This is a genomic window from Thermoplasmata archaeon (assembly GCA_038874435.1).
Lineage (GTDB): Archaea > Thermoplasmatota > Thermoplasmata > Lutacidiplasmatales > SKW197 > SKW197.
Map to the genome: position 1 here is coordinate 1 of JAVZCK010000006.1, position 57,671 is coordinate 57,671.

Genomic DNA, 57,671 nt, shown 5'->3' on the forward strand with positions numbered 1-57,671 from the left:
TTATCCAAAGTTTATGTTGTGACCGTAGGGGAGCAGAACTTTGTGAATGAAGTGACAAAATCCACGAGAAAACTGCTTAATGAGCTGGAAATACATATTACTCAAAACTTGGGAAGTTAGTGAGTACCTGTAAAGTAAAATGAGCATTAAAAAATAAATACAATATTTGCATTACCCGTAATGTGATTAATATGCACAATAGAAAATTTCAAGCAAAGAAAGAAGGAGCTATGACTTCGTTCCTTTCCGGAAAGGAGAAGAACTTGTCTGCGAAAATGGTTGCTTGGGCAACGATGGTTCTCGTGGTTTTAAGTGCGTTCGGGCTCTTTACAAACTATGCAGAGGCAGCAACGAACGGAACCTTGCCAACAGGTACTACACATGCACCTATCCAAATCTCAAGCGATGCAGATTTCACATCTGCAAATGGAGTAACTGGAGGTTCAGGCACAATGAGCGACCCCTATATCATAGAGGGATGGGACATTGATGCTGCGGGTGGCTCGTATGGCATATGGATCCGTGACACCAGTGCCTACTTTGTGATAAGAAATTGTAACATAACCAGTGCTAACAACAGTGCAAATCCACCATACGGAGCAGGTATTGAACTTAGAAACGCAACTCATGGACTGCTGGAGAATAACACCATAACAAATTGTCAGTATGGCATTTACCTAGACCTTGCAGATAACAACACAATCCAGTATAACGATGTCTCAAACAATACATTTGGGATTTATCTGATTGTTTCTTCTAACAACACAATCACTCAAAACTCTGCAGTGTTTTGCAGTCAAAACGCGATTTACATGCGTCTTTCACATTACAACACAGTTACTTACAACAACTGCTCAAACAATACCTACTATTCTTATGGGATTTACATTGACTTCGCAAACTGGAACACAATCTCATATAACATTGCATGTGGTAGCATCTACGGCGGAATGTACATATCCTCTTCAAATAACAATGTAATCTCAAACAACAACTTTTCTGAAAACAAGAAGGGCAGTACTTTTGGCACCACTGGGGTAGGGATTTACATAACATCAGCTAACTACAACACAATAGACGGAAATGAGATTTCGTCAAATGAGATGTATGGAATCTACATGCAAGGAGCCAAGTGGAACACAATTTCAAACAACACAATGTTTGATAATAAAAAGAGAGCGATATATGTAAATTATTACTCTGATGATAATACAATCGAGCACAACACAATTACTGGAGTGCCAGTATCTGGTATCACACCGGACCACTATGGTATCTATATCTACGATTCGGACAATACCAGTGTAACCAACAACAATTTGAGTGACTACTTCTATGGAATGTTCATATGTTCCGCCAGCAACAACACGGTAGTTGAAAATAATGTCTTCTCTGGTGGAAACTGGTCAATATATCTGATAACAGACAACAACACAATTGCATCCAACACAATATCCAGTGGTGTCGTGGGCATCAGAGTGGAGAGCTCGTATAACACAATAGCTGGGAATATAATTTCTACAACCAAGTACGGAATATATGGTGTAGGACTACCAAGTAACAACGATTTGTATGAAAACACAATAAACAATGCAAATCTTACATGGAGTGCTGGCATCTACATTGAAAATGCCACTAACTGGAACATGGTGGGCAATGTGGTTTACGATTGTTTCGTGGGCATCCAAATAGTCAAATCAAATAACTGCACAATCTCTCAGAACAACAATGTAACCAACAACTCTTATTATGGCATATATCTCAATGTGGTGTGTGACACAATTATTCAGAGCAACCAGATTACCAAGAATATCTATGGGCTGTACTTTGAAACCGTAAATAACACTCTTGTAACCCAGAACGGTATCAAATTCAATAAATATGGAATTGAAGTCATATCCTACACATCCTATTCTTGCAACAACACATTTTCTCACAATGACATCTCCAATAACTCCGGATTGGACCCTGAAGGAAATCCAACTGGAAAGGGGATTTCACTCATGAACGCCAAAGGAAATGTGATTGACCAGAATACCATTAATGCAGATGTAAGTTATGGAGTGATGCTCGGATACGGTTCTGAAAATAACACAGTCACAAACAACAAAATCACAAACCACACAAGAGGAGTGTATATCACCTCAAGCAACTGGAATACACTGATGTACAACAACATCTCATACAATTCAATGTATGGAGTGCATCTGAGTTCTGCCAAAAACAACACAATCACATACAACGCTTTCTGTAACAACACAAACTATGCCATATCCATTAGTTCTGGCTCCACAGACAACATAATCCACCATAACAACTTCTGGGGAAACAATGGTGCAGGCAAGGGTGCATCTGGAAACAGTCAAGCAGCAGACGATGCTGGCGGAAACAAATGGTATGATACAGCAACCAACCAAGGCAATTACTGGAGCAATTGGGATGGCACTGGCACCTATCCAATAGCTGGCTCTGCAGGAGCAAGTGACAGTGGACCTCTCGCACAGCCCGTTCCAATCTCTGAGACCACTCCCCTGGCGGTGTTCTTCCTGCTCTCTGGTGCTCTGGCAATCCTTAGCATGAGGAAAAAGAGAAACAATTTCTAAAAATAAAAATTTTAAATTTTTTTTATTTGTTTTTCTTTTCTGTTTTTGTGGATATCAACCTAACTTACTTCAAACATCTCTGGTTTTGCCTCTGCACAAAGGTCTGGCATATACATGTCAAAGGCCCTGGTTCCATGTGCCAATGCTTTCAGGGGATAGAGAGCAATTATTCTGAATGTGAGCGAGATTTTTGCGTTGGGTGGTAAATCCTGAATGTAGAGGTAGGAAAGCCGTCCGTTTATCTCATATCTGCTGATTTTTTTTGCGGCTGTGAGGTTCTGGAAGTCGCTCTCAACGAATCCGAATCCAGCAGGAGCACGAAAGTCAATGAGCAGCATCTTCATCGGAAAATCCAGCGTGTAATTCACAATCAAACTCACGAGCACCATGTCATTCACATGGATGTTGTTCGTGCTGTAGCTTACTGAAAGCTTGAGCGGAGCAGTCGCCTCCTCTTCTTCAAATGGAAGGTATTCCTCCTTGATTATCTGGTAGTTCAGCACCCCACTGCCAGATGTGACAATCTGTATAAGCACGGAGTCCTGCACATACTGTTTCATGTCAACATAATAAGTGATGTCTGCATTTTCAAGTGTGTACTGAGCTTCGAACGCTTTGGTTCCGTTCACAAACAAGCTCACATTTAGTAATTTGACCTTTGTTTCTCCGGCAGTAAACAACGCCTGGAACGCGACCACAGTATCCTGGGTAGAGAAATAACCATGCCTTTGTCTGTTCTCAAGCAGGAATTTCACTCCACCTGAAATTGCATCTAGGTGCGCTCCTACACCATGGAGTGCCATTACCGCATAGCCAGTCGTCTCTATTGTTCTCGGCGAAATTCTCCGATAAAAACCTGGATGATCGTCTGAAAGCAATGTGCTCCTGGAGTTCCAGTACACTGTGTCGTTCTCCACTTCTCTCAGCTCATAAATTCTGTCAGCAAGGTTGATAACAAACCTCTGATTCCAGTTGCCCATGGCAAGTGTGAGCGTGCAAATGGCAAGTGTGTAGGCATCATCCTTGTGAGTTTCAACATTTTCCGCAATGTAGGCAAGGGCTTTCTGAATTCTATGGTCTTCTACAGAAATTCCTGAATACATCAATGCTCTCGTCACATAAGCAGTGCAAGCCACAGTTTTGGATCTAAGGGTTGGATGAGTATATTCGTATAACCCCCATTCTGGAAAGACAAATGAACCATCTGCTTTCTGCTGGGACAATAGCCATTTCTGCATGTCTGAAATAATGGTCTCGTCAATCGTGAAACCCGCACTGATTGCATCCTGGAATGTAATCAGCCCCCATGAAGTCAGCCAGGGATGCACATCTCTATCACCAGGGAACCAGACAATTCCTCTGCCAATTCCATTCTGTGCCTTCACAAGATACTGAAGTTCGTGCTGAATGCCCTGGGTTACAATCATTTCATATTCAAACTGTTTCTCAGTGCTTTGCAGGGATTTCTTTGCAGCCCTGTAAGCAAGGACATCAATGGAGAGGGTGGACATTGACTGTTCTCCGCAACCGCTCACAAAATGAATGTATTCCTCTGCACCATCTATTACCACTGCCTCTATCCCTGTCTGGAGTTTCGCAAACAACCGCTCGCTGTTTTCAATTCTCTCTGCTGAGAAATTTATCACATGCTCCTTGCTCGCATTGTTTTCGATTCTTCCGTTGATAATCTCCGAAACCATTTTTCCATCAGGCACAACCTCTACATCTCGCAGCACTGCATCCCATACATTGGTTCCTTCAGCTGAAACAAAGAGCTGGTGGATGCCCACTTTCAGTGCCCGGATTTCAAAGTAAAGCGAAGAGACAGTGTTCGCAGGAATCTGGAGGATTTGCGTGGAATTGGAGTAAAGTTCAAACCAGCTATCCTGTCTAAGATGCACTGTAACATCCAGCGTCTCATTCTTGTAATTGTAAACCATCACTCTGAGCGAGATTGTGTCGTTTCTTGTCAGGGAAACAGGAATGTCTGGCTCCACGAAGAAGTCCTGGAAGACTGTGATGTTCTTCCAGCCAACCCCAATTCTGCAATTGGATGTAGAAGCAACCGCCTCCACCTCCCAGGAAGTGATTGAATCAGGCACCAGGAGATTTACGGTTGCAGAACCATTTTCTCCTGTCTCAATCAGAGGATTCCAGTACCATGTTTCAGGGAAGAATTGTCGAACTAGTTTTACTCCCGGGGATTGAGTGTAGTAGAGTCCACCGCCCTGTGATGCTGTGTTTTCAACTGCGGGACTTGGTGGACCTGGAGGACCTAGTCTCCCACCACCTCCCTTATATACCCAATCGTCAGCAGGACTACTGGCAGGACCACTCATCATTCCCATTACCATTGAGTAGAGAATTCCAGATAGAACAACCATAAGCATTATTACACCGATGACCTTGAGAAACTCCTGTTCCAAAAAAGCTGGATATTTAATGTAACTGTAACAAAGTAAACCCCCAAACCCTGCACTTCCAAGCACTACTAGAATTCCGAAATACACCTCAAGAAATGAATTTTTCAATGTTGCTGCATTTTCCTTATTCACATCAGCTAGATTTACAACACTATCTGGACGCACTGTGCTAGTCATTGTTGCTAGGACAGGGGTAACTTCTGCTGTTTGATTCCCAAAAATATATTCTGCAAGCATGTAGGCAGGTGTGGTAAATTCCTTCTCCAGCTGAAAATAGAGTTTATCAATTCCTGTAAACCTTTCCTCAAGTTCATAAACTGACTTATCCACAATCTTCACACCGAGCACTGCCTTTACTGGCACGCCATGTTCCACTGAAAATGTGATGCTTGCATTCTCTCTTGGCAGATAAATTTCCTTATCAGAGGTAATTCCCACCTTCAATTCCTTATCACTTTCAACTGAAATAAAAGCCACATCCCTGACAACACTCAAGTTTGCCTCAATCTTGTACACCCTAACCTGAGCATAGGGCGCATAATCGCTGGAAATGTGAAGTGAGAATTCTGCATTTTCTCCAGTGAGCTTTGCAATTCCATTTGATATCACAAAGCCAGAGGCAACTACATCATAGTAAACCTCATTTGTCATAGAACTGCCTCTGTAAAAGACCTTGAATTTTGCTTCTTCGCCCACTCTGTACTTCTCCTTCGAAGGCACAACCTTTATTTGGTTTTCAGGAACACTAAATACTGCGTAGCCAATGAGATCGCCCTTCTTCACCTCAACATAAATGAATTGCATGCCTGCTGACTGAGTAGACACAAAAACAAGTTTTGCCAGTCCTCTAGCATCCGTGGTGGTCGCATCAAGAGTGCTAGAATAGTAGTATCTCCTGAGCGTCACTGCAGCATCTTCAACAGGCGTTCCATCCGGGTATCTTGCTAGCACATAAATTTCTGTGGCTACATCTTTCATTCCAGTTGTGGAGAGCACAGAGACCTCAATAGGTTTCCTTCCTATGGTGACCACCTTGCTCTTCACCTCCATGTGCCCTGCCTCATCGATAACAGTTGCATTCAAAAGCAAGTAGCTATTGTAGGCATTAACTGGAACTCCTGCAGCATAGGAGATGTTTGCGGTCGTGAAAGAGAAGAAGCCAGAAATAAGTGACCCTGTAGAAGGATAAACTGGTAAAGATATCCATTCACCCGCATAAACACTTGCGGTAATTGTGACTGTGCCTTTCACATCTTTCCCAAAAAAGTATTTGCATTTTATGCTTCCCCTGACTGCATCACCTATTAGATACCAGTCCTTAACATCCTGAAATTCAATTGCGAATTTAGGCAGCACATACTTCTTGACCACCACTGTTTTCTGCTGTGACACCTTGCCACACATCACAGTAATGTTATACTCTCCAAGCGGAAGCACATTACCAAATGGAAAATCAAAACTTGCTATGCCATGCTTATCAGGTGCGAGTTCCTTTCTGTAGATTTTATTGCCATCTGGGTCCCTGATTTCAGCCACAACGGACTGAGCAAGGGGCACATTCCCATTAAACGCAAGAACTCGCACATACATTTTATCGCCTGGCTTGTATATTGGTTTGTCTGTGGTAATTAAGATTCTGATGTTGGAATCCACAACAATTGTCTTAGATATAGAATATCCCTCGGATTGCACCACAAGCTCTCCTTTACCATAAATCTGTGCAAGTGAGATTTTGGGAATCAGAACACCATCTTTGTCGGTTTTGCCTGCCCAGTGAACTTTCTCGCCACTTGCTCCTTTAATCTCTATCTCCACCATCTTGTTTGGAAGTGGTTTCCCATCAGGAGCAAGTGCCTTCACAATGAACGAATTTTCATAGCCAGAAATCAGGCGCTCTGGAAAACAGACGAACAAGTTTGGCTTTGTCGAGAGGTAAATTGAATCAATGTTTATTGCAAGAAGTCCCAATGTACCTATGACTACAGCAGCCAGAAGAATGCCCACCTTCTTCTTCAGCACATACCTCTTTCCTTTCCGCCTTCCGACCATTTCAATCACCATCCAAGAGATTGGCGAGAAAGCATATATACTTCTCCCACACAAGTAAAATTTTTTTTACATGTAAAGGACTATCGCTCCCTAATTGCAAGCCTCTGCCCTTCTCTGAGAAAAACCACCCTACGACCTTTTTTCACAATTTTATCTCCCAGCTTCGAATCCATAGTGGCAACATAGACCTCTCTATCCTTGAATTTTTCAGCACACTCAATAACTCCTCTATCACCTCTCTGTTCCACCTCAACCACGCTGTACTTCCTTGCAAATTGCAGCACAGTTCTTGCCAATGCCTCAGTTTTCGCAAGTCCCTCAAGTTCTTTTATCACAGAGGAGGGAACCACAATCTCAACACTGCCAATGAAATCCTGCACTGCGGCATCCAGGTTAAAAGAGTAATTGAATGGTGCAAAAAGCATGCTAGTATCCAGAATGAGCAATGGTTTCATAGTTATTCTTTAGAGGTAATCTCACCGTGAACCTTTACCTTCTTTCCGAGCTTTATCCCGCCTCCATAAACCACGCCATTGTTAACAACAGTATTCGCACCCAGTTCTACATCTCCGTCTGCCTCTATCCTTTCAACTACTACATTTTCCCTGCAAACCACATTCCCTTTCGCTACAATTCTGCCAGTTTTAGAATTGCCGCCAATCTCCACACTGCCTAACGCAATAATTTCGTTTACAGTTGAAGCAGAGCTAATCACACATTCACCGCACTCAATTTTCCCCTCAACCAATGCGTTTTCTCCAACTGTAATCTTACCGCCAACTATGAGATTACCATGAATCTTTGCATTTTTGCCCACAATCATCTCCTTTCCTGCCTTTAAATTCCCTCTGATTTCCAGCCCATCTGGAATTTGCAAGTTTTCTTCAGTTGCCATAACAAACTCGGAAGCGAAAGAACTGACTGCTCCTGCAGGGGCCGTCTCCATCTGACTAATTCTTTGCTTCAACTCCCGATTCTCACTTTCAAGTGCAGTTATTTTTGCTCCCAGTTCCTTAATTAAACCATCCCTCTCTGCCAAGAGTGCTTGAAGTTCAGCAATTCTAGCGGAATTTTCAATCTCTGCAGTACCAGATGGTTGTGATTGTACCTGACCTCCCTCCCTCATGATTCTAAGCCGTTCACTCAGCTCCTTTATCTCACGCTCTTTTTCAAAAAGCAATGTTTGGAGGTCATTAGAAGCACTAACATGCTCCCTTAGCATTTTATTCTCTTCTTCTAGTTCCTTGATTCTTTTCTCTTTTGCATCCAGTAGCTCTTCAAGGTTTTTTGTATCCTGCTGCGGAGGTTGCGGAGGGAGTGGCTGAACCTGTTGGCCTTGAGCAAGTGCTGCCTTGAGCGAAGCATTTTCCTCCTCAAGTGCCTTCACCTTTGCAGTCAACTCCTCGTTAAGTGCATCTACCCGGTCTATCTCTTCGTTTAGCTCACGGATCGATTTATTCCGCTCCTCTTTCATTTTTTCATACTGCTCATTAACATAGTCAATCTGATACTGCAAGCCCTTTATCTTCTCTTCATACTGTCCCACAAGTGCGCTGAGTTGGTCTACTTTTGACTGCCAGAGACCAGCTATTTCCTGTTTCTCCCGCTCAAGTTGCTCTACTCTTGCGATGAGTTCATTCCGTTCATCCGCTAATCTCTTTATCCTTTCCCTGACTTCGTCTCCTGCATCCATTTTAAACCCATCTCCTATATTGTTGTGGGATATATAAACTATTCTAATGCATGGACTAGTTGTACCACCTATTCCCACTTCACTTTACTACTCTATCAAATCTGCTGCAAATCACCACATTCTCTTTATCATCACTTACCTCAACCACACAGTAGAGCTTAACTCCGTACTTGTGAGCTAGATCAGTGATGTCTTTGATAAAACTAATGTACTTATCCAATGAGATTTTGATTTTCACTACATCACAGCCATCAATCACAACATGTTTCACGCCATCTCTGATTGCATTCTTTATAGCAAGTATGAAGTCCGTTTCAACTGCTTCTGGCCTTATCGTCTTCACATTGCTTATATCAAGGTCTGTAATCCAGTAATACTCCGCATTTTTGAAGTGTCTTTCAATTTTCTTAGGGTGTGTTCTCGTGATAACTAGCACTTTGTCTGTCTCTGGAATTTCTGTGGCAATCTTTTCCAATGTCTTCTCGTCCCTGTAATGCAGCACAGTTCTCTCCACACCCTTACCAACAGGATAGATTTCTGGCAGGGTTAGCTTTCTATCAAACATTGATGTGAGAATTCTTCGCTTTTCATCATCGTAAAATGAGGGGCGAATTTGGACTATGAATGTAGAGCTTGTGGTGGAAGCCACATCCGCAATGTCTTTCAGAAAGTTAGTAACAGCGTCAAAACCACATTTGATTGTAAGATACTCTATGTCATCTATTAAAACTGAAGCCCCTGGATTTTCTCGCATAAAGTTAATTATGCTTTGTGTGATCTCAAAATCAAGTCTAGCTGGATTTGCTGACTGCTCCTCTGTTTCCACCTCTGTAATCCATATAATTGGCAGTTTCTCGATTTTGAACGCAGTTCGAACTACATCTGGCGCTTTACCAGTCACACAGAGACCTGGTTTTTCAGTGGAAAGCAACCTAAGTGCAAAATAACTGGAATTCGTGTGATCGTCAAGCACTAGATAGTTTAAACCTCGATCTATTGAGATTGGTAATTTCTCTGGAATTCCATCCTTTCGCTCAACTACTGGTGCTATTGCCATGAGTTTGTACTTTGTAAGTGCATAGCCAAACAGCATTGCCGTGATACTCATGAAAATTGTAGTTGGGTCTGGGAGCATTCTTGTTGTCAACTCAAATGCGTTTCCTATAAACGGTATAACTACCGCAAGAACGAGAATCCTTGCCTGGCTTTTCTCAATCTTTGTCCTTGCCTGTTTGATTGAGAGTGCGAGTGAAATGAAGCCAGCAATAAAAAAGGTGTATTCCACTGCAGCGTATCCCCACCAAAATACGGTCCAGTTTGAACCATACTTGCCAGGAAAATTCTCAAATTCATAAAAACTGGAAATGTAAATATGGGTAAACGGGTTGGTTAAGCAAATAACCTCAAAGAAAAGAATAATCCCTGAAATCAGATAAATTACCCACTTTTTGTTGAGGATAGGCCGCCAGATAGGTACAGCATTCGCAAGGAGGAAGAAAACAGGTCCAGTCATTATCGCCCCAACATAGTCCAAGTGGATAATGGCAATCAGGAGTTTAACATCATCGCAGAGCCAGTATGCTGTTTCCGCAAAGCCCCAAATCACACCCGCAAGACACAAGAACAGAAAATACTTGTTTTCTCTTCTTTTTGGATTCGACCAATAGCCGCGGTGCGCCACATACAGTAGTGCTAATGTGATTGAAAGATAGATAGCTGCATAAATGTAATAAGCAGTCCCCATGTTATATCTAATATGCCACTAATGTATAAAATTCTTTTGGATGGGTACTAATGGGTAGTGCTTCAGAAAAAAATACAAAGCACCCGCTAACCTTTTATAGCCCTCTGCCATCCTTGAAACATGGGCAAGTTGTTTAAAGATGAGAAGGTGAGCGAGCATTACCAGAAGCTGATTAAGGAACCACATTATGTGAAACTCGGAAGTTCTTTGGATGCTGTGGCAGATGTATTCCTGAAAGAATTGAGGTTAAGAACAGTGTTCGTGGTCAACAACAAAATGGAAGTAGTGGGTGCGGTGATGCTCAGCACAATTCTGAAGCATGTTGCCTATCGTGCTGGTGTGCGTGGCAAAGGGATAGTTTCTGCGATACGGTTTCTGAGGGAAGTTTTGAGTGAGAAAGTGGATGAAGTCATGCTGCCAGTGGAAACCATAACTCCAGATGACACTATTGAGAAAGCACTGATGATTGTTGTTGAGAAGGGCATTCTGGACATCCCAGTCGTGGATAAAAATGGGAAGTTGATTGGAGAACTCAATGGAATTGAGATTCTTGCAGAGGGTAGAAGATTGCTTTAATTTGTTTTCAGGTATGAGAAAATGAAGATTGGTGTGCTTGGCATTCAGGGGGCTGTTTCTGAGCATGTGGAAATTACATGGAAAGCAATGGAAGAACTGAAAATCAAGGGAGAGGTACTCGTGGTCAAGCGTCTGGAACATCTAGAAGGATTGGACGGGCTGATAATTCCGGGCGGAGAGAGCACCACAATCTCTTCAATGCTCAAACGCACTGGGCTTTTTGAGGAAGTGCGGAAAAAAGCAATTGCTGGCATGGGTATCATGGGCACCTGTGCGGGGGCAATAATGCTTGCGAAGAAAGTAAATGAGGGAAATGTGGAAACACTGGCTTTGATGGACATTGCAGTCAGCAGGAACGCCTATGGCAGGCAGGTGGATTCGTTCGAGGCAGATGTAGAGATTGCTGGCTTCGACAGAAAATTCCGTGCAATTTTCATACGGGCTCCTATAATCACAGAGGCATGGGGTGATGCAAAAGTTCTGGCAACGGATGGAAAAAACATAATCATGGTAGAGCAGGGAAATCACCTGGCTCTCACATTCCACCCTGAACTGACTGGAGATACGAGGATACATGGGAGGTTTTTGAATACGCTCATAAAAAAATCCTAGTTTTCACCTTCCATTCACAAATCCAAACCCAAAACTGTTCCTCTCTCCGAAGCCAGCATCGAGTCCGAACTCAATTATTTTTCGCTGCACAGCATCCATGTGGCTCCAGTGAAACTCCCATAAACTGCCTGCAGCACCATAACTTCTGCCCTCCACCACATACCGCAGGTTCACCTGCTTTTTAAACACAAACTGCTCGAACAAGTCATAATTCTGAATCTCAGTGCCATAGAAATCGTTGTACTTCTTTATCAAGTTCTCACTCACCTGCTTCAGAAATGCCTCAAATGGATACTTGGGACGCCAGTAAACATACCTTCGCTTTCTCTCCTCCATTGGAATTCCGTATTTTTCATAAAGCGACTCTGGAATTCGCACAATAACTGGTGTCTCGCACCGCACACAAGGTTTTTCGCTAAGCTTGACTTCAAACACAGAAAAATCAGAGAGCTGGAACTGCATCTCTCCTATGTTTATCTCCTCGGCTTCTCTCAAGCAATCCCCGATTCCCTTCATCAATTCCTTGCTTGGCGAAGAAATTATGAAATGCCTTATCTCACCTGGCTCTACGCTCTTCTGCGGAAAGATTCCAGAAAAGCAGAAAAACTTGTACCCATATTTTCCATGCAAATCTGGAAAACCACTCTGTCTTATCAGGTCGTAAACAAAACCCTGGTTTTTATGACTCTCATTCCTAATCTCCTGGGATTTTGTCGCCTTCAACCTCAAAAGGACCCTCAGTTTCCCACCTCTAAATCTCAATTGTTTCCCCACACTCCAGCTTCTTGCCTGAATAATCCTCTTTCCTCACATCAGGGAAAATCAGCACATTCTTCCCAATCTCCATCTTCTCAGGCACAACTGCATTTTTTCCAATCACAGTAATCCCAGAATTCAGATACTCTGGATATTTTTTATTAGGCACACTTTCATGCCCAGCCCCTATGTGGGTTTCAGCTCCCACAACCACATTCTTATCCAGGATTACGGTTTCCAGCACTGCATTTTCTCCAATCACGCAATCCTGCATGATAACAGAATCATGCACAAATGCACCTTTTTTCACAATCACTCCAGGCGAAAGCACAGAATGTACCACCTTGCCTTCAATTCTGCAGCCTGGTGAAACAATGCTGTTCAGCACAGTGCCACCAGAACCAACATAGGCAGGTGCCCTGTCACTCCTTCGCATCTCTGCCAGATTCGTGCGTAAATTCCACTCATCAAGTGTTAGCTGCGAATTTTCATCCAGGGCATCCATATTTGCCTCCCAGTATGACTGAATTGTCCCTACATCCCTCCAGTAACCCTTAAACGGATAAGCATAAACCTTATAATTTTTTATCATCCAACCAATTATATCTTTTCCAAAGTCGTTTCCTAGCTTTTTCTTCAGCACATTCTCAAGCACATCCATATTAAACACATAGATGCCCATTGAGGCAATGTTGCTTTTTGGTGTTTTGGGCTTCTCCTCCCAGTCCACTATTCTCCCGTCTGTATCAGTGATTGCGATTCCGAATCTGGGTGCTTCGCTCAGCGGCACTTCCATGGTGGCAATTGTTAGATCCGCACCCTTTTCCTTGTGATAATTTACCAGTTCAGAGTAGTCCATTTTGTAAATGTGGTCCCCAGAGAGAATCAGCACTCGCTCAGGCGCGAAATCCCTGATAAAACCAATGTTCTGGTAGATTGCATCTGCTGTGCCTTTGTACCAGTCAAATTCCTTCTCACCAGTTCTTGGCGGAAGAATCTTTGCCACTCTGGAGCGGCCAACATAGTCCCAGGCACTGCCGCTTCCAATGTGGTCCATCAGGGAAAGTGGTTTATACTGGGTAAGAATTCCAAGCACTCTTACACCAGAATTACAGGCATTGCTTAAGGTAAAATCAATTATCCTGTACATTCCTCCGAAAGGCACTGCTGGCTTCGCTCTTTTTTTTGCAAGAATGCTTAACCTAGAGCCCACACCACCCGCAAGCAGCATTCCCACAGTTTTCCGCATCACTCCTCACCTCCTATTGTTGTGCCTGGCTCAATTCTTTTTTCCTTAAAGCAACTCTCGCCTGTGAATGGCCAGACAACGCAGCCCTCACCTATGGACACTGTATCTGGAATTTTAGAATTTTTCCCGATGCATGTGATTTTTTTACAGCCACCAATCACGGAATTTTTTCCTACTATGGTCGCTTCGTCAATAATCGTGTTTTCCACCACAGTCCCTTCTCCAATAACACAATCAGACATTATCAGCGAATTTTTCACAACTGCACCCTTTTCAACTATTACATTTGAAGAAATTATGGAATGAATTATTTTTCCCTTTATTTTGGAACCCCTTGCAACTAAGACATCCTCTACATCTGAGGTAGGATAGAATCTAGTTGGTGGTAGATCATAATGGTAATTGCCATAAATGTTTGTCCTTATTCCCCATTCTTCTGGATTTATCTTCGGATTTTCTCCAAGCAAGTCCATGTTCGTGCTGAAGTATTCCTGAAGCGTCCTTGTATAGCCCCAGTAACCACCAAATTTGTAGCCATACACCTTCTTTCCTTCCTTCATCATCTCAGGAATTATGTCACGGCCAAACTCGTGCGATTTGCCCTTTGCATTTTTCTTTAATTCCTCAAGTAAAACCTGTGTTTTAAACACATAAATTGTGAGTGATGCCCACTCATACTTTGTCTTTTCTGGCTTTTCCACATAATCCTTAACACTTCCGTCTTTTCCGATGTCCGCCATTCCAAATCTGTGCCCCTCGTTAGGGTCAACCTTCACAAAGCCCACAGTTAAATCTGCATTTTTCTCCAGATGCATGGAAATTATTTCGTTGTAGTCCATGCAGTAAATGTGGTCCCCAGAAATAATGAGCACATTTTCTGGCGTATGCTCTTGAATGAAAGATATGTTCTGGTACACTGCATCTGCAGTTCCCCTATACCAGTCACTTGTCCTCACACCCTTATATGGTGGAAGAATTTTGATGCCCTTGCCCCTGCCTACAAGGTCCCAGTGAATACCAGAGCCAATATGACTTATCAGTTCAGATGGATTGTACTGTGAGAGTATCCCAACAATTTCTATACCAGAATTGTGGAGATTGCTCAATGGAAAATCAATGATTCTGTAGATGCCACCAAACGGTACTGCCGACTTTGGTCTTGTCAGTGTGAGCACACCCAGTTCATCTACCCTGCCTCCTGCCAGCACCAGTGCAACCAGTTTCATGATTTTGGTAATGGGATTGGTGTCTAATAAATTTTTGCACCAAGATTTTTACAACATACTGGAAAACAACCAGCATGAATTTTATAATCTTATATAAAAAAATTTAATTACTGCAGAGATATATACTATGGTTACATGATAAAACTCACATTTCTTGGTACGGGCGGCGGAAGATTTGCTACCCTTTATCAAACAAGAGCAACTGGTGGCATTTATCTAGAGCATACTGGCTTAGAAAAACAATCGAGAGTTCACATAGACCCTGGTCCAGGTGCCCTTGTGCATGCAAGCAGGAATGGAATTGACCCCACACAGACAGATGCAATTATAGTGACCCATTGTCATCCAGACCATTATGTGGATGCGGAGATTCTTACGGAAGCAATGACAATGGGGGGAAGAAGAAAAAGGGGTTTTTTGCTAGGGAGCAGGAGCACGCTGGAGGGCGTGGATAATATTGGACCATGTATTTCCAAATATTTTCAGAAAAATGTGGAGACATGCATGGTAATTGAAAAAAACAACATAAAACTGGGAGAGCTTGTGGTTACTCCAGCACCAACAATACATTCAGACCCAACAACAGTGGGTCTCAAATTTTCTACCAGTTCTGGAGTCATTTCATATGTTGCTGACACGGAATTTTCGAAAGAAATTGCAGGTGCATACAGAAATGCAAGAGTGCTTATTCTTCCAGTCACTCGCCCCAGAGCTGCCAAAATACCATACCATCTCACTACTGACGATGCTTCAGAATTTGCATCAATTGTAAAGCCAGAACTGTGCATTCTCACTCATTTTGGCTTGAAAATGATAGAAGCGGACCCAGAAGCAGAGGCACGCTGGATTGAACAGCAGACTGGCGTGAAGTGCATCGCTGCCAGTGATGGAATGAAGATAGAAATTGATGAATAGATACTAATTTTTTGGTAGATACTAAGAAATTGGTTAGTATTTATCTAAAGAGAGTGTATCTGTTTATTTATTAATACAATTATGTAATTATAGAAATAAATAAATTAAAACCAATAACACGGTTCACTCGATTTTTCTGATTTGCAGATAGAGTTTATCTTTGCTTGGATCCAGGATTCCATTGTGCTTTGCATTCGTCCATACTCTAATCTCAAATCTTGTATGGCCGGGTATTTCCTGATGAATATCCTCTTTTTTATCAATCAGTAAATTTAGGAGAGCAGATAGATGTGCCCCTGTGCCTTTCTTTATATCCTTTCTTTCCATTTCCTTCCAGAATGCACCAGACCTTTTCCAATTTTCGGGCTTTCGTGCACCTTTTATACCCAACTCTGACACATCAAGTATATCTGAATCACCTTTCTGGTATGCCTGAAGTAAAAGTTGAAGTAATTTTTCCAAATTCCTTTCCCAGTATTCATCGTATTTGCTTCCCCTTTTTCCTCTAGTTTTTTCAATGCGTCCTTCTCCTTCCTCAGATGGAAGCTGTGGATAAGACTCTTTAAGAAGTGCATCAAAGAGAAAGATAATTGTGCCTTTTTCACTCGTATATTTCTTAAACTCCAACACAATCCAACCATATTTAGAAGAAAACTCCTCAACTTTGGCAGAAATCTCGTCGATTATAACAATTCGTTCTGGATCCTTTTTTATTACATCTGAAATAAACTTATGTTTATCCTCCATACCCTGCAAACTGTTAGAGAGTTTTCCCAGTTCATAAAACTTCTCTATCAGAATATCTCTTTTGCTCGAAGGAGAGAATTTTTCCACTTGCGCTAAAATATGATCATACAAATCATGGGACGCTAGTTCTATTTCTACAATTGCCCACTTACTATCCTTCACGAAAAGTACCAAAGCATCTGGAATGGATTCTACTCCCCCTTCAGTGCGCACCTTCTGCTTTGGCAAAAGCAGTATGTCCTCCCCAAAAATATATTGTGCATTTGCCAGTACATCCTTTTCAAGTTCGTCCTCTTTGTTATAGTAATGAGGAGTGTGGACTATATTATTCGCCACGCAAATTCTTCCCATATTTTACACCAGAGAGGCATATATCTAATGTGCTTATAACTGTTTCTTTAATGTTGGTCATTTAATAAAGAGGTTCATTCTTTTGGATAGCCTCTGTGAGACAGTGTGCCCTCTCTCCACTCCTCAACCCAGCTAGAGGTGTAAGAATTTCTTTTTTGAGGGATGCTTTCTCAAAAGCCTTCTTTACAACTTCTACATAATCCTCTCCGCCTAACACTACAATTCTATCATACTGGCCTAATCCTTTCTCTATTATTTGTTTAGAAAGTTCATCCACACTTATTGGATTCGTATGTTTTTTCTTAAAAGTTACATTATACGACTCAATCAAATCATCTGGACGCAAGAATCCGTATTTTGCAGAGAGGATGAACAATCATCTGGATGAAACTTTTTTGCATATTTTATGGAGCTTTTTGTAGGTACCCCAATGTATGCCTCCTCAGCTCTAGTTTTGCCAGCATTTGGATTCTTATCCCAGATTTTCATTTTTCCGCAGGACACAATGCAAACCGTTTTCATGCTCTCACCTTTCTTCACCTACATATTGAAACTTCTCTTATATATTTTTTTAACGCTTTTGGCATTGGGCGGGACCTGCAGAATTACCGTGAAATTATGAAGTATAATCTCTGTTATACTTCATTCGTAGAGCCAGATGTTTGATAGAAGTGCCGCGAAATGTAGGTTTTTTGAGCCAGGAGGTCGGAACGCATTAGAACGCAAATAAATGGTTTTTCCCACTCCGTCTTACTAATTCAACATTCCTAAATTGAAAAACCCCGTAAAAGCAATTTATAACAGTCGTGGGGAAAAGCTTGCAAGGCAAAAGTTCTTTATCCTGCATTGCATTTCATTCATCATGAGCTTGCTCAGGAAGTACTATCCTTTCTTTAGTGAGGAGATGGAATACGATGAATTTGTGAAGATGGTAAGTGAGAAACGGAAGCTCTATGGAAACCTGTACGATGAGGAGACGATAGTGTTTTACTTCCTGGCAAAGAAAGGAATCTTGAAAGATGTCTTGGAGAATGAAGGTTTTAATACATAATATATTATTTATAAATATAGTTATGAAATATTGTTTATAAATAATTCTTATTTGTAAAGACATGTGACAACAATCAAATCCAACAAACCTTATATAGCCAATAAATAATATCACAGTGGTGAAAATTTGATATTACCTTCTGGCAAGCTGATAAACACAGCACTCGGAGGTAGGGAAACTGCCACTGCAGTGCTTGCTGAAGCTGAAGAAAGCAAATTATCTGGCTATGTTGGTGTTTCAACAGCAAAAGGCGGAAAAACCGCACTGGGATACCTTCTCTACAAAAATGGAGGGATTTGTGGAGCTTATTTTATGAAGGAGACCGAATTATTCGGAGAAGAGGCCTTGTTGAAAGTTTTCATCGAACTCTTAAATCCAGAGGCGGTAATTGAAGTTCACACCTTTGTTTATAAATCCTCATCCATTAACATTGATTTCGTGCTCCAGAAATATCCAGAAGCAGGATGTGTTCCGAAAAAACCATACAACGACTTGCTCCAGGATGCAATAAGAGCTGCAAGTGAGGAGGAAAGTGCAAAACGGATTGCGCTCCTTTCTGAAATTGAAAAGGCAAAACCAATACAATCACCAGCAACTGATGAAATCGTATCTGGAGAGCAGGGAGATGCTGCATTGATGCGTGAGGAAATTGAACGGCTGAAGGCAAGCAGCTTAACTTTGTTAAAACATCTTTCTGGGAAGGAAAAGGCTGATTTGGACATAGAGCAGATTGCAGAGAAGCGAATTCTGGAAATGAAACTAGCAAAGGAAAGCGAGGAACTAGAAAGAAAGAAGAAGGAGCTGGCTGAAATTGAAAAGAATCTTACCGAGAGAGAAACAAATCTAAAGACCTATGAGGCCTCGCTTAAGGTACGCGAAGAAAATCTTAAAAAAGAACTGGAACGACTCTCAAATGAGAAAATTGAGATTTCAAGGGCATGGACCGAAATTGCAGCCCAGATTGAGAAGAACGCTGAAACCAAGAAAAATATAGAAAGAAAACTGGAGGAGATGTTTAAAAGAGAAGAACAGTTTCTAGACAGAGAGAGGAAGCTTGCTGATGAAGAGGAAAAAATTGTGAATGAAAACAAAAAAATTGAAGCCAGATGGAAAGAGATCAAGGCAGAGGAGGAGAGATTAAGGACTTTTTCTGGAAATCTTACGAAAAGAGAGGAGGAGATTGCCAGGAAAGAACGGGACCTCAAGAAAGAGAGCATGACATTAGCGAAGAGAGAAGAGGAGATTACAGCAAGAGCAAATGGACTGGAGCAAGAAGAGGCAAAGATAGAGAAGGAAAAACGAAAGCTCGCAGAGGAGAAAGATGCCATTGAAAAGGAAAAAATATATCTGGAAAAAGAGAAAGAAAGTTTAAATGCGAAATTTGAGGAACTGGAGAGTAGAGAGAAGAAAATTGCTGAGCGAGAGGCAGAACTCAATGAATTCGAAAATGCATTAGCTAAAGAGAAGAAAAATTTGAAGGAAATTGAAACTAGGTACCTGAAGAAAAAGGAGGAACTTGAGAGAAAAGAAAAGGCACTGGCTGTAATGGAGAAAGAATTGAAAGCACATGAGGAAGAAATCGAAAAAGAGAAAGAAAAGATTCGTGAAATCTACGATGAAATAATTGGGAAAGAAAAATTACTTGCTGAGAAAGAAAAGGATTTGCGGAGTTTTGAGGAACGGCTCAAGGAAAGAGAGAAAGTGTTGAGCCAGAAAGAAAGGGAAATCAATTTAGAGTTAGAGAAAATTGCAGAGGAGCGAGAGAGTTTTGCTGCAGAAAGGGCGAGGCAGAGTAAGGATGTGGAGAAAATCCGGGCAGAGCTAGAGAAAGAGAAAAAGAAGGTACTGGAAAAGGCAAAGGAAGTTGTTGAGAGAGAGAAAGCTATTGATGAAAGAGAGAAACATGTGGAATCTATAGAAAGCCAGGTGAAGGATAAGCTTGCGGCACTGGCTGAAATGAGAGCAAAAGTAGAGGAGGAAAGAAAAGAGCTGGAACAGAAACAAGCTGGTCTTGAGGCTAAGGAAAAAGAGATTGATGGCAAGATCTTGGAAATTGGAGAACGGCAGAAGAAGGTAGAGGAGATGCTGGCTGCGAGACAGAAGGAGATTGAAGGAAAAGAAAAGGAACTAGCAAAGAAGGAGAGGAGTTTGGAGGAGAAGGAGAAGCGGTTACAGGAGAAAGCCCAGAACCAGACGGAAAAGGAAAAGGAGCTGAAGCGTGGACTTGCAGAACTTCTTAGACGCCAGGAAGAGTTGGAGGACAGAGAGAAGGAGTTGGAAAAACGCATGGAAGAAATCGAAAAGAAACATAAGGAGATTGAGGAACTGGAACATGAAAAAATCATGGCTTTAGAGGACAGGGAGAAAGAGATTGAGGCAAGGGAAAAAGCGTTAGCTAGCCGAGAAGAGGAGTTACGGAAAAAGGAGAAGGCAATCCAGGAAAAACAAGTGGAATTCCTGAAGATTCGTGAAAGCTTGGAGAAGATTTAGTCATGAATATTGCGTAATCCATTATTAATTTAATGTTTCATTATTTATATATAAACAATTTAGTGGGTGAAAAACAACACTTACTAAAAAATTGTTATTAACTAATTTTTTGATAATTCTTCCACTTACCCATTAGATAATTCCTCAGAAATATGCCACCATGAATAATTGGTCTAAACAGAGAGGGCTCTCTGAAACATTGTATGAAACACTCATTACAGCCATCGGGTCTCTTTTTATGTTTGAAACATGCATTTAGAGTTCCCTTTACATCAATGAAAAAAATCGTTTCTCCTGCTCTACATTCAGAAACTCGACCACCATCTAGATATGCAATACACTGCCTGTAGTATTCTCTTGTGTTTCCAAAAACATATTGTCTATAGTTAGAGTAGACTAGAGAAAAAGCTCTTCTAATCTTATCTCGCTCAGCAGTGAATCGCTTATTGAAAACATAGCTCTCAGAATCCATGAAACAGAGTGAGAGCGGCAACCCGATCTCTGTATTCACAAAACTTGCCATTTCAATCACTCGCTCTGCATTATCATCGTGTACCAGCATGTTCACTGTTGCTATCTTTACCTTTCCTTTAACATATCTGGCACACTCGACTGCACTGTCAAAAGATTTTCTTCCTCTGAAAAGGTTATGCATCTCTGGGATATAATCATCAATTGAAACAGTTATGGCATCAAGATATTCTACAACTTCCTTAATCCTATTGAGATTTGTGCCGTTTGTAGCAATATGGGTAAAAAACCTAAGCTGTTTCATGGCCTTCAACATTTCAACAATTTCAGGGTGGAGAGTAGGTTCACCTCCTGTAAGAGAAAGATACCAAAAACCCTCTCTTTTAAGATTAATAAGCCACTCCTTATTCCATTTTATAAATTCTGGCTTTAATTTATAAGTCTCACACGAATTACATCTAAGATTACACGCAGAAGTTACTTGCACAATTGCTCCCTTCATTCAAAATTGGGATTGTCCGACCGTATAAATATTTTTCTCATATGGTATGAGACACATTTTGTTTGATAATTGAACTTTTACAGGCAATAAATGATGCATTTTCTGATTATATCTTACTTGCAATAATAGTTGAGGCATTTCTGTTTTCCCAAAAGTTTAAATCTAACCATGTAATTGGGGTAGTAACATAGAACCAAAACTCACGGGAGTGAGGGATATGCCGCCAAAGAAGAAACCAAAAGAGGAAAAGAAAGAGGAAAAGAAGAAAGAGCAGACACAGATGTAAATCTGGAACTTTTTTACCTTCATTATTTTTTAAATTTCACTTTTTGAGAAGTTTTCAGGAAGGTTTATATTCTTTGAAATCCATTACTTCTTCCAGCAGGCAGAAAATAATTTCACAAAAAATGAAGTAATGGGTGATCCCTTGACACTTGAAATTATTGGGGACAGAAAGATTCTTTCAGAACTCGGAAACAGGAAAAGAATTGAGATTCTGAAGTATCTGCATGATAATGGTTGGTGCTACAGCGCCAAGGTCGCAGGGGCCGTAAAACTGCACACTGCAATCGTCTCAAACTTTCTCGACATTTGCTCAGAATACGGTATTGTAGAAAAAAGATTTGTGAGAGGAAAAAGAAGAGGGTTCTATGAATACAAACTAAAGGCTCCTGAGTTCTGGATCAAGGTAAAAGTTGTGCAGGAGGCAAATGAGCAGAAGATAATGTTTCTAAGAGAGGTCCTAGCATACTGTGAACGAGTTTTCGGAAGGGCAAGGACTGAAGCAATTAAATCACGCCTAGGAGAAAAGATAAGGTACTGGATTGACAATGGAGAAGGAAAGATTGTATCAGTATCAGAAATTGAATATGCGGAAAAGCAAATTTTCGAAGAACTTGCAAATCTTGCAGGTGTTGAGAATGCAAAAAAGATTCTGGAAAAGACCAAGGAGGAGATAAAAAATGAAGAGAATAAAGTCAGGAATAAACGGATTTGATGTGTTGTGCGAAGGTGGGCTGCCTGAAGGTTCCACAGTTCTTGTCTCTGGGCCTGCAGGAAGCGCTAAGAGTTTGTTCGGTCTTGAATTTATTTACAGAGGTGCAAAAAGCTACGGAGAAACTGGGATTCTGATTCTTGTTGAAGAACCGAGACAGAATCTTTACAAGGCAGCTAGAAGGTACAATTTTGAAATAGAAAGATTTGAAAAGGAAAACAAAATTATGATACTGGATATCGGGGAAATCAGGGCTAGAGATGACCTAGTGGACTTTTCCACCCTAAAAACCTTCATAGATGGCGCAGCAAGCCAGAGCAGGGCAACCAGAATTGTAGTGGACTCTCTTTCTGGCATTGGAGTTGCATATTCGAGTGAAGATTTGCTTAGAAAGGAAATGTTCAAATTTGTGCGGTTTCTCACAGAGTCAGGTTTCACATCCGTTTTAATCTCCGAAGCACCAGAGGGTAAACTCACAAAGTATGACTTTGAGAAGTTTCTGGTAGATGGACTGGTCTTTCTAAACTATGAAAATGTGAAAGGAGAATATAGACGCACGCTCACCATCTATAAAATGAGATTTACAAGACATGACCCCTACAAGCACCCATTTATCATTTCTAAGTCTGGGATTGAAATAGACCCTGAGGAAGTAATCTTCTGACCATGAAAGAAATAATTGAAAAACTAGATAATGGGCTGCAGGTTTCCTGCCAGATTCCAAAGGGCTTAGCTGTTGCTTTTTACATTTCTCTGATCAAAGAAGCACTTGCCTCTGGTAAATTTGTTATCTGCGTGCTTTCTGAGATAGAGCCAAAAACCCTTATTGAAAAATTAAGGGAACGAGGCATTGATGAGAAAAATCTGAAACAGATTAGATGCATCGACTGGTATTCCTGGCAAACTGAAACAGTAATTAGTGTTGAAAGCATTGAACAGGGCTTTAGATGTGCTCGTGATACAATAAATCTCCAAATCGCACTCAACAAAGTGCTGAAAAGCAAGAAAGAAAGGGAGAAGATAGCAATTATTGAAATGGTAGATAGGTGTTGGGAGCTCTTTGGAGAACTGGAGACAATAGAAACGCTTATAAAATTCCAAAACAAGCTCAGGAAGCAAGGGATTCTCTCATTCTACACAATTACTAAGACAAAATCCACGGAAATTCTATCTAGATTTTCAGCAGCTGTTAAAATCTCTGAACGCAGTGGAAAAGTAAAATGTGAACTGCAGAAACAGGAAGAAAAAATTGAAATTAGATATAGATTGAAAGATGGGGTATTCGAACCCTACTCTGAAGAAAATGGATTGGAGAGGAGTGTAGAAATAGAGGTCTGCCCTGAATGTGGGGCGTATCTGCAACCAGACGAAGAAAAATGTGCAGTGTGCGGTGCAGTGATTACTCCAATGAAAGAGGAAGATGGAGAAAAAGAGAGACATAAATTCCATTTTGTGCTCTGCACAAACTGTGGAGCGTTTGTAAATGAAGACGCTGTGCGATGCTCAGTTTGTGGTGCCGAGCTGCTCGCTGGAGAAGAGGAAGAAGGGGCTGTAACAGAAATTCAAAGCAAGGATGAGAAAGAAGGCATATTCATCTGCAGCAACTGCGGTGCCTTTGTTAGTGCGAAGGCAAAAAAATGTGAGATCTGTGGAGCTAGCTTAGAAGCTGAAGAAACTGAAGAAGCTCTGGTCCAAGTAAATATTCCCGCTGAACCAGGGATCGATGAGAAATCTGTCTATGTTTGCATGCAATGTGGTGCATTTGTAGATGCAGAGAGGAAAAATTGTCCAATCTGCGGTGCTGAAATCGCAATTTCAGAAAAGGTTCCACAAAAAGCCCTTGAAAGAGTCCTTGAAACCTCACTTACACTTCCGAGCATCTGTCCCAGATGTGGAGCATTCGTGAGAGCTGGTGAGAATTGCAGTATTTGCGGAGACATAGGTAAACAGATGGTTCATGCAAAAGTCAATGGCTTGATAAATGGTGTTCGAGAGAAAAAGATTGTGGGAAAGGAGGGATTGATAAATGGATTTGTGAACGGGAGAGTAAACGGAAAGATACCTGCGAAGGTGTCCGTAAAAAGAGGGAGAAGAAAGGAGAAACAAAAACTTTGGAGAAAAGTTGCCGGGTTTCTTGCGGTTTTTATAGTTGTAGCTGCTGGATTGCTCAGCATTCTTTTGTTTGTCCAGTATCCCGGCATAACTGTAGATGGCAAATTTGAGGATTGGGAAGGCACGACAATCTATGAAAACCCTGTCTATAGCTTACAGAATCCAAGTGTGGAGATTGGTAAATACGGAGTCCATCTCTACAGAAACTATCTCTCCTTCTATGTGGAGGTGAGAGATGCTGCGATGCTGGGCAAAGCCTTCAACGAAACTGATGCCTTCTTCATGTTTGTGGATGCAGATGAGAGCGCAAGCACGGGCTATGCAATTTCTGGCATAGGGGCTGACTACATGGCTGTGTTTTCTGGCTGGGATTGTGCAGTAAAAAGTGCCTCTGCCTATCAATGGAACTCGAGCAGGAATCAGACAGATTTTAACGGATTTGAAAGCAAATACAGTGGCAAAGGAGCGGTTGATGGACAACGATTTGAGGGACAGTTCACGCTCACGCAGCCAGCTTCAATACCAAGGATTGTGTTTTACGCACAGGATAACTACGGGAACAGAAGCAGGGGCCAGGCCGTGGTTTCCACACATCCAGGCGCAATTGTTATCACACAAAGCAATCCACAGCATGGCATTGTTAATCATAGCCAGAATGTAGAATTGCTCCACCTTAGTGTTGAGACAAAGGCAAAGGAGAACTGGATCAGGCAAATCAATGTGAGCATTGCAGGGAATGCCAGTGCAACTGATTTTGATGGAATTGAGTTAAGGGCTGGAAATAATGTAGTTGCTGGGAATTACACAGACGGGATGTTCCGTTTTAATGTTTCAATGCCGCTTGAGAAAAACAGTGAGATGGAAATTGGTATTTATGCGAGGTTGAATTCAAGTGCGATTGGGAAATCTGTGGGATTGAGAATTCCAAGCCGGAGCGATGTTTTTGTGGAAAATGGTACAGCAACGCTTTATTCCAGTTTTATTGGCAACACTTATGTGGAGACAGTGCCACAAGAAATTGTGATTGATGGCGCATTTGCTGACTGGCAAAATGTGATGCTTAATACAGATACTGAAAATGACACTTTCCCGCCTGGCAGATTTGTCTGGCCCAGTGTGGACATTGCAAAGTATGGAATGGTGGACATGGAAAATGTGTCCTTCTATCTCTCAACCTATGGCGTTGTGCTTGCTGGTGAGGAACTGCCAATGATTGTGGAAAGACCGAGCGAGGTTGTGACGCCACCGCCACCAGAAGTCCCTGTGCTTGAAGGCATGGACGCTTTATTCGTGTTCATAGACATAGATGGCAATCGCTTAACCGGGTTTAGAGTTTACAGGGGAGAGATGGGTGCCGAATACATGATAATGGTTACTGGGAAGAACAACACAATTTACACGAGCGAGGTTTATCACTACGAGACATACATTGTTGAACAGAACTGGACCTACTGGACCTACATGGGAAATGTTAGTGCTGCAATTGGTAGCCATGAGATGGAATGTGCATTGCCAAAAACAATTTTGCAGGATGTTGGAAACAGGAGCGTAATTAGATTTGCGACAAAGAACTGGTTTGAGGCAGGGGACTGGAGCGACAGTGAAATCCTAACTAACTTTATGCGGGAAATTGATGCAAGAGTTGGAGAAGCAACAAGTGTGGTGATAAACGAAGTTTATCTTGTGAATTTAGTTGGTTGGATAGAAGTTGCAAATCCGCTCAGTGTGGCTGTCGATATCAGCGGATGGACCTTACAGGCGAGAGTGTGGGGATTGGGAAGGTGGTGGTGGATCCCAGTTTACTCTTTTCCCTCAAATACAATTCTTCAACCGTTTACATATGGTTATGATTATGAATATCTTCGAGCCGTAAATGTAGACCTTTCACCCTTTGAAAGCGTAGAACGAATTCGGTTGAGAGCAAATCAAGCAACAATAGATGAAATTAGACCTTTGCCCACTTCAGGCCAGAATGACCAGATTGCAAGATTCAAACATGAAGATAACGGAATTCCCATAGATACAAATGCAGATACTGATTGGTATTCAACAACCCTTCCCACCCAAACCGAACCCAATGATAGAAAAGCACCAAACATTGTTGTTGGTAAATTTACAAATGTAGAGGAGACACAGCCGGGTGGATTGATAACCTACACAATCTACTACAACAACACAGGTGATGGAAACGCAAAGGAGGTCTGGATAAATGATACATTACCAGATGGTGTCGCCTTTGTCTCCTCAAGCATTCCATACACCTCAACAGACGGCAGAACCTACAGATGGTATTTTGGCACTGTAGTGTATGATAGCCAGAATGCACTGACAATCACTGTGCAGGTGAATGCTACTGTTGGTGATGGTGTTACCCTCACGAATGTAGTCGACCTGACTTACAAGGACCAGCTGCGGAGAAGCATGCCCTCGAGCCAGGCAAGTGCACAGGTGCTCTGCAGAAGACCAAATATTGTTGTTGAAAAGGTTGTTGACAAAACGGTTGCAAGTTATGGCGAGATTCTCACATACACAATTTACTACAACAACACAGGCGCGGGCATAGCAGGGCATGTCTGGATTAACGACACATTACCAGATGGTGTGGATTTTGTTTCTGCTTCTGACGGTGGCGTGTTAGATGGAAATGTGGTGCGATGGCACTTTACGAATGTCGCTCCTGGGAGCCACTATGTGACTTTGCAGGTAAGTGTGAATGTTACGCAAGGCACACTCACGAACTGGGCATTCCTGAACTACACATCGCTCTATGGTGTAAAGTTCCAAGAAAGCAGTGACAGTGCAAACACTACGGTTGTGCCTGAAATCAAATTTTTTGGTTTTATTTTTGTTTTTCCACTTATTGTCCTTGTCCGCAAAAAACAAAGGTTCTGCTAGGCCCCTGGGATTGGGGTCTGGTACATTGCCTGAACTGCCCGCATGCTTTCTCGGCTCCGCTACCTTGCAAGCGTGAAGATTCCACGGTGAGGCTGCTCCCGTCAGGGCCTGACCCGTTCTCCATGGACACACACAGGTTAGCATCCCTCCAGATGCGCTCCTGTGTTCTCTCACCCAGCAAGACAGAACCTCATTGTCCACACACGGATTCAGGCAAGACCAGGGCCTCGCTCCCAGGTGTCGCCCCTGCGTAAAGGCGATTTCAGGTGTAGGGGACGCCTAACCCCCCGGCCAAGCCTAGCAATAACACTAATTATATTGGTGTATTTAATTCCTGCGGAAAGCTCTTTGGAAAACCAAATACTCACACCAATTTGCCTTGTTTTGTCTTTCGCTCCAGTGAAAGCAACTTCACTCCATAATCCTCAAGCACAAGAATTGAGAGGATTTCCAGCATCTCCTGCTCGTGATTTTTTGTAGGAAGAAAAGCCCTGTCTGCCTCAACATTGTATTTCATTCGTTTCATTCTCTGGACAATCTCTTTTCTTTCATCGTTTGATAATGTTACAGCCTTTAATGCGCTGAAATCAGTGAAGTTGACAAACAGGAGTTCATCTTCAAGAACTGGTCTCTTGAAAATTTTGTGGAGAATGTAAACATATATCTCAACTGCTCTCTCTCCAGCATACCCTCTCTGCTCTATTATTCTCCTCAGTGTAGTGTAAATGTCGCGTCTGTAGGTAGGAGAAAGGGTGTAAACCTTTGCAGGTGGAACTCTCTTCTCTGAAAGCAAGCCCATGTCTGCAAGTGCCTGGAGATAGCCAGTAACCATAAGGCGGTGCGGTGAGCCAGCATCCTGTCTCTGCGAAAGCTCCCTGTGAATCTGGTTGATTGACTTTTCTGCATTATCTCTTAAGATTTCAAGAATTATGTCCTTCAGCTTTGCCTCTGTCTCAAAAAGCTCCATGATTGGTAACAGAATTGGTAACATATAAACTTTTTTCATCAACTCCTTGTTACCAATTCGGGTGAATGACCAAGTTAAAAAAAATTTATTAGGGGATTGAAAAATCCGAGGGCAGGAACTTGTTAGAAGAGGTGAAAATTATGGATAAGGTAAGTGAAAGCACAGAACTCTCTCTCTTCGTTAGAACCTCAGATGAAGAAATAAAAGAATGGAACAGAGAAAAAATCTATGAGGCACTGATGCGAGAGACGACAATAAGCCCTGACGCAGCTATGATTGTTGCGAAAGAAGTGGACAAAATGATAAAAAACATTGGAGTAGAGGTGATTACTGCTCCGCTCATCAGAGAAATCACAAATGTAAAATTGATAGAATATGGGCTGGAAAAAGTAAGGAGACAGCACACAAGGTTAGGCGTGCCAATCTATGATGTAAAAATGATTCTTATGAATCCAAACAAGGAAAATGCAAATGTGCCCCATGGACCAGAAGCAACAAACCTCACGCTTGCAGAACAGATTAAAAAGGAGTATGCCTTACTTGAAGTTTTCAGCCAGGATGTTGCAGATGCCCACATGAGGGGAGACATCCATCTCCATGACCTTGGATTTGTTGATAGACCTTACTGCAGTGGCCAGAACATTGAGTATGTTAAAAAATTCGGGCTTAATTTACCAAATGCAATTTCAATTGCAAAGCCAGCAAAACACCCTGAAGTCCTCATTGCCCAGATTGTCAAATTTTCCGCTGCGTTGCAGGGCCATTTTGCTGGAGCCATTGGATGGGATGCATTCAACATCTTCTTTGCCCCTTACCTCGTTGGTGTAAGCGAGGAGCGAATGAAACAACTTGCCCAAATGCTTGTCTTTGAATTTGCTCAACAGGCTGTGGCAAGAGGCGGCCAATCCATATTCAGTGATTTAAACCTGTATTGGGAGGTGCCAAAACACTTTGAGGATGTACCTGCAATCGGACCTGAGGGAAAACCAACAGGCAACACCTATTCAGATTACATTGAGGAATCCCACAAGTTCTTGAGGGCTTTGTTCAGTGTGTATCTCGAAGGCGATGCAATGGGTCGCCCATTCTTCTTCCCGAAACCAAATGTGCACATCACTGAAAAACTGTTTGAAACAGAAGGACATGAGGAATTCCTGGAATTAATTTCAAGAACTGCAGTTGAAAAAGGCAACACCTACTTTGTGTTTGACAGAGGAGGCACTGCAAAAATCAGCGAGTGCTGTCGGCTTGCTTTCAAGCTTGAAAAAAACGATTTTGATGATGCAAAGACGCCATGGAAAATGCGATATTCTGCAATGCAAAATGTCACACTGAACTTGCCCAGAATTGCCTATAATGCAAATCGCGACGATACAAAACTGTATGAGATTTTGACTCAAAGAATGGAAATTGCTGTGAAGGCCCACATGCAGAAACGCGATTTCATAACCCAGATTTTGAAAATGGGCAAACATGGACCCCTTGCACTGCTTGCAATGGAACTTGATGGGGAGCCGTACTACAGGTTGTATCGAGCTACCTTCCTAGTAGGCCTTCTCGGACTCAACGAAATGGTACAGTATCACACTGGCTATCAGCTGCATGAGAACGCTGAGGCGCTGAAACTCGGACTGAAAATCGTAAATCACATGAAGAAAGAGGCAGAGAGAATCGGACAGGAAAACGGAATAAGGGTTGTACTGGAGCAAACACCAGCGGAAAGCACTGCCTACAGATTTGCAAAACTTGACATGAAATACTATCCACTCCAGACACCAACAGTGATAAAGGGCGACAGAAAACGAGGTGAGATTTATTACACCAATTCTACCTACCTGAATGTTTCAGTGCCTCTGAGCCCGATAGAGCGTGTCAAGAAAGAGGGCATGTTCCATCCACCAATCGAGGCAGGTGCACTAACACACATCTGGCTCGGTGAGAGTAAGCCAGACATCCAAAGCCTCTCTAACTTTGTCACAAAGGTTTTCCACAACACCCAGAATGCCCAGATTGCCTTCAGCCCAGAATTCACCTCCTGTCTTGCATGTGGCAAAACCCACAGGGGCCTGAGCGAAACCTGTCCATCTTGTGGAAGCACGAATGTGGAAGGAATCACAAGGGTTACAGGATTCTTCTCAAAGATAAGTGGCTGGAACAAGGGAAAAATTGGTGAGCTAAAGGAGAGATATAGAGTCAGCGCACTCAACTAAAACTTTACTGTTTAAACTTTTTTCAATTTAACAACCATATTAATCATTTTTAAATAAAAAATAAAAGAAAGTATGGGTGAGCATCGTGAGTTTTAATACCGATTCTGGCTATAGATTCGTTTAATCTCTTCAATGAGGTCTGGAAGTGTGGATTTAAGTTTCTCGTCGCAGGAGTTTGTAGCCAGACAGACAAAAAGCAAATCCCTGTTTATCTCCTTTGCAGATATTACTTTGGCACCGGCCTTCACTTTGATTTCTTCGAGATTGCTAGCTATCTTCAATTCTGCTTTTGCGGTCTCTGCTGCCCCCATCATCGTGGCACTCATTATTGAAAACACATCTGGGTTTGCACAGGAGGGGAGGTAAGAAGCAAGGAGAGTACCATCTTTCTTAAGCACTGCAGCACCATCATACCCACATTTTGACTGCATAGCTGCCAGCAACTCATAGAGTTCTCCCCGCAGGCTCATGTTTTCCTCTATTGCATACTAATATTTAAATCTTCTTTTTTACTCGTTGTTTTTTTGTTAATTTTGTAAACAAATCATTTTCCCATCACTATCTTCTGCATCCACATCATGTAGTCATTTGAACCTTCATCTACCATGATGGAAATAATCTCTGGTACAGTGTAGGGATGATTTGCCTTTATTTCTCGCTCCACCTCTTCATACCTCTTCTTGCAGGTCTTTATGAAACAGAGAAATTCAGTGGCACTCTCTATTTTACCTTCCCACCAGTATCTGCTTTTAATGGGCCCAAGAATTTGCACACAGGCAGCAAGCTTCTTTTCCAGTAATACCATGGCGATTCTTTCAGCATCTTCTTCTCTTTCCGTAGTTGTAAGCACAACTATACCTCGCATACTGTTTTCCGCTCTTTTCAAGATTTCACCTCTCGCCATGAATGTCACCCTCAGATTTAAATCCCACCTCTCTTTTTGTTTTCTCAATAAGGTGATTGAATGAAAGACGAGGAAGTACAGGCATACCTGATACAGCTGGAAGAATATGAGAAGAACATGAATGTGCTTGCCAACCAGCAAGAACTGATGAGAAAATCGCTTGAGGAGCATCTTAAAGTGCTTGAAACCCTGAAGAATTTTGCAGCGTTGGAAAAGGAAACTGAGATTCTCATTCCACTGGGTGCTGGTGTTTTCCTGCCCGGCAACTCCAAAAACATGGATAGAGTGATTATAAACATCGGAGGCAACATCTTCATGGAGGCAAAGATGGAGAAAGCCACAGAGATGGTAGAGAAAAGGGCAAACGGTATAAAGGAAGCGATAGAGAAAATTTCAAGACAGATGGCTGCGATTGAAAGAGAGGCAGGAAAAATCACAAATCTGCTGAGAGAGGAAGAGGAGAAGAGGCTTGGTCGCAATGCTTGAGTCCTTGAAAAACAAATTCAAGGCAGTCATAAGCAGAACCAAGTCAGAAGCTGTGGAAAAGACACCGTTTGCTGATGGAGTGCTCGGCTGGAAAATTAAAGAAGAGAAGCTTGATGAAATTCTTGAAGAGCTGGAGCTTGAGCTGCTTTCCGGAGATGTCGCACTTGAGGTTGTTGAGGCGATAAAGAAAAAAATGAAGGAAAATCTCGTGGGTAAAAGAATAAAGTTTGGTGAGGACATAGAGGCTGTGGTAAAGGATGCGATGAGAAACGCACTCATTTCAGTGATGAACATCCCTGGAGTTGATATTGATAAGTTGGTTGAAAAAAAGAAGCCATTCGTGATAATGTTTGTTGGCGTAAATGGAACAGGAAAAACCACCGCAATTGCAAAAATTGCAAATTACCTGCAAAAGCAGGGCAAAACCTGTGTGCTTGCTGCCGGTGACACTTTCAGAGCAGGGGCAATAGAGCAGATTGAAGTCCATGCAAACAAGCTGGGCGTGAAGCTTGTGAAACATGCCTCAGGCAGTGATCCTGCAGCAGTTGCATTTGATGCAATTGAGCATGCTAAAGCAAGGGAGAAGGATGTGGTATTGATTGATACTGCTGGAAGGATGCAGACCAATACAAACCTCATGGAGGAGATGAAAAAGATAAAGAGGGTTGCTAAGCCAGACCTCGTGATTTTTGTTGGCGATTCTCTTGCTGGCAATGATGCAATTGAGCAGGCGAGGAAGTTCAATGCAGAAGTGGGTGTAGATTGTGCAATTCTGACAAAGATAGATGCAGATGCGAAAGGAGGGGCTGCACTTTCAATTGCTTATGCAATTAAAAAACCGATTCTGTTTTTAAGCAATGGGCAGGGCTACGAGGACATAATTAAATTCAAGCCAGAGTGGCTCGTTAACAAGATTCTTGCGGAGGGATGAGAGCATCCCAGAGTTTGCAGTCGTGCTTGTAGGTCTAAAGCATGAGGGGAATGTGGGTGCGGTTGCAAGGGTGATGAAGAACTTTGGTTTCCATGAACTGCGGCTTGTAAACTGTGCTTTCGGAGAGGAGGCAAAGAAAAGGGCAATGCATGCAAATGATATTCTTGCAGAGGCAAAGCACTATCAGAATTTTGATGCTGCAATTGAAGGTCTGGACATTGTAGTTGGAACAAGTGGTGTTGCCTCAGACAAAGAGAGGCATTATCTGAGACACCCGCTCAGCCCCGAAGGTTTTCTTAGAAAATACAGGAAGTTTGGTGGGAAGATTGGACTTGTGTTTGGCAGAGAGGATTTCGGATTGTTGAATGAGGAACTTGCAAAGTGCGATGTGCTGGTAAACATCCCCACCAGTGAGGAATATCCAATCATGAATGTTTCCCATGCTGCTGCCGTGCTTCTCTATGTGTTGAGAGAGAGAGGAGAGAGACGCAGGTTTTCAAAGCCAGAACGGCTCGAACTTAGGGAAATGCATGCTGCATTCGGTGAACTGCTGGATGTGATAAAGTATCCTGAGCACAGGAAAAGGAATGCCCAGATAATGTTTAGGCGGCTGGTTGGCAGGGCGGCTATCACAAAACTTGAGACAAGCATGTTGATTGGCGTTTTCAAAAGAGCTGCGAAGAAGAGAGGTGAAAAAAATGAAAATTAAGGGATTTCTGAAGACCTCGTTTCTAGACTGGGATGGAAAGGTTTCTGCAGTGGTGTTTCTTCCCGGTTGTAATTTTAGATGTGGTTTCTGCCATAATTGGTTACTCGTGGAAGACACTGAAAAAATTCCAGATGTTCCAGATGACTATGTGCTTTCCTTCCTTACAGAAAACAAGGATTTTGTTGATGGGGTGTGCATAACAGGCGGTGAACCATGTCTCCATGAAACGGAGGTGCTGGAGTTTGCAAAGAAAGTGAAGGGGCTTGGATTGGGTGTAAAGCTGGACACAAATGGTTCAATGCCCGATGTGCTGAGGAAATTGTTAGATGCAAAGGTTGTGGATTATGTGGCAATGGATGTGAAGGCGCCGCTGGATGCTGGGAAGTACAGTGCTGTTTGCGGTGTGAATGTTAATATAGAAAAAATAAAGGAGAGTGTTCAAGTGCTGAAGGAATTTGGAAATTACGAATTCAGAACCACATACATCCCAGAGTTGCACACGGAAGAGGATTTGCGTAACATTCTTGCTTTTCTACAGAAGCCCAGAAAGTATGTAATTCAGAGGTTTGTAGCCCAGAATGCGTTCTCAGAGAAGTTGAGGAAGAGCAAGGAAGTGAGTATGGAGGAACTGGAAGCAATTGCGAGGAAGATGGAGGGTCTTGCGGAAAAGATTGTGGTGAGATGAAGTTTCACCGCTAATTATTTTAACCTTTCCAGTATTCTGAGGTACATGCTTCAAAGAAAGAAAGGACTGATATTAGCGCTCGATGTAACCGAAAGAGAAAGGGCTTTGAAAATTGTCAGAGAGGTATATCAGTATGTGGATGCAATTAAAGTAAACTACCCACTCGTGCTCGGTTGTGGAATTGAAATAGTGAAAGAAATTGCACCTATGAAATATGTGCTCTGCGATTTTAAAATTGCTGACATACCAAATACCAACAGGTTGATAGCAGAATTGGCATTTGGAAAAGGGGCTTCTGGCGTGATAGTCCATGCATTTCCAGGCAGAGATTCCTTGAAAGCAGTCAAGGATGTAGCAGATAAATTTGGAGGAGATGTCTTCACCGTAGTGGAAATGAGTCACCCAGGTGGTGCAGAATTTACTGCAAAGCATGCTGAGGAGTTTGCTTCAATTGCAAGGGAAGTTGGTGCAAGAGGCATAATTGCACCCGCAACAAGGCCAGAAAAAATTGAAAGGCTCAGGAAAATAATAGGTGAGGAGATGCTTATTCTCTCGCCTGGTGTGGGAGTCCAGGGTGGCAATCCTGTTCAAGCAATTAAGGCGGGTGCTGATTATCTTATTGTGGGCAGAAGCATTTATGAGGCTGCAAACCCTGCGAAGGAGGCAGAAGGGCTGAGGATGCTGCTCTAGAAATAAACGAAACTGTTATTATCTCCCCTTCCTATCTCCTTTTGCAGTTGGCTGCAGGTAGTGTGGAAATGCCCAGATATACAGATGAGGATGGAGTATTTGCTGTGAAGACTGCAAGGGAAACAATAAACAAATATCTGAAGGAGAGAAAAGTTCTGGAGGTTGAGGAAGTTCCGCCAAAGTTCAAGGAGAAGGCAGGTGTATTTGTCACACTTGAATCCTATCCTTCCATGGAACTCAGGGGTTGCATTGGCTATCCAGAACCAATCTTTCCTCTCATAGATGCACTGAGGAATGCAGCAATAAGTGCAGCCACTGAAGACCCAAGATTCTTTCCGATTGGACCAAAAGAATTTGAGGAAACGGTTGTGGAGGTGAGTTTGCTTACACCACCTGAGTTGATAAATGTAAAAAAACCAGAAGAATATTTATCAAAAATAGAGATTGGAAGAGATGGCCTAATTGTAGAGCGAGATTTTTATAGAGGGCTGCTCCTCCCTCAAGTGCCTGTTGAGTGGAAGTGGGATAAGGAGGAGTTCTTAGCCCACACATGCAGAAAAGCAGGACTTCCATCTGATGCATGGAAATCTAAAAATACAAAGATATATTCTTTCAGTGCAGAGATATTCCATGAAGTTAAACCGCATGGTGAAATTAAAAGAAAGATTCTTAAACCCTGAGCTCGTAATAGAAGGGAGAATTTTTTTCAAGGGCAAGCTTGTTTCTGGCTCAATTGCAATTGCTAACGAGCGGATAGTGGGAATAGGAAAATCGCTGAGAGGTGATGAAAGGGTCGATTTCGGTGATAAAATTATTCTTCCTGGATTCACAGATATCCATGTGCACTTCAGAGAGCCAGGCATGGAACATAAGGAGAATTTCGAGACAGGGTCACGAGCTGGGTTGAGAGGTGGTATCACCACTTACTTTGATATGCCGAATACAAAGCCCCCAGCAAACAGTTTCAGAAGAATCGAAGAAAAAATCGGATTTGCAAAAAAGAAAAGCTTTTCGGATTTTGGTATCTATGGCCTTGTTTCAGAGACAACAGAGCCAAACAATGTGGCAAATGCAGATGCTTACAAAATTTTTATGTCTGCAAGTACCGAGAGCGAGGAATTTAGGGACTATTCGATGCTTAAAGAGGTTCTTGAAAAGTTCCAAGATAAAGTAATTGCAGTGCACCCAGAACACAAGGAATTTATAAGAAAAATAACCCCAAAAACCCTCAGGGAGCACTATCTAGCCAGAAAGGATGCAGAGATTGAAGCTGTAAAATTCATGGCTAAATATAATAATTTTAGATTCCATTTCTGTCATATTTCCACACCTGAAGGTCTGGATTTGCTCGAAAACCCTGGAAAAATTACATTTGAATCTACACCGCATCATCTTCTCCTCAACCTGAAATCAGGAAATGATGCCAGGTATAAGGTGAATCCACCATTACGAACAGAGGATGAGCAGAAAAAAGTTTACCAGGCATTTTTAGATGGGAAAATTAAAATTCTTGCCTCTGACCATGCGCCTCATTTGCTTGAGGAAAAAGAAAACTTTGAGACTGCACCATCCGGTGTGCCGGGAATTGAAACAATGATTCCACTGTTTATTCTTCTTGCTAAACATGGAGAAATTCCACTTGAAACTGTTGTTACTGCTGGTGCTGTTAATCCAGCAGCGTTATTCTCGCTAAAAAAAGGAGAAATAAAAGAGGGATATTTTGCAGACCTTACTGTCTGGGACCCATCTGAAATAAGAGAGATAAAGGACAAAGATATCTGGAGCAAATGTGGTTGGAGTCCTTTTTCTGGCAGAGAGGCAATTTTTCCTTCGCATGTTTTTTTGCGGGGAACTATGATGATTGAGGATTATGAATTTGTAGGGGTAAAAAAGGGTATGCATGTGTGCGAATTAGGAGAAACAAAAGCGAAGATTTAATTACTTCCTTCGCATTATTGGTATTGAGAGCATGGTTGGTGTGGAAATTTCAGTTGGTGACCTTGCCCTGATAAACTTCAGAATAGGACGGGTAGTGCGGATAGAGAAGATAGAGAACAGTTTGAGAGAGAGAATAAAGAAGGAGTGCGAAAAACTCGGCCTCACTCTGAGTGACTTCAGCCATCTGATTTCAATCCAGTTTTTTGACGACAACACAGTCCAGCGATTTCCAGAATCGCTTATCAACAAAGAGGGGGACCTTGTGAAACTGAACGATTATTACATGGGCTGGGTGCCAGTGAGCACACTCGTAGAACTCAGTCACATTCTAAGAGAAGAAAAAGTTACAAAGGACTGAGATTATGGCTGGCGTGAAACTTTCAAATGTGGTTTGGGCTGCTGTTGCTGGTATAGGCTTCTTGATATTGATTCTCATTTTCGTATGGATCTGGCTGGTATATACACCCATGTGGGCATGTGTGATATCAGGGATTTTATCGCTTCTTCTAGGAACGCTAGCATACTTTGGACAGGCCTCACTCGAAAAACCAATATTTGGGCAGATTTCTGCAGTGGTCTTTGGAATTTTGGGTATTGGCTTTTTGATGGGTGCCGCATGGTTGCAGGTAGATGCACTGAAAATTCCTTGTCTGATTGCAGTGCTTATTGTTGCTTTTATCGTGTTTGGATTCGGTGCATGGAAAATCAAAGACATTGAGCTGGAGAAGGAAATAAGGGCGAAGAGAAAGAAACTTTGAGATTGCATTTTTTGGTGCTTAAAAATACAGTGTTTTCTGTCGTCTGGCAAGTAAGTTAACTATTGCTTGTAGTTAACAAGCGAAATGCTTATATACTTCCAATTATTAGTATTAACTACAAAGAGGTGTTAATATGGAGCCAAAGAAAAGAAAAGGCAGAATGGTCGCAGGCGTGGCGGGTGCAGTGGTAACCATGCTGGTAATCAGCATGTTGTTGATGATTGTAAGTGTAAGGATGGGAAGTGCAGATGATGTAGAAACGGACCTTGCTGTGAATTCCACTTTGAGCGGAAGTTTAAGTGGGGCTGGCAAGAAGGATTATTACAAGATTGTTGTAAACAGCGGGAGCAAGTTGATTGTGAAAATTGATGGACCAAATGGTGGGAGTGTTGACTTTGACCTTTACATAAAGAAGGACGGGAAGCCAACAACCTCAAGCTACACTGCAAGGGGTTACACGAGCTCTAGTGATGAGCAGGTGAGCGTGAGCGCGCCTTCAGGCACTTACTATGCAATGGTTTATGCCTATAAGGGCTCTGGCAGTTACACAATTACTGCAACTGTGGAAGGCGGCAATGGAGGTGGTGGCGGTGGAGACAACGGCAACACGAATAATACCGATCCAAACACTCCATCCCAACTCCAGTTTGATATGCCAGTTACAGGCACACTTGATGCGAGCAAAACAAAAGCATACTATTACTTTGATGCACCAAGGGCGGCAGCAAAAATCAAGGTTGTGTTAGACGGCCCAAGTGGTGCTGACTACGACCTTTATGTTAAGAAAGACAGCACACCAACAACCTCAAGTTACCTTGTCAGAGGCTACACAAATTCTGCAGATGAAACAGTGCTTATCACTAACCAGACAGTAGATGTAGTCGCTGGAAGATACTATGTGCTTGTAAACAGATACTCTGGAAGTGGACAATACACATTAACAGCGAGTTTTGAGACAATTGGTGGTGGAAGTTCTGGAAATAACTCCTCAGAGTCTGATGTGATTGAACTTCGTGCAGGTGTAGCAGTGACAGGGGCGCTAGATGCAAGCCATGCAAAAGAATACTACAAAATTACAGTGAGCTCAGGCACAGCACTCAAGGTGGTGCTGGATGGTCCAAGCGGTGCTGACTTTGATTTGTATGTGAAAAAGGGTGCGATGCCCACAACCTCAAGCTATGATGTTCGTGGATACACAAATTCCGCTGATGAGCAGGTAAGTGTGAGCAATCCTTCTGGAACTTACTACATCATGGTAAACAGGTACTCTGGCTCTGGCAGTTACACAATCACTGCAAATGTTGACACTGGAAATAATGGTGGTGGCAACAACCCAAATGGTGATGACGACGGGGATGGACTTACAAACGCAAAAGAGACAGAACTTGGCACAAATCCAAACAACCCAGATACAGATGGAGATTATATTCCAGATGGAATTGAAGTAAACATGTATGGCACAGACCCAACAAACAAGCAGTATGAAGCTCAATCCGCAAAAACACCATGGTCTGGATATTGGTGGCCAATGAAGGACAATGGGACCGCAGAGCCGTGTGCAAAGTACGATGCTTATGTGAACAAAACAAGGGGCTATAATCCACAAGCAGAAAAATGGGAGAAAGAACACCATGGGTGGAGCCCGAATGTGCAGTCATGGTGGGGACACTGCCATGCCTGGAGTGCAGCAGCAGTGAGTGAGGATGAGCCCACTCATTCGAAGACAGTGCAGGGGATTACATTCACAGTTGGGGACTTGAAGGGTCTGCTTACAGAATCTTACTACTCCTCTTCCTGTGACCTCTTTGTTGGCACAAGGTACAACGGGCCTTCAAACAATGTCCAGGATGTGCTGCCTAAGGACTTCCATATAACATTGCTGAAATGGATAGGAACAAAGAAGAAAGCAGTGGTAATGGACATCACTGCCACTGAAGAGGTCTGGAACTACCCTGCCTACAAATACACAATGACCGTGAGCAATGACACACAGGACAGCAGCAAGAAGCACTTTGTTGTAAAAGTGTGGTTTGCAGATGATGGGGTCTGGAAGGACTATGTAGGCACGAAGACGTTCACAATCACCTACAAGTACTGGCTTAAATTCAGCACTAACGGAATAACTGATGGGGCATGGGAAGGCGGAAGTGAGAACACAAATGCAGATGCCCAGGCACATCCAGACTTCATCTGGCATCCAAGTGGTCCGGGAGTGGACTGGGGCTGTCAACTCAGGTATGAAATCGTAAAAGAAATCATCAACGCATAAACTTTTTTTCCAATTCTTCTTTTGCCTCCTGTACTTCTTTTTCTAATCCAATTTTTGCAGCTTCATTGAGGGCTTCCTCAATTGCTGATCTAAATTTTTCTTCATCACCCTTCTCTGCATATGCCTCCGCAATATCAATTTGGTTATATACCAACATCCATTTGTCCCCTGTTTTCTTGCAGAGACGCTTAACCTCAAGATAGAGCGAAAGTGCCTTTTCAATTTCACCAATTTCAAAATAAACATTTCCCAGATTGTTCTTTGCAATTGCAATACCTGCAAGGTCATGAACTATTTCTTTCATTTCCACTGTCTTCTCAAGACATTTTCTTGCATTCCCGAAATCCTCCAATTCATAGTAAACCATTCCAAGGTTGTTGTAAACTTGGGAAAGCCCTTGTTTGTCGTTGTTTCTAGCAAAAATTTCCTCAGCCATTCTCAGGTTAGCAATGCTCTCATCGTAGTTTCCCAAGTAGTAGTAAGTGGAGCCAATTCGGGTATAGCAGTTTCCAGCATCTTTTTCCATTCCATGTTTTGTGAAAAATTCTAGGGCTTTTTCCTGGCATTCAATCGCATTCTTATAATTACCTGCTCGTTCATGAATGTAACCCTTGATTGTAAGCAGGCGCGTGATTTCTCCTGCTGCAGTAGAGGATGTACCAGTAATAACTTCAAATGCTTTGTTTATACTTTCCATTGCTTTTTCATGCTCGCCCATCTTAAGATAAACCTCTGCCCTAGTTGCATAGGTTCTCCCAAGTTCTGCACCAGGCTCTCCCAGGAGAGAAATCTTCTCGTCCAAAACTTTCATTGCATCCTCGTAGAGTCCAGACGCAAGATAAATCTCAAGAATCTTATTCAGGGTTTTCAAGGCAATCTCAAAATCTTGGACATCCTTCTTGTTCAACGTTGTAAAAAGCGCCTTCAAAATCTCTATAGCTTCATCGTATGCGAATCTGCCAACAAGTTTCTCAGCAACCAAAAATCCATGCTCTTTCAACTTATCCAGACGTTTTGCCTTCCTATAATGGTAAAGTGCATCAATTATCTTTTCTTCATCACCCTTTTTGTACTCCGCCTCCAGAATTCCACCAAGCATTTCATGAAGAGCAGTTCTGAGTTCATCACCCATCTCCTGGTATATCACATCTCTAATTCTAGTAGGGTCAAATCTATATTTGCCTTCCTCGTGCTTTATCAGTCCATGAATCTTCTCGATTCTAGACAATGCTCTGAGAAGCTTTATTTTCTCCATGTCAACCATTTTTTCTAGCAATGGAGTGACAAACTCGGTTCCAAGAACACTAGCTGTTTCAAGCACCTCAAACTCCTCATCACTCAACCTGGTAATTTTCTCCCTTATTATCTCATAGATTCTTTCTGGGATTTTTATTTCTTCTCGATCATACGTCCACAATCCTCCCTCTTGTCTGAGCAGTTGCTTATCAGTAAGATACTTCAGCAGCTCAATTACAAAGAGTGGGTTTCCCTCTGTTTCAGAGTACACTTTTTCCTTAAAACTTTCGTCCACATGCCCTCCAAGAACGCACTCTATCAACGCGGCAACACCCTCTCTATCTAGTGGAGCAAGAGTCAAAACTTCGATTAGATTTTCAGACCGCATTGTATTTATCATCCCAGGTAAGACACTCGTAGTTGGAATTTCATCTGTTCTAATTGCACATAGCACCCCAACCTTTTCTGAAGCAATATCCCTACCAATGTAGCTGAGAAGAGAAAGAGAAGAACTGTCTGCCCAATGTAAGTCATCAATGAGTATGAGCACTGGCTTTTTCATAGCCATTCTTTTGATTCCACGAAGCACATTTTCAAAAATGCCTGCCTTTTTATCTGCAGTTTCCAGTGCCACCTTAGTGTATTTGTCAGATTCAACAAGTTCTCTGAGCATCACTGTGACTTCATCAATATCTGTATCCAATGCATTAGGATTATTGTCTATTTTATCAACTAGTTTTTTCATGTCTTCTAGCAGATATTCGTTTTCAACGCCTTCAACCAATGCAACAAGATTCACAACTCTACCAGGTAAGCTCACTATCGTAAACTCACCGTGCCGCATCACTCCAATTTTTTCCTCAATTTCTTTGTGATTTTGGCCAGCAATCTGAGTCATCGAATCCTTTATGAAATTTTCAACCGCTGTTACCATTCCAAGAAAAATGTCAGGGTCTATGTTTTTCAAGGTCTTCTCGTGTTTTGAAAGGATTATGCCTCCTTTATTTACCAGATAAAGAGCATCTAAGTTTGGGCATGTCTCTGAAAGTAAATGATCTAGATCTGCAGATTTAAGCATGCTGTAAAATGGTGCTAGTGGCAAGGCAGCACCAGGTAGGCACTTAGTATGAAGAACGCAGAAGTTCTCTTCCTCTGCCTTCTTCTTTACTTCTTCAAGCAATCTAGTTTTTCCCACTCCTCCCTCTCCCTGAATCAGAAAAATGCTACCGGCTCCATTTGCCGTCTTCCTAATGAGCCGATCTAGATAAGAAATTTCCTTTGTTCTGTCTACAAATGCTGGGGGTAGGTTGAGTGCAATCGTCATCAAAATAGGGTAATCTCACTAAACTATTAATCCCTTTCTAAGTTTAGTTCAAGAAAGGTATAAATACCAATATGTAATCCTGTTCTCTGGTGATTAAATGAAAGCGGGCAGGATATTAGTTCTTGTGTTGATTTGGATAATGTTGAGCGGAGTTTTCCCCCATACATCGCCCAAAAATGTGGAGGGGGGCTATGCACTCGAATGGACCTGGAAATACGAGACAAACAGCACAGTAAAAGGAATCTCCATTACCGATGACGCAAAATACATTGGTGCCTATGATTACGCAAACAATGTATATTTGTTTGAGGCAGATACAGGGAGCCTTGTAAGAACATGGATTTATGGTGCAGATATTACTGGTATAAAAATTGCAAAAAAGGCAGACCCACCACTGCTCTTCGTCACAGATAGAGGGTCAGTAAGGGTTTATAGGCAGGACATGCAAACCCCTTATCGAATCTATTCACCAAACCAACCGCCTCAATATGGCTGGAATGTCTCCCTGCCAAGGCCAGGCAACATAACTGGCTTCGATGTTTCTGCTGATGGGAAACTGCTGATGGTCACTTACTACTACAGATGGTCAAACACATGGAAATACAATGTTTCTATGTACAATGTCGAAACAGGCACAGAACTCTGGAACTATCAGACTGGATTCTCAGACGCAAGAGCCAAATTTGGCCTCACTGCTTCCTATGACGGAAAATTCTTCGTTGTTGGTGTATCTGAATCCGACACTTATGTACGATTGGAACTTTATGAAAGGGATAGCCCATATGGACCAAAATGGCAGACAGACCGCTTGAGAGACATTTTGGGCTCTGGCTATTTGTCTAGAATTACTGCCATGAAGATGTCAGATGATGGCACTGTGATAATGGTCTGCACCAACAATGCAATTCTTAAGTTCATCCAGACACAAAACAAGGAGGTTTGGAGGGTGGATGGAATTAGAGATGCTGTAGCTACATCAATGAATTATTCTGGTAGTGAGGGATTCGTTGCTGTTGGGAAGCAGATTACTTTCCTTGACCTTTCTACGATGGAGTTTTCGAAGCGATTCAAATGGAACTGGACAACACCAGACAACAATACAATTGTTAATGCGTTCATGGACAAAGATGGAAACTACATTGTAGTTGCAACTGCAAAGAACATGTGGCTGATATATGTGCCAGTGCACAAACCGTTCCGGAGCATTGAACTTTCCACGGATTTTGACCTTGTAAGTAGCATTGACTTAAGCAGAGATGATGGAAGCAGGATTGCACTTGGTGCCGCATACAGAGTGACAGACAACCCGGCAGGAGTGTACATGTTTGATAATCCAAAAGCAATTAAACCGCAACCTTGTGAAATTTTTGGATTTTTTGATGTAACAACCACCTCAATGAATGTTACATGGTCTGCTTCAACCGCGCCTGACTTTGCGAGGTACGAACTGTACTGTGACTCTAACCTCAACACAATCTCCACGAATCCACAGAATGCAGAAAAAAGATATGTGATAACAAACAAAGACACCACATACAAGGAAGTGACTGGTCTCCAGCCAGGAACTACTTATTTCTTCAAGCTCAGGGTAATCTGCATAACCGAACTGTATGCGGATTCACAGGTGAAACAGAAGATGACAGAGGTGCCACCACCTCCTCCAGATTACACTCCATACATTGTTGCTGCTGTGGTAATCACTGTACTTGTGGTATTTCTGCTCTGGTACTTCTACCTGAGACACAAGATACCTGAATGGAAAGAGAAGCGCAAGAAAAAGAAAGGCAAGAGCGTGGCATGGCATCAGAGACCAGGAGAATACCTACCACCAGGGTTTGAATAAATTAAAATTTTTATTTCTTCTTTTTCTCTTTCTTTGGTTTTGATGTTTGGGTTATATGATTAGGACAGTTTGTGTTCAACGGGACTTCAAGAACTTCGAACACGTTCCTATACCCATCGTAGTAAATCAAGTTGTAAGGCAATGCATCATACTCTTTTGAGATTATCTTTATCCCACAGAGGACCTGAAGAGCAGAAATTACCGCGGTAGTTGTGATTTCTGCAGGCAATTTCGGAGAATAAATCGTCACATCCTCTCTGCCTGAACATGAGAAGATTTGCTCAAGGTTCTTGAAATGGGTTTTGTTCATCCCGCATTCGATACAAGCAGTTTTTGGAGGGAGTACCACCTGGACTTTGCCTGATGTACCTAGGGTACCTCCATCTACAAGTGGAATCCCATAATAATAAGCATGAGAATTAATGTATAGCCGTGCCATGATATTGTCTAAGCATCCAAATATAATATCAAACTCCTTGAGAAAATTCTCAGGCAGTTCCTGAATTGGCTTAGAATACCAAGAAACACGAACTGTTTTATCCAGTTTCTTCAATTCTCTTGCAAGCACTTCTGCCTTCAGCAGCCCTTTCTCAGCATCCTCAATTCTAAAGAGGGCACATCTGCTTAAATTGGATTTCACAATTTTGTCCATGTCTACTATCGCAATATTCTTGAAACCGGAAAGTACTAGATTTTTTCCTACCTCATTGCCAAGGGCACCCGCACCAACAACAAGTACCTTACTCTTCTGAATTAAGTTGAATTTTATCCACGGAATCCTCTTCTCTCTATCAAACATGTCTTCGTCGTGCATTCCGACCTTCAACACTTTATCTGCCGTCATCTTAACCTCCCTGTGCTTTTTTGAATCCCTTCTTCTCGAGTTTCCTCAAAATTTCTTCTGCCTCTTCTTTTTCTTTAAGAATTTCTTCTTTTTGCTTTTTCAACTTCTCCATCACCTTTTCTGCATTGGATTTTACCTCAAGGAATTTCTTTACTGCAGGAGCAAGTTCTTTTTCAACTCTCTCCACAACTTCCTTCACAATTTCAGTTTTCAGCGCTTCCTGGGGTACCTTCTTCCCAAGCAACTCGGTTATCACAGTTTCAAGCTCAGCCCTCATCCTTTTAAGCGTCTCTCTCTCATTCTCCAAGTTATTCTTTTCCTCCAGTAATGCCTGGGTCTTCAATTCAATTTCGTGGAGCATGTCTTCAACATTCTTCTTCTCTTTCTCCACTTCCTCCTTCTTTGTATTAACCATTGCTTCAAGTTCATCCATCTGTTTCTTCCTAGCTGCAAATTCTTTTCCCATTTCATCAATAACAGCAAGGTCTTTAGCTATCTCAGCCTCCTTCTTTTTCACTATCTCCTCCCTTTCACTTATCTCCTTTTCTCTCCTCTCAACTTCCATGACTTTTCTTTCTACATACTCCTCTTTCTCAGCCAGGACTCTTTCTCTTTCTGTCAGAGTTGCTTCATATCTTGTGATCTTGTCAACACGCTGATTGTATTCCTTTCTCGCCTCCTCAATCTGCACGCGCTCTAATGTCATAGCTTTCTCTTGCTCAGAAATCACTGCTTCTCTCTCCCTCAGCTCCTTCTCTTTCTCCGCCAATCTCAGATTTATCGCTTTCAGTTTTTCTTCCTCTCCACGAATAAATTCTTCTTTTTCGTAGAGCACTTTTTCCTTGTCCTCTATTGCTACTTTCCTAGCTTCAAGTTCCTGCTTGACACGAATAACATCGTTCTCTTCCTTCTTCAATCTTTCTCGGGTCTCACTCAATTCAATTGCTTTCGCATTAGTTTGCTCAATTGCTTTGGAGAGAGCAATTTTTGTTTGATCTAGCTCCTCACTCTTTGCAGATGTTTCAGCTAACATCTGATTAAGTTGACGTTCTTTCTCCTCTAGTTGTGCAGCAAGAACCCTAGCACGGTCCTCTTCTGCCTTCAACCATTCTTCTTTTTCTCGAATTATTTTCTCCTTCTCAGCAAGCATCGTTGCCATCATCGCTTGCTCCGTCGCCTTTGTATCAACTTCTCTTTTCTCTCTTTCCAGTTCTTCCATCAGCTTAATAAATTTTTCAACCTTCTCCTTCTCTCCAGTTTCTTCTTTGAGCGACTGGATCGCATCGAGAATCCATTTTTCTTTTAAATTCAGTTCTTTTTCTTTTATTCTTATTTCCTCCCTTATCTGTCTCAACTCCTTTAAATCCGTTTCTATTTTTTTCTGCATTTCTGCGGGCATGGTAGCAATGTTCTGGGGGTATTCTTGAGCTTCTTTCAACCTTTCCTCCCACTGCCTCAATTCTTCAAACTTTGCGTTCAAAGCATTTCGTTCCATCTCCAGCTGATACATTTGAACTGTAAGATTTTCCTCACGCTTTCTGAAATCCTGCGACATTGCTTCAAATGCCTGAATTTTTGCATTTAGTTCAATCCCAATTTGTTTGATTCTCTCTTCCTCTGTTTTTAACCAGTTTTCCCACTCTGTAAGCTCTGCAATCTTCTTGTTGATATCGGAGTAATTCTCTTGAAGTTTGTTCTCTCGCATTTTAAGGTCTTCTTCCCATACATAAAGGTCGCTTTCCTTTGTTTTCAGTGCTTCCTCTTTCTCAGCAAGTTCGTTTTTCAAATTCTCCAGTTCTCTATACTTCTCACTCAACGTAGCCAAAGAGTCTTCTATGCTGGGCATCTCAAATTCATATTTGCAATTCGGACAGATTTCTTCTGTAAAGCCAACCTCCGCTTTGCACCTAGGACAAATTTTTGTCTCGTCATCAGTATGTTCTTTTTTCTTAAGCATTTTTTTCTTTTTAACTGGGTACTGTATTTTTCCCATCTCTGTCTTCCATTTTCCACAATCATAGGGTTTCTGTAATTCCTCCCAGAATATTGCATAAGGGCGGAGGTAATAATCCATGTCCTTAACACCAAACACAGCGAACTCCTCATTTATTGGGTCCACAACTATTGCAGAGTGATATTCATGTGGAAACATCTTGGTCTGGGTTGAGATGTCTGTGCTAGAGAGAAAACATGTATGACCTGGATGTGAATGGTACCAACCAACAAGGATGTAATCAAAAGGAATCTCATCTAGTTGCTCAAACAATTTCTCATATCCTTCCTTATCGAATTTCACATGAACAGCACTAGCATCCAGATCTGATGTCACAATGTCTCTCACTACTGCATAAACTTTACCATCGTATTTATACACATCCCCCAAAAGAAAACCCATTACTTCCAGAGTCTGTGATTTGTACTTCATCGCATGGAGAAGAATCTTTTCTTCAGCATTCTTAGAAATATATACATCAAAAATTTTTGAGGATTCAATTGTTTTCTTGAACAGCTCAAATCCTTCTTTTGAAGCCCATTCATGGGGTGCTAAATACTCATACTGTGGTGGTTCTTTATTCGAAATTTCTTTTTTGCTTTCGCCCACAATCTTAGGCTTTTCCCTCGCCATCTTCTGCTCCTCCAACTATCTTTGGAGCATGTTCTGTCTTTGTCTTCTCTACAATTACTGGAGGTTTGTACGGATGCTTTTCAAAATACTCTGCGGCCTTCTGGCATGCCTCACTACCAAGAGGATTGCCTGGGTTAGGATTTGAAAGAAGTGTCTCAAGTCCCTTTATGAACATTAAGAGCGTAGACTGTGGGGTCCATGTGTCGAACAGCTTGGTACAGACATAGCCTCCTTCATGTGGGGGCATTATATTCGGATGAAATATCGGACTGAGCCATCTTACAATCGGCTTCTGATATGGATACTGAGCCGTAATAATAATTTTCACTTTGTGGGTATATCTAGTAGTCACTTTACCTTCCCAGAGAAATGGTCCAGGCGTTTTCACAAATGTGAGGTCTATTTCTATCGGAAAGTTGGATAAGCTACTGTCTGAAACAGAGAGTATGTGCCTTAGCTCTTTCTTGCACGTAAGGATTTCATTATACAATCTTTGCCTCAATACTTCGATAGGAAGCGGCACATCTGATTCCCCCTCTCAACATCCGCCTTCTGGGTCAGGTATAAGCTCCATTAAGTCCCCGTCTCTTATATCTGCTTCCTCCACCTTGGTCTCACCACGAAGTATGCGCTTTCCCTTGCGGAGCACATACACACCAATGTTCTTTTCCCAGTAGGTTCCCACACTTTCTATGATCTCGTCTATTGTGTTGTCCGGCTCAAGTTCCATGTCCAGCGAAGCACCTGTCTCAGCATCACGCACTTTCACTCTTATCGACATTTCTTCCACCACCTTTTTCTTTTTTACAGTTTCTTCTTTTTCTGCCTCACTTGAAAGTAATCGGAATTTTTGCATGATGAGTTCAAAACTCTCTTTTTTTGTCTCTTCAGATTCCACAAGTTCTTCCTCCTCTTCCTCCTCACCTTTGGGTTCACTTATTCCGGCTTTTTTATAATCTATAACCTCCAGGTATTGTTTCAATGTCTCAATTTCCTTCTTGCTCAGGACAATCGGTGAAACATGGACAATGAACACACCATTGTTCACTGAAACCATGTCAACTACACCTTTCACAAAATCAATCACCTTTTCAAAACCGTTGGCTGTTATGAGAAGTCCGATTGCATCCAGAATGATTGCTGGTTTTGAATTGTTTTTAACAAATTCACCGATGATGTAAGTCATCTCAAACTCCAATCGCTGCGGGTCCAAGGTCTTTTCCTTGGTCAATGTTGATGTAAGCCAGTATATTTCCTCAATGTTTACATTGTACCTCTTTCTAATCTTTCTAGGATTGCTTTTTGTGAGACATAATCCTGCAAATCCAGCATCTAGTAAGTCCTTGAACAACCTATAGGCAAGATTTTCATCCTCTGCGATGTAACTTCCACCCGTCTCCAAAAAGCTTGTGGGTTTCGAGGAAGCAAATCTAGCACCACAGTGAGGACAGACTTCATCTAGTTCTCCAACCTCTCCGTTGCATTTGGGGCAGAGAAACACCTCTTCAAATAGTTCCTTTCCGCAAGAGGGACAAATAGTAGAGTCCTTTGGAATATTTTTACCGCAATAAGGACACTTCGTGGTTTCTGAAGTTTCGGGTGTCATTTAGAGGCACACCTTCTAACCAATATAACAAAACTCAAATATATAACTAACGCTGAGTGTGGGCATACACTCAAATAAAGCTGTCAAGAGTTGGCTGAGAATTTCTCCCTTTTTTCACTTCCACTCTTTTCGTTGTTCTGACTTCCTCTAGATTTTCCTGAGTACTGACCTCCACATCTGGAATTACGATTTCTCCATATTGCCCACCACCACCGGGTTTAACAATAACCTTCCCTGCTCTGAACGCCTCAATTGCCCTAACAACCTCCAGCGGTGCTACTCTGTTTATCTCCTCCATTTCTGCATCAATCAATATTCTCACTTCATTACCAAACTTGCTGATTAATCCTTCCCAGATTTCTATAACCTTTTTGCTGTTTGGAGAACTCCCCAATGCCTTGGCAATTATTTCCGTAAGTGGGATTATGTGAATATATTTCGGTCTATGTGAAGGCGACCTAGGTTCTGGATAAGTCGCAAGTTCCTCAACTCTATCTCGAACACCCTTCTTTATTCTTCCTCCACATCTGCACTTCCATCCTTTTCTCTTTGCCTCATTTAGCGTGTAATGGGTATAGCATTTTATGCAGGCACTTTCATTGTATTTTCCTTCCTCTGGTGGTACTCCAACATTCAGCACAACGCACCTGCCTTTCTTGCGAAGAAGGGCCATACCCACCTCCTCAAAAGTCGGTTCTTCTACCTCCATACGCATGAATTCTCTGGCTAGGCGAAGGGGCCAAGGAGAATGGGCATCGGAATTTGTGAGGAATGTCATGTTTTGAAGTTCTGCAATTCTGTCAGCGTAAGAGGTGTCTGCACTTAACCCTAGCTCAATGTAGCCAACATAGTCCACGAGGTCTCCGTAACACTCTTTCAGCGAATCAAATGCAGCATACACCGAAGTCCATGGCGTAAAAGCATGGCAGGGACCAATGAGCACATTGCATGTTTTTGCGATTTCTGCAATCTCAGCACCGTTGCCATGAAATCTTGGCCTCCCATCGGTCATAAGGTCTGAGACCTTTGAGATTATCTTTTCCGAGAATTCCTCTACCTTTGAAATTGAAGGGAAGATTAGCAGGTGATGAACCCTGTCACTGTCCTCTACCTCACAAGTTAAAATTACTCTCAAATTCCCAATCTCAAAAGTGCCTTCATCCACTTTTTTTAGTGCCTTTATTTCTTCAAGCCACCTAGGGTGGAGACAATCCCCTGAGCCAATCAAATTTATTCCTTTCTGGCTTGCCCCCTTCGCCAGATTCCGCATATTCATCACATCACTTGTACCTCCGGAATAGCGGCTGTGAATGTGTAAGTCAGCATTAATTTCCATTTTTAACAACCTCTTTTCCAAAAATTACATTGATTCCATGGATTTCCACCACATAAACGAAGAGAAGGCACCCAATTCCAAGAAACGCAATGGGCAACGAAAGCGTAGGTATAAGGTAAAGAAAGGCAGTGGCCAGGAGCGAATCCGCAAACGCTAAAATTCCCCACACAAGCAACGCTTCTTTCCTTTGCCTTACCACTCGTGCAAACACACCTGTAATCCCAAGTGGCTCAGATTTCCTTCTAGGGTCTGTACTTGCAAACGCTGAGAAAAAAGGGCTAACAAAAAACGCAAAAAATAAAATTAGAAGCAACAAAAAGAAGTATATGTCCATCCCTATGTTGGTAATGCTCATACTTCCTCCTTGAGAGTTCGCATTAAATACTTCCGAGTTTCATCCACACAGATTAGAATGATTCCAAGCAAAAAGATAGTCAGCCAGTCAATTGTTCTGATAGGAATCGTTCGAAATGTTGAATTCATGAATGGTGCGTAGACCGCAAAAACCTGAAGTAGTATTGCAAGGACTATTGTTATCAACAACAGACGATTGTTCATTTTCAAACTGAACAGGGACTCTCGCAGATTCCTGCAGTTGAGTGCACTGTACATCTGGAATATGACAAATGCACTGAAGGTCATTGTCTGGGCATAGGCCTCTCTGGTAATTTGGCTGCCCATGTAGTCTGCAGGTGCAAAATTGTAGGAATACCAGAATACGAAAAGCGTTAAAAACGCCATTGCAAGCCCGTTCACGAGAATTGCGGATACCATCTCTTTTGAAAGAATGTGTTCTTTCGGGTTTCTGGGCTTGTGCTTCATAATCTTCTTTGTCGCAGGTTCCAGTCCTAGAGCTTGAGCAGGTGGACCATCAATCAGTATGTTAACCCATAGAATCTGGACTGGGTAAAGCGGAATCACACCAGGAACTGTGAAAATTGCAAGGAAAACGAGTGTCGTTGCCCCGATGTTCGTAGTTATCTGGTACCTAACAAACTTTCTAATATTTTCATAAACCTTTCTTCCTTCCTCAACTGCTTTCACAATTGTTGCAAAGTTGTCGTCGGCCAGCACAATTCCACTTGCATCTTTCGCTACATCTGTGCCAGTAATTCCCATAGAAATCCCTATGTCTGCATTTGCAAGGGCAGGTGCATCGTTCACGCCATCGCCAGTCATTGCCACTACATGACCTCGTTTCTTGAATGCACGAACAATCTTCAACTTCATTTCTGGTTGCACACGGGCATAGACACTGACTTCTTCCACGATTTTAGCAAGTTCATCGTCGCTCATTTTCTCAAGTTCACTGCCTGTAAGAATTTTTCCACTCCAGATTCCCAACTGTTTTGCAATTGCTATTGCAGTGTCTTTCTGGTCTCCTGTTATCATTACCACTTTAATTCCTGCTTCATGACATGTCTTGATTGCTTCCTTCACTTCTGGCCTCGGAGGGTCTATTATTCCTACAAGCCCTACGAATGTCATGTTGCTCTCCAGTTCTTCCACATCATCTGGGATTTGCCCTACTTCCTTATAACCTAGAGCCAGAACCCTATAACCCATTGAGGCCATCCGTTTGTTTGCCTTTTCTATAGCTGCACGGAGTTCGGCAGAAAGTGGCAAAACTTTCCCATTATGCCAGATGTTTGTAGAAAGTGAAAGAATAACCTCTGGTGCACCCTTGATGTGAACCACTTTTTTACCATCTACTTCATTTATTGTACTCATTATCTTTTTCTTAGGGTCAAAAACCTTTTCATAAATCCGTTTGTATTTTGTATAGTATTGTTTCGGTACAAGCCCTATCTTACCAGCAAGTGCAAGAAGTGCCCCTTCTGTTGGGTCTCCTATTACCGTCCAAACATTTTTTTCTTCCATCAGGTTTGCATTGTTGCAGAGCACACCAATTCTTGCCAACAACTGAAGGGTCTCCTTGTGCTCATTGTATCTCTCAACTTCTCCTTTTGGTTCATACCCTGTGCCACTTACCACCAGAAGCTCGCCATCCACAAAAACTTCCTTCACAGTCATCTGATTTTTTGTAAGGGTGCCTGTTTTGTCAGTACAAATTACTGATGTACAACCAAGGGTCTCTACACACATCAAGCGGCGCACAATTGCATTCCTCTTTGCCATCACCTGCATACCTATTGCCAGGGTAACGACAAGCACAATTGGAAGACCTTCTGGAATTATTGCTACAGCTAAGCTTATCGCAAGCAAAAAGTTCTGAGAAAGATGTGTTTGAGAGATTGCTGTTGCTGTGAAAAAGAGGAGTGCGGAAATTGCAATCGCAATGTAACCAATCTGCTTGCCCAGTGTATCAATGCTCTTCTGTAGTGGGGTTTCTTCTCCTTCACTCTCCTGCACCAGCTTTGCAATTTTTCCAAGTTCTGTTGCCATTCCTGTATTAACCACTACTCCCTTTGCCCTGCCTCTCGCTAGGATTGTTCCCATATATACCAAATTCCTTCTATCCCATTTTTCAGCATCTTCAGAGCATGGCTGAGCATCCTTCTGGACTGTAACGCTTTCTCCAGTGAGCATTGACTCGTCAACTTCTACATTTGTGGTTTCTATGAGACGAAGGTCTGCAGGCACTTTGTCTCCTTCTTCCAGCACAACAATGTCCCCTACCACCACATTCTCCACAAGAATCTCCTGGCATCTACCATCTCTTATTACTTTGGTCTTAGGAGCAGTCATTCTTTTAAGGGCTTCCATGGCCTTCTCTGCTCTTGCTTCCATCATGTAGCCCATTACTGCATTTATCGTGATTGCAATAATAATAGCTGCAGTATCAGAAAGATGGTTTTCTTCTGTAAAAATTGTCAAAAGAACGGTAATGACTGCAGCAACTATGAGCATGATAATAGGTATGCTCTTAAACTGATTCAAAAATTTAATAACTGGATGTTCCTTTTTTTTCTCAGCAAGCAGATTTTTGCCTTTTGACAATCGCCTGTTTGCTTCCTGAGATGTGAGGCCCTGATCCAGAGAAGTTTTTAACTCCTTCATTATCTCAATCGTGGTCATTGCATGCCATGAGCGTCGCGTTCCCATGGTTGGGCAATATTTTTGGTGTATTTATTCCTTATCGGATACCTCGCTCATCCATCCTTTCCCGAAATGAAAGCAAAACTTTATATTTGATTTGCGATTTCATGGTAACATGAAGTTCGTCAGAATTTCACAGGCGGAACTGGTGAAAATCAAGGAACTCTACGAAGGCGTGATGTCTCATGCCTGTCATGGACTTTTCTTCAGAGAAGGGGCAATATTTGGCGCAGAAATTGCAAATGAAGCCATGAAGGACAAGGGAAACTACTTCAAAATAGTGGAGATGCTAATAAAGAACAGGGGCTGGGTGGATGAGATTTCCTTTAAGGAACACGAAGTAATAGTGAAGGGCTCAATTGAAGTCACACCATCTGAGATCCCAACATGTCATCGACTCAGAGGACTGATAAGACAGGTTTATGAGGTGTACTACAACACCAAAGTCCATTGTGTGGAAGTTGAATGTGAAAGCACAGGGAAAGACAAATGTGTATTTAAGATAGAGGCAATATAGGGGAGGAATGAAAATGCCGGTGAATATGAATGAAGTGGTAAAAACTCTGAAAATAAGCACTGGAGCAATTGCAGTAGCGGTGGTGAGCAGAGATGGGCTTGTTATTGCTGCAGAGATGCCACCAGGAGTTTATACAGAGACATTTGCAATTATGTGCGCTACAATCCTAGGAGCAAGCATAACTGCCACGTCTGAGCTTAAACGTGCTACACCTGAAAGGATAGTGATAGAAAGTTCAGATACCAGAACTATAATTCTAGGTGCAGGGAAGAAAGCACTCTTAATCTGTGTTGTGGATTCCACAAAAGACCTGAATATGGTGCTTTCAGAAATGCAGAAGGCAGCAGATGCAATAAAAGCACCTTAAACTTTCTTCTTATCATGCGTCCCTTAATTGAATTCCGTGTTCTTGACATCAACTCAGAATGTTTGGGAGTGAGTAGAGAGAAATTAATGGCTAATGCTGGTAGAGCTGTTGCAGATGTAATTCTGCAGCGATTTTATGCAAAAAAAATTCTTGTGGTTTGTGGTACTGGAAACAATGGTGGCGATGGGTTTGCAATGGCTACAATACTCGGAAAGACCAACGATGTCACGGTCTGTCTCATGGAACGCCCTGAAAAGATAAAGTCAGAAATCGCGAAAAAACAGTTTAGGAATTGTAGAAAAACCTGCGATGTAGTCAGTTGGGAGAAAATTGATAGTTTGCTAGGGAAGACAGAGCTCATTGTAGATGCAATCTTTGGTACTGGCTTAACTAGGATGCCTGAAGGAAAGTATGCAGAAGTTATCGAGAAAATCAATGCATCTGGAAAAAAGATTGTTTCTGTAGATGTACCCAGTGGATTCCCACACATGTTGGCTGTGAAACCAACACTTACTGTCACTTTTCACGATGTGAAAGAGGGAATGACCGAAAAAAATTCTGGCGAGATTGTTGTGATGCCTATTGGAATTCCTCCTGAAGCAGAAACTGAAACAAACTTTGGAGAGTTCATGCTCTATAAGGTGCCAGATAAAAATTCCCATAAAGGGGATAACGGTAGAGTGCTGGTCATCGGGGGAGGCCCTTACACCGGTGCTCCATACTTTGTGGCAATGGCTGCGTACAGAACTGGCGTTGACCTCGTCCATATAGCAACCCAGGAGGAGGCATATCCAGTGCTCAGAAATTACTCGCCCTTCTTGATCGTGCATAGGATGCCAGAAGAGGCAGACAAAAGGATTGAGTTCCTGATAGACCTCCACAAAAAATTTGATGTCATTGTTGTAGGACCTGGACTCGGCAAGGAAAAGGAAATGCTTGGGACATGTAAGGAATTTATTTCCGCATCTGAGAAACCAATGGTTGTGGATGCAGATGCAATTTCTATTCTCAGAGAAACAAAACCAAAATCTGAGATTCTAGTTACTCCCCATGCTGGCGAATTCTCAGAGTTAAGTGGCAGAAAAGTGCCAGAAGAGCTGGATTCTCGAAAAGAGATTGTGCAGAAAGCAGCAAAAGAACTTGGTTGCACGATTCTCTTGAAAGGAGCTGTGGATGTGATTTCAGATGGAGTACATGTGAAGATCAACAGAACAGGAAATCCCGGAATGACTGTAGGCGGCACTGGTGATGTTTTAGCTGGAATTTGTGCTGGTCTTATTGCAAAAGGTTGCACACCATACCAAGCTGCAAGGTTAGGTGCGTTCATCTCTGGGCTTGCTGGCGATGCTGCATTTGAAAAATATGGTTACTCACTTCTTCCCACTGATATGATTGAGCAACTGCCGGAAGTCATAAAAAAAGGTTTAAATAGAATAATAGAATAATAATTTTTGGTGGTGAGATGGGCCTAAGGACAAGAATGGCACTCGCACTCGCCCTTCTGTTTGGACTTGTATTTGCAATAGGGATGGGTTTCATTGCAGTTCTAGAATACTTCGGATTTATACAAGGTATCTGGCTCCTGATTATTCCCTTGACATTCGCAATTTTTATGGTGTTTCTGCAGTGGGCTATCTCTCCTTTCATTCTTTCCTGGATTTACAAAATTGAGTGGACATCTCTGGAGGCACTTCCTCCTGCAATCGGAACCTACATCACAGATGTGTGCACACGCAAAAGAATTAATGTCCCCAAGATAGGCATAATAGACGACCTGAATCCAAATGCATTTACTTTCGGTTGGACAAAGAACCATGCTAGAATTGCAATTACAAGAGGTGTTTTGGAATACTGCGACATTGAAGAAACCAAAGCAGTTCTAGCCCATGAAATGGGCCACATTGTTCACGATGATTTTGTGGTGATGACAATTGTCTCTGCAATTCCACTGATTTTCTATATAATCGCAAGAGCTTCAATCCAAGCATTGAGGTATGTGCCAAAGGGTAAAAAAAGTGGAGGCCAGGCAGCCATTGTGTTTCTCATTACTGCAGCATTTTCCTATCTGATATACATTCTTTCGCAGTTTATTGCTCTCCTGATAAGCAGGTACAGAGAGTACTACGCAGATGAGTTCGCTGCTGAAAGCACCAGGAAACCAAATGCTCTTGCCTCAGCCCTTCTGAAGATTGCCTATGGGATGGCGACCCAGGGACTGGGTGAAGCATCAGAAAAAGGCCATCGAAAACATGTTTCCACACTTGGCATCTTCAATGCTGACAGTGCAAGGGCACTCGCTGCAATGAGTGCAGATGCCTACGGGAATTACTCAACAGAAACAATCCAGAAGGCAATGGCATGGGACCTCTGGAATCCCTGGGCATGGTGGCTCGAACTCCATTCCACACATCCACTGCCAGCAAAACGACTTAAAAAACTTGGAGAGATGGCTGAAAAAATGGGTCAGAAACCTCTTGTGAGTTTTAAACTCAAGAAGCCAGAGTGTTACTGGGATGATTTCCTGAAGGACATTTTTGCAAAGTATGGTGGAGTGATTCTAGGAATTGTTTGTGGAGTGCTGTTGATGTGGTATGGCTGGAGCCATGGCTTCACCACTCAGAAACTTGCCTGGACTTTTCTGTTTGGATGTGCCTTTTTCATGTTTATGGTGGGTCTATGGGGAGTCGGGTACCTTCTTGGCTATGCCTATCCGTTCAGATTCAAGGAGAGTGAAGTGGTGTCATTGCTTGAAAATCCGAAGGCATCACCGATAAAGGGGATTCCAGTAAGATTGCAAGGAAGGATTATTGGGCGTGGAATACCTGGTTTGTTCTATTCCGAGGACATGAAACTTGACGATGACACAGGGTTGCTGTTGATTGACTATCATCAGATTTCAAAACTGA

Annotated in this window: 46 protein-coding genes, 1 other RNA gene and 1 pseudogene (1 of these 48 running past the window's edge); 25 read left to right on the forward strand and 23 right to left on the reverse strand. The window is 42.2% G+C overall.

Features of this window, described 5'->3' with window-relative positions:
* The first annotated feature begins 191 nt into the window (after positions 1-191).
* The gene (locus QXD64_03610) at positions 192-2,603 is read left to right on the forward strand and encodes a NosD domain-containing protein (GenBank protein MEM3396400.1); all 2,412 of its coding nucleotides are present in this window, start codon (positions 192-194) and stop codon (positions 2,601-2,603) included.
* Between the two features lie 59 nt (positions 2,604-2,662).
* On the opposite strand, the gene QXD64_03615 is transcribed toward QXD64_03610, so the two are convergent.
* From QXD64_03615 to QXD64_03630, 4 genes are all read right to left on the reverse strand, one after another.
* Positions 2,663-7,087: an alpha-2-macroglobulin family protein gene (locus tag QXD64_03615; GenBank protein MEM3396401.1), complete on the reverse strand. Its 4,425-nt coding sequence runs from the start codon at positions 7,085-7,087 to the stop codon at positions 2,663-2,665.
* 68 nt (positions 7,088-7,155) lie between these two features.
* Positions 7,156-7,530 (reverse strand): PIN domain-containing protein, encoded by a 375-nt coding sequence (locus QXD64_03620; protein MEM3396402.1) that lies wholly within the window; start codon positions 7,528-7,530, stop codon positions 7,156-7,158.
* 2 nt (positions 7,531-7,532) lie between these two features.
* Positions 7,533-8,768, reverse strand: coding sequence for a hypothetical protein (locus QXD64_03625; GenBank protein MEM3396403.1), 1,236 nt, complete (start codon positions 8,766-8,768; stop codon positions 7,533-7,535).
* A 79-nt stretch (positions 8,769-8,847) separates the two neighbouring features.
* Positions 8,848-10,512 carry a DUF835 domain-containing protein gene (locus QXD64_03630; GenBank protein ID MEM3396404.1) on the reverse strand — a complete coding sequence of 555 codons (1,665 nt, stop codon included), beginning with the start codon at positions 10,510-10,512 and terminating at the stop codon, positions 8,848-8,850.
* 120 nt (positions 10,513-10,632) lie between these two features.
* On the opposite strand from QXD64_03630, the gene QXD64_03635 reads away from it, so the two are divergent.
* The gene (locus QXD64_03635) at positions 10,633-11,088 is read left to right on the forward strand and encodes a CBS domain-containing protein (protein ID MEM3396405.1); all 456 of its coding nucleotides are present in this window, start codon (positions 10,633-10,635) and stop codon (positions 11,086-11,088) included.
* A 21-nt stretch (positions 11,089-11,109) separates the two neighbouring features.
* Positions 11,110-11,700: a pyridoxal 5'-phosphate synthase glutaminase subunit PdxT gene (pdxT, locus tag QXD64_03640; protein ID MEM3396406.1), complete on the forward strand. Its 591-nt coding sequence runs from the start codon at positions 11,110-11,112 to the stop codon at positions 11,698-11,700.
* A gap of 3 nt (positions 11,701-11,703) precedes the next feature.
* Here the strand turns inward: pdxT and cas6 are convergent, their stop codons facing one another.
* Genes cas6 through glgD form a run of 3 tightly spaced genes read right to left on the reverse strand, consistent with a single transcriptional unit; the run spans position 11,704 to position 14,931 of the window.
* Entirely contained in the window at positions 11,704-12,462 is a 759-nt protein-coding gene (gene cas6 / locus QXD64_03645) for a CRISPR-associated endoribonuclease Cas6 (protein MEM3396407.1), read from the reverse strand.
* Complete coding sequence (locus QXD64_03650; protein ID MEM3396408.1) at positions 12,452-13,705, reverse strand: glucose-1-phosphate adenylyltransferase; 1,254 nt, start codon at positions 13,703-13,705, stop codon at positions 12,452-12,454. The genes cas6 and QXD64_03650 overlap by 11 nt, the downstream gene beginning before the upstream one ends.
* Positions 13,705-14,931 (reverse strand): glucose-1-phosphate adenylyltransferase subunit GlgD, encoded by a 1,227-nt coding sequence (glgD, locus tag QXD64_03655; GenBank protein ID MEM3396409.1) that lies wholly within the window; start codon positions 14,929-14,931, stop codon positions 13,705-13,707. The genes QXD64_03650 and glgD overlap by 1 nt, the downstream gene beginning before the upstream one ends.
* A 135-nt stretch (positions 14,932-15,066) precedes the next feature.
* Here glgD and QXD64_03660 point away from each other — a divergent pair, with 135 nt between their 5' ends.
* Positions 15,067-15,846, forward strand: coding sequence for an MBL fold metallo-hydrolase (locus QXD64_03660; GenBank protein MEM3396410.1), 780 nt, complete (start codon positions 15,067-15,069; stop codon positions 15,844-15,846).
* Between the two features lie 123 nt (positions 15,847-15,969).
* On the opposite strand, the gene QXD64_03665 is transcribed toward QXD64_03660, so the two are convergent.
* The 3 genes from QXD64_03665 to QXD64_03675 all read right to left on the reverse strand — a co-directional run bounded on the left by QXD64_03665 (position 15,970) and on the right by QXD64_03675 (position 17,466).
* Positions 15,970-16,944 carry a hypothetical protein gene (locus QXD64_03665; GenBank protein ID MEM3396411.1) on the reverse strand — a complete coding sequence of 325 codons (975 nt, stop codon included), beginning with the start codon at positions 16,942-16,944 and terminating at the stop codon, positions 15,970-15,972.
* Between the two features lie 61 nt (positions 16,945-17,005).
* The gene (locus tag QXD64_03670; GenBank protein MEM3396412.1) at positions 17,006-17,275 is read right to left on the reverse strand and encodes a hypothetical protein; all 270 of its coding nucleotides are present in this window, start codon (positions 17,273-17,275) and stop codon (positions 17,006-17,008) included.
* On the reverse strand, positions 17,272-17,466 hold the full coding sequence (locus tag QXD64_03675; protein ID MEM3396413.1) for a hypothetical protein: 195 nt from the start codon (positions 17,464-17,466) through the stop codon (positions 17,272-17,274). The genes QXD64_03670 and QXD64_03675 overlap by 4 nt, the downstream gene beginning before the upstream one ends.
* Positions 17,467-17,806: 340 nt before the next feature.
* On the opposite strand from QXD64_03675, the gene QXD64_03680 reads away from it, so the two are divergent.
* Entirely contained in the window at positions 17,807-17,995 is a 189-nt protein-coding gene (locus tag QXD64_03680; protein MEM3396414.1) for a hypothetical protein, read from the forward strand.
* A gap of 126 nt (positions 17,996-18,121) precedes the next feature.
* Positions 18,122-20,485 carry a hypothetical protein gene (locus QXD64_03685; protein MEM3396415.1) on the forward strand — a complete coding sequence of 788 codons (2,364 nt, stop codon included), beginning with the start codon at positions 18,122-18,124 and terminating at the stop codon, positions 20,483-20,485.
* Between the two features lie 97 nt (positions 20,486-20,582).
* On the opposite strand, the gene QXD64_03690 is transcribed toward QXD64_03685, so the two are convergent.
* The gene (locus tag QXD64_03690) at positions 20,583-21,458 is read right to left on the reverse strand and encodes a radical SAM protein (GenBank protein ID MEM3396416.1); all 876 of its coding nucleotides are present in this window, start codon (positions 21,456-21,458) and stop codon (positions 20,583-20,585) included.
* Between the two features lie 427 nt (positions 21,459-21,885).
* On the opposite strand from QXD64_03690, the gene QXD64_03695 reads away from it, so the two are divergent.
* Genes QXD64_03695 through QXD64_03705 form a run of 3 tightly spaced genes read left to right on the forward strand, consistent with a single transcriptional unit; the run spans position 21,886 to position 27,459 of the window.
* Entirely contained in the window at positions 21,886-22,455 is a 570-nt protein-coding gene (locus QXD64_03695; protein MEM3396417.1) for a helix-turn-helix transcriptional regulator, read from the forward strand.
* On the forward strand, positions 22,421-23,116 hold the full coding sequence (locus QXD64_03700; protein MEM3396418.1) for an ATPase domain-containing protein: 696 nt from the start codon (positions 22,421-22,423) through the stop codon (positions 23,114-23,116). The genes QXD64_03695 and QXD64_03700 overlap by 35 nt, the downstream gene beginning before the upstream one ends.
* A 2-nt stretch (positions 23,117-23,118) precedes the next feature.
* Positions 23,119-27,459 carry a zinc ribbon domain-containing protein gene (locus QXD64_03705; GenBank protein MEM3396419.1) on the forward strand — a complete coding sequence of 1,447 codons (4,341 nt, stop codon included), beginning with the start codon at positions 23,119-23,121 and terminating at the stop codon, positions 27,457-27,459.
* Here the strand turns inward: QXD64_03705 and ffs are convergent.
* Positions 27,454-27,762: signal recognition particle sRNA (gene ffs, locus QXD64_03710), an RNA gene on the reverse strand. The two genes, QXD64_03705 and ffs, sit on opposite strands and share 6 nt — an antisense overlap.
* Before the next feature lie 61 nt (positions 27,763-27,823).
* Positions 27,824-28,426 carry a hypothetical protein gene (locus QXD64_03715; GenBank protein ID MEM3396420.1) on the reverse strand — a complete coding sequence of 201 codons (603 nt, stop codon included), beginning with the start codon at positions 28,424-28,426 and terminating at the stop codon, positions 27,824-27,826.
* Between the two features lie 140 nt (positions 28,427-28,566).
* Here QXD64_03715 and nrdD point away from each other — a divergent pair, with 140 nt between their 5' ends.
* The gene (gene nrdD / locus QXD64_03720) at positions 28,567-30,636 is read left to right on the forward strand and encodes an anaerobic ribonucleoside-triphosphate reductase (protein MEM3396421.1); all 2,070 of its coding nucleotides are present in this window, start codon (positions 28,567-28,569) and stop codon (positions 30,634-30,636) included.
* Positions 30,637-30,728: 92 nt separating this feature from the next.
* Here the strand turns inward: nrdD and QXD64_03725 are convergent, their stop codons facing one another.
* Both QXD64_03725 and cutA read right to left on the reverse strand, forming a co-directional pair.
* Positions 30,729-31,106 (reverse strand): roadblock/LC7 domain-containing protein, encoded by a 378-nt coding sequence (locus QXD64_03725; protein ID MEM3396422.1) that lies wholly within the window; start codon positions 31,104-31,106, stop codon positions 30,729-30,731.
* Between the two features lie 74 nt (positions 31,107-31,180).
* Complete coding sequence (gene cutA / locus QXD64_03730; protein ID MEM3396423.1) at positions 31,181-31,522, reverse strand: divalent-cation tolerance protein CutA; 342 nt, start codon at positions 31,520-31,522, stop codon at positions 31,181-31,183.
* A 78-nt stretch (positions 31,523-31,600) separates the two neighbouring features.
* On the opposite strand from cutA, the gene pfdA reads away from it, so the two are divergent.
* The 10 genes and pseudogenes from pfdA (at position 31,601) to QXD64_03780 (ending at position 40,006) form a co-directional block, all read left to right on the forward strand.
* Complete coding sequence (gene pfdA / locus QXD64_03735) at positions 31,601-32,026, forward strand: prefoldin subunit alpha (GenBank protein ID MEM3396424.1); 426 nt, start codon at positions 31,601-31,603, stop codon at positions 32,024-32,026.
* A gap of 94 nt (positions 32,027-32,120) precedes the next feature.
* Positions 32,121-32,957 (forward strand): annotated as a pseudogene (gene ftsY / locus QXD64_03740) (signal recognition particle-docking protein FtsY).
* Positions 32,944-33,666 carry an RNA methyltransferase gene (locus QXD64_03745; protein ID MEM3396425.1) on the forward strand — a complete coding sequence of 241 codons (723 nt, stop codon included), beginning with the start codon at positions 32,944-32,946 and terminating at the stop codon, positions 33,664-33,666. The pseudogene ftsY and the gene QXD64_03745 overlap by 14 nt, the downstream one beginning before the upstream one ends.
* Positions 33,656-34,351 (forward strand): anaerobic ribonucleoside-triphosphate reductase activating protein, encoded by a 696-nt coding sequence (locus QXD64_03750; protein MEM3396426.1) that lies wholly within the window; start codon positions 33,656-33,658, stop codon positions 34,349-34,351. Before QXD64_03745 ends, QXD64_03750 begins: the two co-directional genes overlap by 11 nt.
* A gap of 45 nt (positions 34,352-34,396) precedes the next feature.
* A complete protein-coding gene (pyrF, locus tag QXD64_03755) occupies positions 34,397-35,041 on the forward strand; it encodes an orotidine-5'-phosphate decarboxylase (protein ID MEM3396427.1) in 645 nt (214 codons plus the stop codon).
* A gap of 68 nt (positions 35,042-35,109) precedes the next feature.
* Positions 35,110-35,721 carry a TIGR00296 family protein gene (locus QXD64_03760; GenBank protein MEM3396428.1) on the forward strand — a complete coding sequence of 204 codons (612 nt, stop codon included), beginning with the start codon at positions 35,110-35,112 and terminating at the stop codon, positions 35,719-35,721.
* The gene (pyrC, locus tag QXD64_03765; GenBank protein MEM3396429.1) at positions 35,687-36,979 is read left to right on the forward strand and encodes a dihydroorotase; all 1,293 of its coding nucleotides are present in this window, start codon (positions 35,687-35,689) and stop codon (positions 36,977-36,979) included. The genes QXD64_03760 and pyrC overlap by 35 nt, the downstream gene beginning before the upstream one ends.
* Positions 36,980-37,010: 31 nt before the next feature.
* Positions 37,011-37,337: a hypothetical protein gene (locus tag QXD64_03770; GenBank protein ID MEM3396430.1), complete on the forward strand. Its 327-nt coding sequence runs from the start codon at positions 37,011-37,013 to the stop codon at positions 37,335-37,337.
* 4 nt (positions 37,338-37,341) lie between these two features.
* A complete protein-coding gene (locus QXD64_03775; protein MEM3396431.1) occupies positions 37,342-37,737 on the forward strand; it encodes a hypothetical protein in 396 nt (131 codons plus the stop codon).
* A 133-nt stretch (positions 37,738-37,870) separates the two neighbouring features.
* The gene (locus tag QXD64_03780) at positions 37,871-40,006 is read left to right on the forward strand and encodes a pre-peptidase C-terminal domain-containing protein (protein MEM3396432.1); all 2,136 of its coding nucleotides are present in this window, start codon (positions 37,871-37,873) and stop codon (positions 40,004-40,006) included.
* On the opposite strand, the gene QXD64_03785 is transcribed toward QXD64_03780, so the two are convergent.
* A complete protein-coding gene (locus QXD64_03785; protein ID MEM3396433.1) occupies positions 39,996-42,566 on the reverse strand; it encodes a tetratricopeptide repeat protein in 2,571 nt (856 codons plus the stop codon). The two genes, QXD64_03780 and QXD64_03785, sit on opposite strands and share 11 nt — an antisense overlap.
* Positions 42,567-42,663: 97 nt before the next feature.
* On the opposite strand from QXD64_03785, the gene QXD64_03790 reads away from it, so the two are divergent.
* On the forward strand, positions 42,664-44,409 hold the full coding sequence (locus QXD64_03790) for a fibronectin type III domain-containing protein (protein ID MEM3396434.1): 1,746 nt from the start codon (positions 42,664-42,666) through the stop codon (positions 44,407-44,409).
* Positions 44,410-44,419: 10 nt separating this feature from the next.
* Here the strand turns inward: QXD64_03790 and QXD64_03795 are convergent, their stop codons facing one another.
* From QXD64_03795 to QXD64_03825, 7 genes are all read right to left on the reverse strand, one after another.
* Positions 44,420-45,253 carry a ThiF family adenylyltransferase gene (locus QXD64_03795; protein MEM3396435.1) on the reverse strand — a complete coding sequence of 278 codons (834 nt, stop codon included), beginning with the start codon at positions 45,251-45,253 and terminating at the stop codon, positions 44,420-44,422.
* A gap of 1 nt (position 45,254) precedes the next feature.
* Entirely contained in the window at positions 45,255-47,879 is a 2,625-nt protein-coding gene (locus tag QXD64_03800; protein ID MEM3396436.1) for a hypothetical protein, read from the reverse strand.
* On the reverse strand, positions 47,860-48,402 hold the full coding sequence (locus QXD64_03805) for a ubiquitin-conjugating enzyme E2 (GenBank protein MEM3396437.1): 543 nt from the start codon (positions 48,400-48,402) through the stop codon (positions 47,860-47,862). Before QXD64_03805 ends, QXD64_03800 begins: the two co-directional genes overlap by 20 nt.
* 15 nt (positions 48,403-48,417) lie before the next feature.
* Positions 48,418-49,485, reverse strand: a complete 1,068-nt coding sequence (locus tag QXD64_03810) for a DUF835 domain-containing protein (protein ID MEM3396438.1) — start codon at positions 49,483-49,485, stop codon at positions 48,418-48,420.
* Between the two features lie 70 nt (positions 49,486-49,555).
* A complete protein-coding gene (locus QXD64_03815; protein MEM3396439.1) occupies positions 49,556-50,821 on the reverse strand; it encodes a TIGR00375 family protein in 1,266 nt (421 codons plus the stop codon).
* Positions 50,811-51,176, reverse strand: coding sequence for a hypothetical protein (locus QXD64_03820; protein MEM3396440.1), 366 nt, complete (start codon positions 51,174-51,176; stop codon positions 50,811-50,813). Before QXD64_03820 ends, QXD64_03815 begins: the two co-directional genes overlap by 11 nt.
* Positions 51,173-53,887: an HAD-IC family P-type ATPase gene (locus tag QXD64_03825; protein MEM3396441.1), complete on the reverse strand. Its 2,715-nt coding sequence runs from the start codon at positions 53,885-53,887 to the stop codon at positions 51,173-51,175. Before QXD64_03825 ends, QXD64_03820 begins: the two co-directional genes overlap by 4 nt.
* Positions 53,888-53,996: 109 nt before the next feature.
* Between QXD64_03825 and QXD64_03830 the strand changes: the two genes are divergently transcribed.
* The 4 genes in view from QXD64_03830 to QXD64_03845 are tightly spaced (at most 17 nt apart) and all read left to right on the forward strand, a layout consistent with a single transcriptional unit that may run on beyond the window.
* The gene (locus tag QXD64_03830; GenBank protein ID MEM3396442.1) at positions 53,997-54,398 is read left to right on the forward strand and encodes a V4R domain-containing protein; all 402 of its coding nucleotides are present in this window, start codon (positions 53,997-53,999) and stop codon (positions 54,396-54,398) included.
* Positions 54,399-54,411: 13 nt separating this feature from the next.
* The gene (locus QXD64_03835; protein ID MEM3396443.1) at positions 54,412-54,765 is read left to right on the forward strand and encodes a roadblock/LC7 domain-containing protein; all 354 of its coding nucleotides are present in this window, start codon (positions 54,412-54,414) and stop codon (positions 54,763-54,765) included.
* Between the two features lie 14 nt (positions 54,766-54,779).
* Positions 54,780-56,210 (forward strand): NAD(P)H-hydrate dehydratase, encoded by a 1,431-nt coding sequence (locus tag QXD64_03840; GenBank protein ID MEM3396444.1) that lies wholly within the window; start codon positions 54,780-54,782, stop codon positions 56,208-56,210.
* A 17-nt stretch (positions 56,211-56,227) separates the two neighbouring features.
* A protein-coding gene (locus tag QXD64_03845) for a zinc metalloprotease HtpX (GenBank protein ID MEM3396445.1) crosses the window boundary here: on the forward strand, positions 56,228-57,671 show its 5' portion. The gene runs 233 nt beyond the window's last position; the window shows 1,444 of its 1,677 coding nt (coding positions 1-1,444); its start codon is at positions 56,228-56,230; its stop codon lies beyond the right edge, outside the window.

Bases quoted from the DNA above. Each gene is read 5' to 3' on its own strand.
- QXD64_03630 (MEM3396404.1), bottom strand. From the start codon at position 10,512: ATGGGGACTGCTTATTACATTTATGCAGCTATCTATCTTTCAATCACA.
- QXD64_03810 (MEM3396438.1), bottom strand. From the start codon at position 49,485: ATGACACCCGAAACTTCAGAAACCACGAAGTGTCCTTATTGCGGTAAA.
- QXD64_03840 (MEM3396444.1), top strand. From the start codon at position 54,780: ATGCGTCCCTTAATTGAATTCCGTGTTCTTGACATCAACTCAGAATGT.
- QXD64_03660 (MEM3396410.1), top strand. From the start codon at position 15,067: ATGATAAAACTCACATTTCTTGGTACGGGCGGCGGAAGATTTGCTACC.
- QXD64_03815 (MEM3396439.1), bottom strand. From the start codon at position 50,821: ATGGAAATTAATGCTGACTTACACATTCACAGCCGCTATTCCGGAGGT.
- QXD64_03705 (MEM3396419.1), top strand. From the start codon at position 23,119: ATGAAAGAAATAATTGAAAAACTAGATAATGGGCTGCAGGTTTCCTGC.
- QXD64_03760 (MEM3396428.1), top strand. From the start codon at position 35,110: ATGCCCAGATATACAGATGAGGATGGAGTATTTGCTGTGAAGACTGCA.
- glgD (MEM3396409.1), bottom strand. From the start codon at position 14,931: ATGAAACTGGTTGCACTGGTGCTGGCAGGAGGCAGGGTAGATGAACTG.
- QXD64_03780 (MEM3396432.1), top strand. From the start codon at position 37,871: ATGGAGCCAAAGAAAAGAAAAGGCAGAATGGTCGCAGGCGTGGCGGGT.
- QXD64_03835 (MEM3396443.1), top strand. From the start codon at position 54,412: ATGCCGGTGAATATGAATGAAGTGGTAAAAACTCTGAAAATAAGCACT.
- QXD64_03680 (MEM3396414.1), top strand. From the start codon at position 17,807: ATGAGCTTGCTCAGGAAGTACTATCCTTTCTTTAGTGAGGAGATGGAA.
- QXD64_03665 (MEM3396411.1), bottom strand. From the start codon at position 16,944: ATGGGAAGAATTTGCGTGGCGAATAATATAGTCCACACTCCTCATTAC.
- QXD64_03830 (MEM3396442.1), top strand. From the start codon at position 53,997: ATGAAGTTCGTCAGAATTTCACAGGCGGAACTGGTGAAAATCAAGGAA.
- QXD64_03820 (MEM3396440.1), bottom strand. From the start codon at position 51,176: ATGAGCATTACCAACATAGGGATGGACATATACTTCTTTTTGTTGCTT.
- QXD64_03795 (MEM3396435.1), bottom strand. From the start codon at position 45,253: ATGACGGCAGATAAAGTGTTGAAGGTCGGAATGCACGACGAAGACATG.
- QXD64_03775 (MEM3396431.1), top strand. From the start codon at position 37,342: ATGGCTGGCGTGAAACTTTCAAATGTGGTTTGGGCTGCTGTTGCTGGT.
- QXD64_03620 (MEM3396402.1), bottom strand. From the start codon at position 7,530: ATGAAACCATTGCTCATTCTGGATACTAGCATGCTTTTTGCACCATTC.
- QXD64_03715 (MEM3396420.1), bottom strand. From the start codon at position 28,426: ATGGAGCTTTTTGAGACAGAGGCAAAGCTGAAGGACATAATTCTTGAA.
- pfdA (MEM3396424.1), top strand. From the start codon at position 31,601: ATGAAAGACGAGGAAGTACAGGCATACCTGATACAGCTGGAAGAATAT.
- QXD64_03675 (MEM3396413.1), bottom strand. From the start codon at position 17,466: ATGAAAACGGTTTGCATTGTGTCCTGCGGAAAAATGAAAATCTGGGAT.
- nrdD (MEM3396421.1), top strand. From the start codon at position 28,567: ATGGATAAGGTAAGTGAAAGCACAGAACTCTCTCTCTTCGTTAGAACC.
- QXD64_03700 (MEM3396418.1), top strand. From the start codon at position 22,421: ATGAAGAGAATAAAGTCAGGAATAAACGGATTTGATGTGTTGTGCGAA.
- QXD64_03750 (MEM3396426.1), top strand. From the start codon at position 33,656: ATGAAAATTAAGGGATTTCTGAAGACCTCGTTTCTAGACTGGGATGGA.
- QXD64_03625 (MEM3396403.1), bottom strand. From the start codon at position 8,768: ATGGATGCAGGAGACGAAGTCAGGGAAAGGATAAAGAGATTAGCGGAT.
- pyrC (MEM3396429.1), top strand. From the start codon at position 35,687: ATGGTGAAATTAAAAGAAAGATTCTTAAACCCTGAGCTCGTAATAGAA.
- QXD64_03825 (MEM3396441.1), bottom strand. From the start codon at position 53,887: ATGGGAACGCGACGCTCATGGCATGCAATGACCACGATTGAGATAATG.
- QXD64_03800 (MEM3396436.1), bottom strand. From the start codon at position 47,879: ATGGCGAGGGAAAAGCCTAAGATTGTGGGCGAAAGCAAAAAAGAAATT.
- QXD64_03615 (MEM3396401.1), bottom strand. From the start codon at position 7,087: ATGGTGATTGAAATGGTCGGAAGGCGGAAAGGAAAGAGGTATGTGCTG.
- QXD64_03790 (MEM3396434.1), top strand. From the start codon at position 42,664: ATGAAAGCGGGCAGGATATTAGTTCTTGTGTTGATTTGGATAATGTTG.
- QXD64_03785 (MEM3396433.1), bottom strand. From the start codon at position 42,566: ATGACGATTGCACTCAACCTACCCCCAGCATTTGTAGACAGAACAAAG.
- QXD64_03635 (MEM3396405.1), top strand. From the start codon at position 10,633: ATGGGCAAGTTGTTTAAAGATGAGAAGGTGAGCGAGCATTACCAGAAG.
- QXD64_03770 (MEM3396430.1), top strand. From the start codon at position 37,011: ATGGTTGGTGTGGAAATTTCAGTTGGTGACCTTGCCCTGATAAACTTC.
- pyrF (MEM3396427.1), top strand. From the start codon at position 34,397: ATGCTTCAAAGAAAGAAAGGACTGATATTAGCGCTCGATGTAACCGAA.
- QXD64_03725 (MEM3396422.1), bottom strand. From the start codon at position 31,106: ATGAGCCTGCGGGGAGAACTCTATGAGTTGCTGGCAGCTATGCAGTCA.
- pdxT (MEM3396406.1), top strand. From the start codon at position 11,110: ATGAAGATTGGTGTGCTTGGCATTCAGGGGGCTGTTTCTGAGCATGTG.
- QXD64_03650 (MEM3396408.1), bottom strand. From the start codon at position 13,705: ATGCGGAAAACTGTGGGAATGCTGCTTGCGGGTGGTGTGGGCTCTAGG.
- QXD64_03610 (MEM3396400.1), top strand. From the start codon at position 192: ATGCACAATAGAAAATTTCAAGCAAAGAAAGAAGGAGCTATGACTTCG.
- QXD64_03690 (MEM3396416.1), bottom strand. From the start codon at position 21,458: ATGAAGGGAGCAATTGTGCAAGTAACTTCTGCGTGTAATCTTAGATGT.